This is a genomic window from Pseudoalteromonas sp. SWN29 (genome assembly GCF_015864465.1).
GTDB lineage: Bacteria > Pseudomonadota > Gammaproteobacteria > Enterobacterales > Alteromonadaceae > Pseudoalteromonas.
Genome location: NZ_JADYXE010000019.1, coordinates 1 through 57,671 on the forward strand (window position 1 = coordinate 1; position 57,671 = coordinate 57,671).

Annotated in this window: 48 protein-coding genes (1 of these 48 running past the window's edge); 13 read left to right on the top strand and 35 right to left on the bottom strand. The window is 39.1% G+C overall.

Annotation, left to right across the window (positions count from 1 at the left end):
• Positions 1 to 11 precede the first annotated feature (11 nt).
• The 13 genes from I6F53_RS09070 to I6F53_RS09130 form a co-directional block, all read right to left on the bottom strand.
• Positions 12 to 2,357 (bottom strand): hypothetical protein, encoded by a 2,346-nt coding sequence (locus I6F53_RS09070; RefSeq protein ID WP_197239255.1) that lies wholly within the window; start codon positions 2,355 to 2,357, stop codon positions 12 to 14.
• Complete coding sequence (locus I6F53_RS09075; protein WP_197239256.1) at positions 2,354 to 2,923, bottom strand: hypothetical protein; 570 nt, start codon at positions 2,921 to 2,923, stop codon at positions 2,354 to 2,356. Before I6F53_RS09075 ends, I6F53_RS09070 begins: the two co-directional genes overlap by 4 nt.
• 70 nt (positions 2,924 to 2,993) lie before the next feature.
• Entirely contained in the window at positions 2,994 to 3,404 is a 411-nt protein-coding gene (locus tag I6F53_RS09080) for a hypothetical protein (protein ID WP_197239284.1), read from the bottom strand.
• A 205-nt stretch (positions 3,405 to 3,609) separates the two neighbouring features.
• Positions 3,610 to 4,500 (bottom strand): hypothetical protein, encoded by an 891-nt coding sequence (locus I6F53_RS09085; RefSeq protein ID WP_197239286.1) that lies wholly within the window; start codon positions 4,498 to 4,500, stop codon positions 3,610 to 3,612.
• Between the two features lie 71 nt (positions 4,501 to 4,571).
• Positions 4,572 to 4,850 (bottom strand): hypothetical protein, encoded by a 279-nt coding sequence (locus I6F53_RS09090; RefSeq protein WP_197239288.1) that lies wholly within the window; start codon positions 4,848 to 4,850, stop codon positions 4,572 to 4,574.
• 24 nt (positions 4,851 to 4,874) lie between these two features.
• Complete coding sequence (traN, locus tag I6F53_RS20845; RefSeq protein WP_197239289.1) at positions 4,875 to 5,120, bottom strand: conjugal transfer protein TraN; 246 nt, start codon at positions 5,118 to 5,120, stop codon at positions 4,875 to 4,877.
• Between the two features lie 620 nt (positions 5,121 to 5,740).
• The gene (locus I6F53_RS09100; protein WP_197239291.1) at positions 5,741 to 7,660 is read right to left on the bottom strand and encodes a DUF7305 domain-containing protein; all 1,920 of its coding nucleotides are present in this window, start codon (positions 7,658 to 7,660) and stop codon (positions 5,741 to 5,743) included.
• Positions 7,661 to 8,173 carry a PilW family protein gene (locus I6F53_RS09105; RefSeq protein WP_165741665.1) on the bottom strand — a complete coding sequence of 171 codons (513 nt, stop codon included), beginning with the start codon at positions 8,171 to 8,173 and terminating at the stop codon, positions 7,661 to 7,663.
• The gene (locus tag I6F53_RS09110; protein WP_165727826.1) at positions 8,170 to 8,580 is read right to left on the bottom strand and encodes a prepilin-type N-terminal cleavage/methylation domain-containing protein; all 411 of its coding nucleotides are present in this window, start codon (positions 8,578 to 8,580) and stop codon (positions 8,170 to 8,172) included. Before I6F53_RS09110 ends, I6F53_RS09105 begins: the two co-directional genes overlap by 4 nt.
• Complete coding sequence (locus I6F53_RS09115; RefSeq protein ID WP_165741667.1) at positions 8,574 to 9,026, bottom strand: GspH/FimT family pseudopilin; 453 nt, start codon at positions 9,024 to 9,026, stop codon at positions 8,574 to 8,576. Before I6F53_RS09115 ends, I6F53_RS09110 begins: the two co-directional genes overlap by 7 nt.
• A complete protein-coding gene (locus tag I6F53_RS09120; RefSeq protein WP_197118742.1) occupies positions 9,017 to 9,415 on the bottom strand; it encodes a type IV pilin protein in 399 nt (132 codons plus the stop codon). The genes I6F53_RS09115 and I6F53_RS09120 overlap by 10 nt, the downstream gene beginning before the upstream one ends.
• A 1,082-nt stretch (positions 9,416 to 10,497) precedes the next feature.
• Positions 10,498 to 11,901, bottom strand: coding sequence for a sugar porter family MFS transporter (locus tag I6F53_RS09125; RefSeq protein WP_442960587.1), 1,404 nt, complete (start codon positions 11,899 to 11,901; stop codon positions 10,498 to 10,500).
• 67 nt (positions 11,902 to 11,968) lie between these two features.
• Positions 11,969 to 13,009, bottom strand: coding sequence for a LacI family DNA-binding transcriptional regulator (locus I6F53_RS09130; RefSeq protein ID WP_197239295.1), 1,041 nt, complete (start codon positions 13,007 to 13,009; stop codon positions 11,969 to 11,971).
• A gap of 210 nt (positions 13,010 to 13,219) precedes the next feature.
• Here I6F53_RS09130 and I6F53_RS09135 point away from each other — a divergent pair, with 210 nt between their 5' ends.
• Positions 13,220 to 14,830: a glycoside hydrolase family 43 protein gene (locus I6F53_RS09135; RefSeq protein WP_197239297.1), complete on the top strand. Its 1,611-nt coding sequence runs from the start codon at positions 13,220 to 13,222 to the stop codon at positions 14,828 to 14,830.
• Between the two features lie 105 nt (positions 14,831 to 14,935).
• On the opposite strand, the gene I6F53_RS09140 is transcribed toward I6F53_RS09135, so the two are convergent.
• A complete protein-coding gene (locus tag I6F53_RS09140; protein ID WP_197239299.1) occupies positions 14,936 to 15,892 on the bottom strand; it encodes a Gfo/Idh/MocA family protein in 957 nt (318 codons plus the stop codon).
• 162 nt (positions 15,893 to 16,054) lie between these two features.
• On the opposite strand from I6F53_RS09140, the gene xylB reads away from it, so the two are divergent.
• The 6 genes from xylB (at position 16,055) to I6F53_RS09170 (ending at position 23,396) form a co-directional block, all read left to right on the top strand.
• Positions 16,055 to 17,512, top strand: coding sequence for a xylulokinase (gene xylB / locus I6F53_RS09145; protein WP_197239301.1), 1,458 nt, complete (start codon positions 16,055 to 16,057; stop codon positions 17,510 to 17,512).
• 30 nt (positions 17,513 to 17,542) lie between these two features.
• Positions 17,543 to 18,862 carry a xylose isomerase gene (gene xylA / locus I6F53_RS09150; protein ID WP_007375167.1) on the top strand — a complete coding sequence of 440 codons (1,320 nt, stop codon included), beginning with the start codon at positions 17,543 to 17,545 and terminating at the stop codon, positions 18,860 to 18,862.
• A gap of 39 nt (positions 18,863 to 18,901) precedes the next feature.
• Positions 18,902 to 19,840: a transaldolase gene (tal, locus tag I6F53_RS09155; protein WP_197239303.1), complete on the top strand. Its 939-nt coding sequence runs from the start codon at positions 18,902 to 18,904 to the stop codon at positions 19,838 to 19,840.
• Between the two features lie 58 nt (positions 19,841 to 19,898).
• A complete protein-coding gene (gene tkt, locus I6F53_RS09160; protein WP_197239305.1) occupies positions 19,899 to 21,917 on the top strand; it encodes a transketolase in 2,019 nt (672 codons plus the stop codon).
• 107 nt (positions 21,918 to 22,024) lie between these two features.
• Positions 22,025 to 22,408, top strand: coding sequence for a hypothetical protein (locus tag I6F53_RS09165; protein ID WP_166419466.1), 384 nt, complete (start codon positions 22,025 to 22,027; stop codon positions 22,406 to 22,408).
• Positions 22,409 to 22,421: 13 nt separating this feature from the next.
• On the top strand, positions 22,422 to 23,396 hold the full coding sequence (locus I6F53_RS09170; protein ID WP_166419467.1) for an aldose epimerase family protein: 975 nt from the start codon (positions 22,422 to 22,424) through the stop codon (positions 23,394 to 23,396).
• 95 nt (positions 23,397 to 23,491) lie between these two features.
• On the opposite strand, the gene I6F53_RS09175 is transcribed toward I6F53_RS09170, so the two are convergent.
• Positions 23,492 to 24,640: an endo-1,4-beta-xylanase gene (locus tag I6F53_RS09175; protein WP_166419468.1), complete on the bottom strand. Its 1,149-nt coding sequence runs from the start codon at positions 24,638 to 24,640 to the stop codon at positions 23,492 to 23,494.
• Between the two features lie 169 nt (positions 24,641 to 24,809).
• On the opposite strand from I6F53_RS09175, the gene I6F53_RS09180 reads away from it, so the two are divergent.
• The gene (locus I6F53_RS09180) at positions 24,810 to 25,280 is read left to right on the top strand and encodes a cupin domain-containing protein (protein WP_231611854.1); all 471 of its coding nucleotides are present in this window, start codon (positions 24,810 to 24,812) and stop codon (positions 25,278 to 25,280) included.
• A gap of 200 nt (positions 25,281 to 25,480) precedes the next feature.
• On the opposite strand, the gene I6F53_RS09185 is transcribed toward I6F53_RS09180, so the two are convergent.
• The 3 genes from I6F53_RS09185 to I6F53_RS09195 all read right to left on the bottom strand — a co-directional run bounded on the left by I6F53_RS09185 (position 25,481) and on the right by I6F53_RS09195 (position 30,514).
• Positions 25,481 to 26,218: a hypothetical protein gene (locus I6F53_RS09185; protein ID WP_166419469.1), complete on the bottom strand. Its 738-nt coding sequence runs from the start codon at positions 26,216 to 26,218 to the stop codon at positions 25,481 to 25,483.
• 355 nt (positions 26,219 to 26,573) lie between these two features.
• Positions 26,574 to 28,796 carry an endo-1,4-beta-xylanase gene (locus I6F53_RS09190; RefSeq protein WP_197239307.1) on the bottom strand — a complete coding sequence of 741 codons (2,223 nt, stop codon included), beginning with the start codon at positions 28,794 to 28,796 and terminating at the stop codon, positions 26,574 to 26,576.
• A gap of 584 nt (positions 28,797 to 29,380) precedes the next feature.
• Complete coding sequence (locus I6F53_RS09195) at positions 29,381 to 30,514, bottom strand: endo-1,4-beta-xylanase (protein WP_197239308.1); 1,134 nt, start codon at positions 30,512 to 30,514, stop codon at positions 29,381 to 29,383.
• Positions 30,515 to 30,629: 115 nt separating this feature from the next.
• Here I6F53_RS09195 and I6F53_RS09200 point away from each other — a divergent pair, with 115 nt between their 5' ends.
• Positions 30,630 to 31,604, top strand: coding sequence for an SMP-30/gluconolactonase/LRE family protein (locus tag I6F53_RS09200; protein ID WP_197239310.1), 975 nt, complete (start codon positions 30,630 to 30,632; stop codon positions 31,602 to 31,604).
• A gap of 168 nt (positions 31,605 to 31,772) precedes the next feature.
• Here the strand turns inward: I6F53_RS09200 and I6F53_RS09205 are convergent, their stop codons facing one another.
• The 9 genes from I6F53_RS09205 to I6F53_RS09245 all read right to left on the bottom strand — a co-directional run bounded on the left by I6F53_RS09205 (position 31,773) and on the right by I6F53_RS09245 (position 44,169).
• Positions 31,773 to 33,053: a glycosyl hydrolase family 8 gene (locus I6F53_RS09205; RefSeq protein ID WP_197239312.1), complete on the bottom strand. Its 1,281-nt coding sequence runs from the start codon at positions 33,051 to 33,053 to the stop codon at positions 31,773 to 31,775.
• 213 nt (positions 33,054 to 33,266) lie between these two features.
• Entirely contained in the window at positions 33,267 to 34,094 is an 828-nt protein-coding gene (locus I6F53_RS09210) for a ThuA domain-containing protein (protein ID WP_024611074.1), read from the bottom strand.
• Between the two features lie 7 nt (positions 34,095 to 34,101).
• A complete protein-coding gene (locus tag I6F53_RS09215; RefSeq protein ID WP_197239314.1) occupies positions 34,102 to 34,812 on the bottom strand; it encodes a DUF6445 family protein in 711 nt (236 codons plus the stop codon).
• A gap of 5 nt (positions 34,813 to 34,817) precedes the next feature.
• Positions 34,818 to 36,302 carry a tryptophan halogenase family protein gene (locus I6F53_RS09220; RefSeq protein ID WP_197239315.1) on the bottom strand — a complete coding sequence of 495 codons (1,485 nt, stop codon included), beginning with the start codon at positions 36,300 to 36,302 and terminating at the stop codon, positions 34,818 to 34,820.
• A gap of 22 nt (positions 36,303 to 36,324) precedes the next feature.
• Positions 36,325 to 37,335, bottom strand: coding sequence for a cupin-like domain-containing protein (locus tag I6F53_RS09225; protein WP_197239316.1), 1,011 nt, complete (start codon positions 37,333 to 37,335; stop codon positions 36,325 to 36,327).
• Between the two features lie 10 nt (positions 37,336 to 37,345).
• Positions 37,346 to 38,089, bottom strand: a complete 744-nt coding sequence (locus tag I6F53_RS09230; RefSeq protein ID WP_166112547.1) for a SapC family protein — start codon at positions 38,087 to 38,089, stop codon at positions 37,346 to 37,348.
• Between the two features lie 177 nt (positions 38,090 to 38,266).
• Positions 38,267 to 41,296 carry a TonB-dependent receptor gene (locus tag I6F53_RS09235; protein ID WP_197239319.1) on the bottom strand — a complete coding sequence of 1,010 codons (3,030 nt, stop codon included), beginning with the start codon at positions 41,294 to 41,296 and terminating at the stop codon, positions 38,267 to 38,269.
• Positions 41,297 to 41,683: 387 nt separating this feature from the next.
• Entirely contained in the window at positions 41,684 to 42,751 is a 1,068-nt protein-coding gene (locus I6F53_RS09240; RefSeq protein ID WP_197239321.1) for a glycoside hydrolase family 43 protein, read from the bottom strand.
• A 62-nt stretch (positions 42,752 to 42,813) separates the two neighbouring features.
• The gene (locus I6F53_RS09245; protein ID WP_007585185.1) at positions 42,814 to 44,169 is read right to left on the bottom strand and encodes an MFS transporter; all 1,356 of its coding nucleotides are present in this window, start codon (positions 44,167 to 44,169) and stop codon (positions 42,814 to 42,816) included.
• Positions 44,170 to 44,533: 364 nt separating this feature from the next.
• Between I6F53_RS09245 and I6F53_RS09250 the strand changes: the two genes are divergently transcribed.
• On the top strand, positions 44,534 to 45,262 hold the full coding sequence (locus I6F53_RS09250) for an NUDIX hydrolase (protein WP_166419481.1): 729 nt from the start codon (positions 44,534 to 44,536) through the stop codon (positions 45,260 to 45,262).
• Between the two features lie 99 nt (positions 45,263 to 45,361).
• On the opposite strand, the gene I6F53_RS09255 is transcribed toward I6F53_RS09250, so the two are convergent.
• On the bottom strand, positions 45,362 to 46,123 hold the full coding sequence (locus I6F53_RS09255; protein WP_197239323.1) for a 2-keto-4-pentenoate hydratase: 762 nt from the start codon (positions 46,121 to 46,123) through the stop codon (positions 45,362 to 45,364).
• Between the two features lie 189 nt (positions 46,124 to 46,312).
• On the opposite strand from I6F53_RS09255, the gene I6F53_RS09260 reads away from it, so the two are divergent.
• The 3 genes from I6F53_RS09260 (at position 46,313) to I6F53_RS09270 (ending at position 50,857) form a co-directional block, all read left to right on the top strand.
• On the top strand, positions 46,313 to 49,144 hold the full coding sequence (locus I6F53_RS09260) for a TonB-dependent receptor (RefSeq protein WP_197239326.1): 2,832 nt from the start codon (positions 46,313 to 46,315) through the stop codon (positions 49,142 to 49,144).
• Between the two features lie 172 nt (positions 49,145 to 49,316).
• Positions 49,317 to 50,054 (top strand): FadR/GntR family transcriptional regulator, encoded by a 738-nt coding sequence (locus I6F53_RS09265; RefSeq protein WP_149605834.1) that lies wholly within the window; start codon positions 49,317 to 49,319, stop codon positions 50,052 to 50,054.
• A 68-nt stretch (positions 50,055 to 50,122) separates the two neighbouring features.
• Positions 50,123 to 50,857: a FadR/GntR family transcriptional regulator gene (locus tag I6F53_RS09270; RefSeq protein ID WP_165739260.1), complete on the top strand. Its 735-nt coding sequence runs from the start codon at positions 50,123 to 50,125 to the stop codon at positions 50,855 to 50,857.
• Positions 50,858 to 50,959: 102 nt separating this feature from the next.
• Here the strand turns inward: I6F53_RS09270 and I6F53_RS09275 are convergent, their stop codons facing one another.
• The 7 genes from I6F53_RS09275 to I6F53_RS09305 form a co-directional block, all read right to left on the bottom strand.
• Entirely contained in the window at positions 50,960 to 51,580 is a 621-nt protein-coding gene (locus I6F53_RS09275; protein WP_197239327.1) for a 2-dehydro-3-deoxy-6-phosphogalactonate aldolase, read from the bottom strand.
• Entirely contained in the window at positions 51,571 to 52,578 is a 1,008-nt protein-coding gene (locus I6F53_RS09280) for a 2-dehydro-3-deoxygalactonokinase (RefSeq protein ID WP_197239328.1), read from the bottom strand. Before I6F53_RS09280 ends, I6F53_RS09275 begins: the two co-directional genes overlap by 10 nt.
• Positions 52,579 to 52,596: 18 nt before the next feature.
• Positions 52,597 to 53,760, bottom strand: a complete 1,164-nt coding sequence (locus I6F53_RS09285) for a mandelate racemase/muconate lactonizing enzyme family protein (protein WP_024594150.1) — start codon at positions 53,758 to 53,760, stop codon at positions 52,597 to 52,599.
• A gap of 10 nt (positions 53,761 to 53,770) precedes the next feature.
• Positions 53,771 to 55,198, bottom strand: coding sequence for an NAD-dependent succinate-semialdehyde dehydrogenase (locus I6F53_RS09290; protein ID WP_197239331.1), 1,428 nt, complete (start codon positions 55,196 to 55,198; stop codon positions 53,771 to 53,773).
• Positions 55,199 to 55,321: 123 nt separating this feature from the next.
• Positions 55,322 to 56,305: a hypothetical protein gene (locus I6F53_RS09295; RefSeq protein WP_197239334.1), complete on the bottom strand. Its 984-nt coding sequence runs from the start codon at positions 56,303 to 56,305 to the stop codon at positions 55,322 to 55,324.
• Position 56,306: 1 nt separating this feature from the next.
• Positions 56,307 to 57,086 carry an SDR family NAD(P)-dependent oxidoreductase gene (locus I6F53_RS09300; protein ID WP_024594147.1) on the bottom strand — a complete coding sequence of 260 codons (780 nt, stop codon included), beginning with the start codon at positions 57,084 to 57,086 and terminating at the stop codon, positions 56,307 to 56,309.
• 11 nt (positions 57,087 to 57,097) lie between these two features.
• A protein-coding gene (locus tag I6F53_RS09305) for a sugar porter family MFS transporter (RefSeq protein WP_197175037.1) crosses the window boundary here: on the bottom strand, positions 57,098 to 57,671 show its final stretch. It continues 998 nt past the right edge of the window; the window shows 574 of its 1,572 coding nt (coding positions 999-1,572); its start codon lies off the right edge, out of view; its stop codon occupies positions 57,098 to 57,100.

Here is a 57,671-nt window from a genome sequence, read left to right on the forward strand (position 1 = left end):
GCGCTGTGGAGTTAAATCCAGAGCAACACAAAGAAGCTGCTTAACAATTTAGGCGACAACTGTCTTGAAAAACGCCGTTGTGTTGGAGAAATACTTTTAGTAACAACACCAGATCTTTGCCTTTCAAATATAAATAAAGGTCCGTGGTTTATTCGTGAATTTCTGATCATCTTAAACCACTGGCAAGATTCTGTATAATCTAAATTTAAGCTTTCAAAAGATGTATTCAAGAAGTTATCTATGGAACGGCATAACTTAGGTTTTACTACTCTTATCAAACCCCTTAAACAGCTAAGGTGTGCTTGATAAGCAGCAATTTGTTCATTTAAAACTGAAGGTAAACACACTAATCTAGAGTGCGTAAAATCGATATCATCCTTATCACTTATCCCCATTAGGCTTAATGATGGAAAATACAGAGAAAAGGTAGGTAAAGGGTTCCAAACAGCTCTATAACCGCTTCCAAACATTAACATCCACGCCACATAAACTGTGAACGCATTATGGTATTCTAAAATTGCATCTAATTGTTTTAATGAGTCTAACTTTGCATTGTCAATGTCTGATGTTAAAGCTGTAATGAGGTTCTGAACAGTCTGATTTTCCGGTGTGAATTTAGAGCCTAATCTTATATTCTGCTTGTCAAAATATAGCAACTCGAAAAGCTTCACAGGTAATTTCTCTTTGCAATAATCATAATAATCCGACTCAACTTCTTTCCAAAATGCAGATAGTCTTTCACACCGTGTAATATCGTCAATATTACTATAACTTCTAGATACTCGAGTCGAATACATTTTTATATCATAACTATAATCTACAAAAATAGGGTCTATCACAGCCGTTGCATTAATATAATTTACAATGAAATTACTGATACTATTGATACTTAATCTTCCACTGTAAGCTGCATCTGATACTTTTTTTAATTTTTTAGATAAACTACTTTCAAGTGATGAAAAATCGCTTGCGTTAATAAGTAAACCTTCTCTTCTTCCTTTTAAGTTTTTAATGATTAAATCAGTCAAAAAAGTAGGACAAGCTGTAAACACTTCAGCCTCAGTAGAAATAAGGCCAACGTTTTTTAGCGTTGTTTTGGCTTCTTGTATTAGTGGGAAATACCACCAACCTCGTCCATTTTCATCTAAAAACAACCCTCGTTTTTTATCATCTAACTTATAAAATATATGTAAACTTTTTATTTCTTTAAATGTTTTACCTAATAAAAACATCAGCCACCCAACTACAGATAGTTCAATATTTATATCTGAACGACTATGTTTAATTAGTGTATCAAATAACAACCTCAGCTCTGGTGCCTTCAACAATCGTATATCTTGATAGGCAACATTATGAGCTCGGTGCACATTGCGAGTTATATCTATCTGCTCTTTTTTCTTACTGGCAGGACTTAAAACCATTTTAATGCTTTGATGATCAGTTTTATCTCTTTCAGTATTACTACCATTATCAATCACAAAAGGCATCTGAACTTCAGAATCTTCTGGGTTAAGCCCCTCGGTATCTGATGAAGCTGCAGAAAATGGAATTAAAACTGATAAATCATCTATCACTCCAGCAATAGGTAAACTATTAGATTTTTTATACCGTTTAGCTATTGTACTGATATCACGGTACGAATTTTTATGAAGACGTGCTGGTTGCCAGTCATTCTTATAAAAGTGAATTAACGTATTTAAATAGCCCCTCTCTGTAGTATGACTCGTATATATATCATTACTGATAATTATTTCTAACTTACTCACTATTGATGGAGTCGGTTCAGGGTAACCTATTAGTATGTGGTCTTTATTCAGATCAAAGGTTACGTTAGACTTTTTCATTAGTAAACGAAACTTATTACAAACCTCTGCTTCCCTTGTTGATGAGCTAGTGGCTAATTCAGGATCTGTAAGTGTGTCTATAGCTCTAAAGTAATGACTAATAAAATTAGCAAGCAAATTTAATGAATTTTCATCTTGCTTATACTCATATGACTTAATAAGTAACACATAGAATGGTATCTCGTTACACCATCCCTTTTTATAGCTACTACGCTTAAAACTCTCTTTTAAGCCGGGACCTAACTCAACGTCATACTCACAAAAAGCATCACAAATATACTCAGCGAGACATAACTCACTTTTAGTAAATAGCCATAGCTTTTTAGATGTGTGATTCATCCTCTTTAGTAATAAAAACACTTGAGCTAGACCACTCAGATCATCCGGTGCACTTATACGGGAAATAAAGTCTTCAAAATCAGATCTTATATCCTCATGACTGATTTCCAAGTTGAACTTTTTGCAATACAACTCAATATGCTCGAGAAGTTTAACTTTTAGCATACCCATCATAATTTAATCACTTTTGTACTAATTTTAAGCCATTTACATAATTCCGTTTTTGTTTTTATCGAAGGAAATAAAGCTCGCCATTCACTCGAATTAATAACTGACTCATGGCCTTTAAATAAGCAAACAAGCAGTTCTGAGATTGAAGGGCCCGATGCATTTAAGTACTGCTTAAGAAGTAGTCGTACAATATCATTTAAGAAGATTAAGCGTCTGAGATCTGGTGAAGGGCGTTTAGGAAGGATCAAACATGGAATAAGCTCATTAGATTGTGCTTTAAGTCTGCAAATTTTATGATATGTAAACAAGCCAGAAACTAGTTTCAACTTTTCGTTATCAGTTTTATATCCAATTATCGGAGCTTGATAAGCATCTAGTTTCCAAGTAGTTATTGTATCAAAGCTATCATTTGAACTTGGTTTCAAAAACGAAAGTAGATTTATATTACTGATTAAATTACTTGTGGTTTTTTCAAGGGAGATATTTTCTGCAAAAATACTTTCAAATGTACATTTTTCTAATAAGTCATCGATTTTTTCTAGTTTAATTTCTACGTTATCTTTAATCATGCTAATCACCAAAACAATAAGCTGCCACCTTTTATTTTTATAACGTGGCAGGAAGAGAGTAAATAAACCTTTAAACGTTGTATAAATATTCAAAAAGTTTGGCACTACCAGAAAAGAAACTAACCTTATAGTTTAGCGTTAACTCCCCATCCGTGACTGGTATACCAGTAATCGCATAGCCGTTGGTGTCAAAATCACTCGGTGTATCCCACTCAAATAAGCAGTAGCCACTACTTTGTGTACCGCCCTGCATTGCAGTCGTTAAATCCGTTGTCGTGGTACAGTATTCACCGTCAGACAGCTTACTTGCGTTAAGCTGAAACGGCTTTACTTGGGACACAAGTTCAGTGGAATTGTTTACAAGCTCAAAAGTGGGCTTTGTCGCCTCAATAGTGCCTGTAAATGTATAAGCGGGTTCATCTGCTAACGCATTTGCAGATAACAGGGCCATCCCTACCAGAGGTAAACATTTAATACGCATTTCAGTCGCCTTAAGAAAAAATCACATGGATACATTAACAAGTGATTTTCAATCTACAGTTAAAAAAAAATGCTGAATCGAACATAAATAATCTGTTTTTTAGAAATTGGGCTTTTTTTGGGGGTTTTGGTGGTCTTTTGTTGGATTGGAAACCACCAGCTACAACACATGACTAAAAAGTGTGTCTTGCTGGTGGCTTTAGTGGTTAGTTAATTTTGGTGTATGTGTAATCCGCTACGTTGATTTTGTATTGCTTTTTAATACCCGTTTCTTTGGTGGTTATTTGGTAATATATAGCTAAATCGTCTATCGGTGCGCCATCGGTAAATTTAGCATCTTTAATGAACTTATGAACACGCCCGCTATTTATAACAACAGGTACTTTAGTTGCCGTTTGGTAGTTAAACTCTGATCCGTACTCACTATGATTGGGTGTAATATACAGACTAATATCATCGCTTTTATATCTTCCCATTACATGGGCTGCGAACTTTTGACCATACACATTAAATCTAACATAAGCACTTTGCGTGGCTTTGTCATAGCTTTCAATTTCTGGGTGTTGAATTGTAAAGAAACATTTGCCTATGCCTTTAACGTTTTTGCATACACCAACGTTTAAATCAAAATTATAAAATACCGGCCTTGTGCGCTCAGGTACATAGCTTGGCGGATCAATACGTGGCAGGCCAAAGTTTGTTATCATCGCCTCCACTTTACCTCGTGCTTTATCAATTAATAATTCAGGGGTGTTTAACTCTGCCTCACTCACACCATCTAGCCTAACTAATAGCTGGGATGTTTTCGATGTATAATCATCTTCAATTAAATAATCACTCAGTGAATTTTGTGCTAACCCAACAAAATCTAATGACACAAGCTGCAAGACCTTCATCGCACCACTTCCCGCCACTTTGCGGGTGCCTTCATCCCCATTTTTTGAGTCAACAAACTTATTAGTACCCATTAACCGCATCGTAGTTTTTGCATAAGAATCTCCCTCGCTGGCGGTAAAGTCCTCATGGATATCAGGAGTTGATGAGCACCCCGCTAATAGTGCTGTTAAAAAAAGTGTTGCTAATGTTTGTTTAAGCATTGTTTTAATTCTCATTTTGTTTAGTTGGTTCTATATTAATGTAATTTTAAAATCGGGCAACTCATAACATATTAACCCCCATTATCATTAAAGTAACAAGCTAATGGCCGTGGACTGTACGAGCAATCAATGTCATCGCCTTTAATAAGTCCGCGTGCTTCGTCGGCCCTATCCGATAAATTCACTTCATTTGACCTATCAATGGTACGGCTAATACCATCATCGCGTTGTGCGTTATTTAACGTTCGGCCAGAGCCGGTAAGTTTCTCTACATCTTGGTCAAAACTGGTAATTCCAGACTCAAGCATAATGTCTATCCATTCCGACAAATCAATTTGGTTCCAGTCCAAATTGCTCAGCTCTACGGGTGTTAATCATGGGCAACTTCGCAGTGTAGACCCGTCAATGACGTCTTCTGAATACGCGCCTAAGTCATGGCCTAACATAGGGCTTGCTTGCTCCATTATAATGCGAGCTAAAATTGAATCGTAGCAACAATGGTCTTGTCTTCTTATATAGCACACCCCTAATGTGTCCTTCGCGCAATACTTATCCCCAATCGGTATGCATTGCTTTTTTATCTTAAGTAATAATTTCAGTGTATAGGTTTTCCTAGCCAAACCCTTTTTATCATATTAAGAAGGAGTCATTTTTGACATTTTTAAAATGTGCCTAAATAGCGCCTAAATTTGATGATAAATATTGTAAAAACCATAATAAACAGCTCACCCAAATAAATAAAAAACAATAAGGCATTGAAAATAATATAATTAATATTATTTCATAAGGTTATTTATATTTTGAAGGAGACAAACTAACGTCTTGACATGGTAGGGGTCGGTGGTTCGAATCCACTCAGTCGTACCAACTTAAAAATAAAAACATCTAAAAGAAAAAGCACTACTCACTCTTGAACAACCGTTCTGTAGTAGTGATTTTGGCCACCCATTAAGAAAGAAATGTTATGCTAATAAGCATACAAATTTGGGTGAAAAAATGAACTTATTAATAAACTGCAAAGAAAAACAAACGTAGCTCCCGAGCTCCTATTTTTACCGTTTTGACATAAACGTATATGAAAAATTAAGAGAGTTTGGTTTTAAGTTTTAAGTTTTAAGTTTTAAGTTTTAAGTTTTAAATTTTAAATTTTAAATTTTAAATTTTAGAATATTAATAAGAGCAATTAATTTAGCAAGCCTAATAGCTTCTCTTATAGAAATAAGCTTATTAGCAGTATTTTTTATTCATTGCTTTGTTCAATGGGTGTAAAGCGCCAGCCTTTAAAAACTAATTTGCTTGCTGATCCATTACTACCAGATGAAGAACCACCAAAACTAGCCTCATTTAATGCCGTGTCAAAGTGAATACCACCAGCACCACTTACAATAACTGTATCTCCTAAAATAGATCCTTTAAAACCAACAGCTGAAGTAACTTTAACTTGTGTAAGAGGTGCGTATATAACAGCGTAAAGCTCTTGTGTACCACCTGAGAACTCTATTCCTGTGTCATTTCCATTATATGAACTATAAATACTAAAAACAGGTCGCCCTTCGTCTGTAATGCCATTGTCGGGGGTGTGAACCTGTGCACCACTGCCTATTTGAAACTTTCCTTTAATTATTATAGTTAAACTGCTGTTATCAGGGATCGTTAGCGAACTTGCGCCATTCATTGTAAAATCACCATCTACAAACATAACCGCATTGTGGTTGCTTTTTACCTGCATTCGCCCCTTAATTGTCACGTCATCAAAATAAAATATTTGAGTTGCTGAATCAAGAAAAGTAGCAGCTTTAGCATTAATAGTCCCATCTGGAGTACTACCAAAATCTACTAAAAAGTTAGCCTCATTAGTCTCTAATTCGAGTAAGTCCCCAGCACTGCTATTGTTATTTATAAAAAGGTCAGGGCTTGTTGTAGTAACTGACACGCCATCAATCGCTGTTTTGATATCAAGTGGGTCACACGTAGTTAACCCTCTATTATTTTCACTCTCTGGTGTTATTTTTTCAACAGGCTCAATAGTTGGTATTGATATTTCTGTACTTGATACTTTATAAGGTAAAAAAGCATACTCTGGTGTATCGTCTTTAAAAGATCCGTTACCTGCGTATCTTAAATCTTTACTATCAATAGTACTGCCCCACTGTTTAAGTGTTACATTACCTTGAACACGCACTCCACCGTATACGGTTCCACCTGTTTGTTCATAATTACCGGAAGTATAAACACCGTTACGTATTATTGTTTGTGTAAGAGCCACTAAACCATATGAACGAATTGTTCCTTGGACTGTATTACCTGTAACCGAAATAGAACCGGATGAACTCACATCTCCACCAACTGGCGTTTGCTGTATTGAGATAGATTGGTTTGCAGAAATACTACCCGAAACAGTACCACTACTTTGTGTGAAGCTTAAATATGCAGATGCATCTCCTCCAATAACCACACCACCAGAGAGTATTAAATTGCCATTACTATGAATATTGCCTGTAACATCTGCGCCTTGAATAATTGATAAGTTACTCGAGGATAAAACATCACCTTCAATTGTGCCGCTACCATTGAGCGTAATATCACCAGTATCGTTAACTGTATTAACAAAAGATTCTTCTGATGTATTTTTACTGCCATCATCTAGCGTGTCGTTATAATCCCCTAAAGACGAATCATAACTATCAATTAAGCCACTTCCACTAATTGCAACACCAGAACATCCTGTAATTCCATTAGAAAAAACTGAGGCACTGGTAGTTCCGCCGCCACCTACTACATATTCAAATATAGCTTGCATTTGGTCCTCGCCTTCAAAGCGGGTTCCTTCGCTAGAAATTAAAATATCGCCATTACTGTCAATCTCGATGGTTGCATTGTATATACTAGATTCAAGTGAGCCTGTTCCAGAAACTTCACTATTACGGGCTATTAGATCATTAATATTTATAGTCGGGTCTGCAAGCATTGCTGTTTCAAGTTTTTCCATACTTGAAAATATGCCTTTTTCAGACATCAACCTTGCGTTCAACTTTTTCTGAAAATTACCACTCAAACGTTCCTGAATCACACTATCTCTAAGAGTGCTAAGTACAACAATTGAAGCCATAGATGTTAAAATAAGTACAGTAACAAGCGTAAAACCAGATGTATTTTTCATTTATTGAAATGCCTTATTCATTACCATTTGCGACAAAGATATATCAATAACTAAGCTGTTATTAAATTGGCTTGGTAAGTTTGTAGGTTCTACAAGGACACTCACAACATTGTTATCAATTAGATAGCTGATTGTATTAACACCTTTTAATATTTTTACTTTGCCATTACCTATATCACAAAATAATGAGTCGTCTTCGTGACTATATTTTTCAGTGAATGGCGCATTAATTATTGAGCCTGTGCATGCAAGTACACCCGATTCTTGCTCAACACTTAAAATATTATCGCTATAAGTAGGAATTGAGCTGGTTTGTTTTAGACTTCGTGTAAATACTTTACTGCTAAATCGGATTACATCTAATGCATTTTCTAAATCTTTTGCTGTGCTGGTACTGCTATTAATTGAAGAATAAGCCAGGCTCACACCACCTAATAAAAACATACCTGCAGCAAGTGCAACCATAAGCTCTATTAACGTAAAACCATGGTGCTTATTTATTAAATTTTTCATGGCACGCATCCAGCAGGTAGCGTCGGAAAACTTCCTGTAATTACAACACGGTTTTCTAAATTGTCAGTCAAACGTTTATCTTGCCATGTTATTTCAACAGTTAAATCATTAGAAAAATCCGCTGGTAAAATAAGTGTATAGGCATCAATCTGTGGAGATAAATAAGCTCTGAAATCAGCATCATTGTACAAATCAGGATTCGTTTGTTGCAGTTCGCATAGGTGTGGCCAAATTCGTTCTAATACATTATTAGCCTCAATTATAGATACCGTATAATTAAAACTGTTTGTTATGTATTGCAATGATTTTAATTGCCCTGAGGCTAATCCTAATAAAGCCACGGTTGCAATAATTAATGCAATCATAACCTCTAAAAGAGAAAATCCTTTATTGCGATTCTTTAGCATGTTTCAGGCGCCTCAGCTAACCAACTTTGCCCGCTTTGTAAAATACACAGTGTAAAATCAGAAGTTGAGCTATCACCATCGGTTACTAAAATTTGATAGGATTGACTTAATTCGCCTGTACTTGAAATATTAATATCTTCAAGGCCGACTGAAATGCTGTTATGCGTGATTTCAAACATGTTTAACATTGTTTGCTTAGAGTCTATTTCTGTTTGTACCTGCCATTGGCTGTCTGTTAGTTTGAGCGAGACTTTTTGATCCCTTTTGACCGCTTCGCTTCGCGCGAACTTAAAAACACTATGCAATTGGTTCGAGTTTGTAATTAATCGATCCCGCTTTATAAAAGTAATAAACGAAGGAGCCGCAACGGCAGTTAGAATACCGATAATAGTCATCGTGATTAAAACTTCGAGTAAAGTAAAGCCAATGCTTTTTTTTACCAACACTGGGATTTATCTGCAGACTTTGTACCGCTTTGATTTACAGACAACTTGCCACACTCGTCACTTTTTTGTGCACCTTTAGGAGTAACTTGTATTGTAAATTCAGACCCATTTGAAGCACCTGTAGTTGCATCGGTTGTATAGCTAAAGGAGTAATAATCTGAGGTAGGAAAAGTAAATGTACTTGGGTAGCCACCAACACGGGTGTATTGCCTTTCTAAAACAGCTGTTTGTTGTAATAAAATCTGTTGCACATCTGCTCTTCTACTTTGCTGTATGTAGCTCGTATAACTAGGAAGTGCAATTGCATATAAAATCCCAATAATTGCAATTACTATCATTAATTCTATAAGAGTAAAACCGGAAGGTTTCTTAACCCGCTGTGTGTCCAATTATTTAATTCCATTATTTATAGCAATATGTTTAATTTTGCAAAAATTAAGCCAAGATTCATTTTGTAGTACATGATAGTGCCAAACAATGTGCTGTCAATAATATAAAAGTTTGAATATTAAGGATTGTACGATTAACTTCAACAATACCCTGAATTAAACTAACACATCTAAAAAGTTGCACTAAAACAGTGCGTTAGGTAACTCCTTAGAATAATTATATATTTAATTAAAACCAACCCTTAAGTACTGCAGGCTTTAGCATTTTATTTATTTAATAAATAGGCGTGGGTTATTACTCTAAAAAATAATTTAAAAAAATTCGTGCGGCCTTTTACCTCACTATTTAAGTTTCAAAAATAATTACCTGTATTTTATTTAAGCATTTTTATATTGAATTTTATCCACTAGAAACAAAACCTCCCGTGTGTTATTTTTAAAAATATAAGTAATTAACCAGTTTAGGAGCTTTTCTTGAAAACTACGCCGCCCTAAGCAAACACGTCTATTTTCATCAGCACACTTCGTGCAACTCTAATCGCCGCCTGCGCGAGAATCTCTGTTATTTAAATAAAAAAAAGCCGAGAAAAAAAGCCGAGGGTCAAATCTTGACTTCAGATATCAAAATTTTTGAATGACGGGTTCTCGCTCACTGCAGACTATCAGCTGTATTTGCTTTTTAGTTGCTTATTACACAAACTGCGCAACTACGTCTTGTTAAAAAAAACTACGTCACGTCTAATATTATTCATTTTTAGAACATGGCCGAAGGTTGATGACCCAGTTAACAACTAAGGGAAAACAGCGATGGAGGCAGCTTAAATCGAAATAATAAAAGTGTAAAAAATGATGTTAAACGCTATTACTGATCGTGATATTGAACAAGCGACTTACACTTTACTTAAATGCATTAGTAATTTAACTATTGAGAAGTGAGATAGTTACTGCGAGTTTATAAAGTGTTTGGGTTTAGTAAAAAAAGCTTAACGAGTGAAGCAGTCTAACAACGCCAAAACTATTGCTTTAGTTCTATTATTCTAGTTCTATTGCTTTAGTTTTGGCGCTTATTAAAGGAATAATATTTACCCTTTCATTTGTTCAAGCTCTTTGCCTTTGGTTTCGTGTAAAAACTTAAATACAAATATAATTGAAACAAACGCGCAAAATGCGTAAAAACCATAAGCCCCAGCTAAACCAATGCCTGTGAGCATAACAGGGAACGACCAAGTAATTAAAAAGTTAGCTATCCACTGGGCAAAGCCGGTAACTGCAAGGCCAGAGCCGCGAATTTGGTTAGGGAACATTTCACCTAACATAACCCACATTACAGGGCCCCACGATAAGTTAAAAAAGAATACATACGCATTAGCGGCTATTAAAGCAACTATGCCCTGCTCACCTAATTCTAAGTTACCGGTTGGGCCCATATCTGCATTTAAAAAGGCATAAACAATAACCGAAAGCGTCACTGTCATACCTATAGAGCCGGTTAACAAAAAAGGTTTTCTGCCAATTTTGTCTATAAAATACATGGTAATAAACACCGCTAAAATACTTACAAAACCGCTTATTATATTAATGAGTAACGCGTCAGATTCAGTAAAGCCTGCGGCTTGCCAAAGTACCGCGCCGTAGTAAAAAACAACGTTAATGCCTACTAATTGCTGAAATGTCGCTAAGCCAATTCCTATCCAAACAATGGGGCGTAAACGTTTTTTAGGTTTATCAATAAGATCCGATAATTTAGGTTGGTGTTTATCGTCAGCAAGCGACTCTACTATTTCATTTAATTTATGAGCGGCAGTTTTATCACCATATAATGACGATAACACCCGTGCAGCAGCGTCTTTTTTACCAGCCATAATTAAGTATCGAGGGCTTTCGGGGATAAAAAATAAAGCGATTAAAAATAAGCATGCAGGTAATAATTCAACCCAAAACATCCAACGCCATGTTTCAAAGTCGAGCCAAAATAAAGCCGTAGAACCGCCAGCCGTATTTGCTAAAAAGTAGTTACTCACAAATGCGCTAAACAAACCAAAAATAATAGCCACTTGTTGAAGTGTAGAGAGCGTGCCTCTGTATCGCGCCGGGGCAATTTCGCTAATATAAGCTGGGGTCATAACCGACGCAGCCCCTACAGCTAAGCCGCCTAAAATGCGATAAATCACAAATTCAAACGATGTGGCTGACACACCCGAACCCCAAGCACTTATAATAAATAAAGCAGCGGCAAAAAGTAAAATTGGACGCCGACCAAATTTATCAGCTAACCGACCTGCGCAAAACGCACCAATGGCACAACCAATTAGCATGCTCGATACGTTAAATCCCGTACCTGCACTACTGGAGCCAAACGCTGTTTGGAGTCCATCAACCGTGCCGTTAATTACGCCGCTGTCAAACCCAAATAAAAACCCGCCAATGGTCGCAACAAAGCAAACCAGTACTATTAAAAGTACATTTTCTTTCTCGTTCATAAGTATCCATATTGTGTGTTGTTGTTATTTTATATAGATTTTGAAGCTCAAAAGGGTGTGCGTTTTAGCTTATTTAGTTATTTTTGTTGGTTGAGCTTGATTCTCTTTCTATTAATTCAAAATCTAAAATATGTCTTAAGTCTAAGCTTTTTACATTGCTTAAATCGTTATACTGACCCGATGCAAGTAAAGTAATCGCAAGCTCAGCCATTTCATTAATGGGCTGTTTTACCGTAGAAATATTTGGCCAAACTATGGTTGCAAGTTGCGTGTCATCAAAGCCAACAACCGAGAGTTCGCTTGGAATATTAATACCTTGCTTTTGAGCTATTGAAATTACAGCGGCCGCCATATCATCGTTAGCTGCAAAAATAGCTGTTGGTTTATCATCAAGCGAAAGTAATTTTATTGCCGCTTCCATGCCCGATTGATAGGTAAAACTGCCCTGCTCTATATACTCAGGTGGCGTTATTATTTTATTAGAGCGCAATGCATCTAAATAACCTTGGTAACGCAAACGGCTTACACCTTGTTTGGTGTCGCCAATAATATGTGCAATTTTGCTATGCCCTTGATTTATTAAATGCTCTGTAACATCAAACGCCGCTTGGTAATCGTCCATGCATATATAAGGGGAACGATTTAATTTTGTATCTGGTGTTATTCTTACAAACGGAACATTTGCTTTAGTTAGTACATCTAAAACCTGTTCGTTGTCGCACATAGGAGGCAGTAAAATCATGCCATCAACCTGTGTAACATCAATAAGTTGCTTTACCGATTCAATTGTTTTGTCAATATCGGTATGCGCTTCGTCAACAACAAGGTGATAGCCCAATGCGCGGCATTTTTTAAGCGCTGCCAATAAAAACTGGCTTATGTAAGAGTCACTTGGGTTATCGTACAACAGCCCTAAAAAGAATGACTTAGTACTAGCAAGGCGCCTAGCAGACACGTTTGGCCTGTAATTTAATTGCTCAACAACCGCCATTACTTTTTCGCGGGTTTTGTCGCTTACTTTTTTGTCTTGGTTGAGCACGCGCGAAACTGTCATCATTGATACACCAGCCTGCTCGGCTACATCTTGTATTCTTGCTCTTTTAGGGTCGGCCATATTCTTATTACCTACTCACAATCATTTGATTGTTATAATTAACTTTCTTAATTTTCATTATACATAATTGTAAAGCTTGATATTGTTTACAGCGCGTTTTAAATGATTACTTATTGACAAAGTCTTATACTACACTGAAAATGTTAGCGCTAACAACAAATTTATAAAATTCACAAATAATAATATAAAAAACTTAATAAGGCCTATATTATGAGCATGCTGCAAAACCCAATCCTAAGAGGCTTTAACCCAGATCCCAACATTGTCAGAGTGGATGATGATTACTACATAGTCACCTCAACATTTGAATGGTTTGGCGGTGTGCAAATTCACCACTCTACCGATTTAGTAAATTGGCGAGTTATAGGCCAAGCACTTAACACCGTAGAGCAACTCGATATGCGAGGAGTGCCCGACTCTTGCGGCGTTTGGGCACCGCAACTTAGCTTCAGCAATGGGCGTTTTTATTTGGTGTATACCAATGTAAAAAGCTTTGATGGCCCGTACAAAGACACGCCAAACTATTTTGTATCAACCACTAATATTACCGGTAATTGGTCACAGGCTACTTACTTAAATTCTAGCGGTTTTGATCCGTCTATTTTTCACGATGATGACGGTAAAAGTTATTTACTCAATATGTTGGTTGATCACCGCAACAACGCACTATTTGGTGGCATAGTAATGCAAGAGCTTTGCCTACAAACCAATAAATTAATAGGCGATGTTAAACCTATATTTTCAGGCACAGAACTTGGTTGCACTGAAGGCCCACATATTTTAAAACGCGGTGATTACTACTATTTAATTACCGCTGAAAGTGGCACAGGGTATGAACACTGCATTAGTGTTGCTCGCGCTAAAAACGTATTTGGCCCTTACCAAGTACACCCGTACAACCCCGTAATAACAGCAGCCCACGAGCCGAGTAATACGCTGCAAAAATGTGGCCATGGGGATTTTTTTCAAACGCAAAATGGTGACTGGTATACGGTATTTTTAACATCAAGACCGCTGTCTGAGCGCGGCCGATGTATTACAGGGCGTGAAACAGGGATTGAGCAAGTAATCTGGAAAGACGATGGCTGGCCTTATGCAAAACACACAAATAAAGCCCCGAGAATACACGTACCCGTTGAAGGTTTAACGCTAAATCCCCAGCCGCAACCTCCTGCACATATTGATTTTAGTAACGATGAGCTTACTGTTGATTTTCAGTCATTGCGTATACCTATGTGCAAAAGTTGGGTCTATAAAAACACCCAAAAAGCATCGCTCACCCTAGTGGGAAAAGAGTCTTTAAGCTCATTGCATCAACAAAGTTTTATTGCCAGGCGTGTACAGGCTCATCATACTGTTAGCAGCACATGCGTTGATTTTGCGCCGTGCAGTTTTCAGCAAATGGCGGGGCTAGTATGTTATTACAACACCGCACATTACTACTATTTGCATATAAGCGGCGGCGATGTAGGCGATGAAACCACACCGCGTTATTTAAATATAATAAGCTGCGATAAATACCAAACAAGTACGCCTGTTGCACCGCTTTTGCTTAAAACAAACAAACCTGTTTACTTAAAAGCTGATTTTAATGGCGCGCAGCTACAGTTTTATTATGCTACCGAGAAAAACTGCTGGATAAAGTTTGGTCCAGTGCTCGATGGCAGTATTTTATCTGATGATTACGTGCAGCAATCACCACAAGGGTATCGCCCGTGTTTTACCGGCGCTTTTGTTGGTATGGCCTGCCAAGACTTATCGGGGAGAAATAAAGAAGCTCACTTTTCATTTTTTAATTATGACGAACCTAGCGGCGAATAAATCGCCGCCAGTTAAGTTTATTAGTTGATTGAAAGCTTTTTGAAACTGCTTTAAAGCTCATTCAAAACTCTTTTAAAGCTTTATTAAAGTCCTCTTAAAACTATTTTAAAACAGGGCTTTAATACGCTCCATTTGTGATTGTAAAAGTAAACTTTGAGAGTGGCTCATAATGTCACTCTCTCGTTTATTTTCGCTCAGTAAGCGCCCTACTTCTTGGGCTTCAAAGCTGTAACCTTGTGACTGCCTGCCATCTTCAAAATGCTCAATTAAGTCATCAAGCTCATACAAAGAGCACTCATAAGCTCTAAATGCATCGGGTATTTTTATATAGCCTTTGTCGCCAATAATATACGCGCCATTCCCTAACCGGCATTGAAATGACGTTCCTAAGCTCACCATGACATCGCCACAATTAGCAGTAATAAGTACATCGTCTTCCACGCCTTTATAGCGAATATTTGCTCTTACGTGTAAGTTTTCAAGGTCGTTATTTAAAAAGTAATTGGCAATGGCAAGCGGATAAATTCCCATATCAAGTAAACAACCGCCCGCTAAATCTGGGTTGTATTCACGCCCGTCGGGGTTAAAAGGCACAGGGTAACCAAAGTCAGCTTTAACATGTTTAATAGTGCCAATTCGCCCTTGCTCTACCCATTGTTTTGCTTTTTGTATTGCAGGTAAAAAGTACGTCCACATGGCTTCCATTAAAAATACGTCGTGCTTTTTAGCCAGTAAAGACAACTGCTTGCACTCTTCAGCCGAAACCGTAATGGGCTTTTCGCACAATACATGCTTACCTGCTTTAATAGCATCGCTGGCATTTTTAAAGTGAAAGTTATGCGGGGTCGCAATGTAAACTACATCAACGTTTTTATCGTCAAATAATGCCTGATACCCTTCGTAGGCATTGGCCGCACCATACTTGCTCGCAAAAGCGGTTGCATCATCCCCATTTCTTGCTGCAACTGCGTACGCAACACCATTATTTGTATGTGCTAAGTCTTCACAAAATTGTGCAGCAATTCGGCCACAACCAACAATACCCCAGTTTATTTTTTTCATAGTGTTTCCTTATGATCTTAAAAAGAAATTTAAGTGAACTCCAACAACCAAGCAATAAACTTGCAAATTAATTGTTAAACATAGTTTAAAACTAGCTTGACTTAACAATATCAAATCATTAATGTTAGCGCTAACACTAAAACAACATTAAGCATCACATTTATGTTCCTTGGTATCGATTTAGGCACTTCAGGTGTAAAAGTAATTATTTTAGACGAGCAAGACCAATTGCTTGCTCAAGCAAGTGGATCTTTAAGCGTTTCACGCCCAGCACCACTTTTTTCTGAGCAAAACCCTACAGATTGGTGGCTTGCTACATGTAGTGCAATTGATGAGCTTAAAAATACTCACCCTGCATTACTAAAATCGGTAAAGGCTGTGGGCCTTTCTGGGCAAATGCATGGCGCTACGCTGCTTGATAAAAACAATAACATTATTCGCCCAGCCATTTTATGGAACGACGGGCGCAGTGCAGCACAATGTGTAGAGCTTGAAAAACGCGAACCAAATTCTCGTAATATTACCGGCAACATAGCAATGCCTGGTTTTACTGCACCTAAATTGGTGTGGTTAAAAGAGTTTGAACCAGAAAACTTTGCAAAAGTAGCCAAAGTATTATTACCAAAAGACTACCTACGCTTTTTAATGACCGGTGATTTTGCATCAGACATGTCTGACTCAGCAGGCACACTGTGGCTAGACGTAGAAAAAAGAGCATGGTCGCAAAAAATGCTTAGCGCTTGCGACTTAACAGAGCAACACATGCCTACCCTTTTTGAGGGCACACAAATTACTGGCAAATTAACAGCCCAAGTTGCTGCTAAATGGGGTATGGAGCAAGTGCCTGTTGTTGCAGGTGGTGGCGATAATGCCGCAGGCGCTGCTGGTGTTGGCGTAGTAAGGCCTAAACAAGCGTTTTTGTCATTAGGTACTTCGGGCGTTTACTTTGTTGCTAACGATAAATACCTGCCTAACCCAGAAGGTGCTGTACATACTTTTTGTCATTGCATTGAAAACACCTGGCACCAAATGTCAGTGGTGTTAAGCGCAGCAAGCTGTTTAACCTGGGTCACTAAATTAACCGGTTTTAAAAACGAAAGCGCATTGCTTGAACAAGTAAGTAAATGCGATTTTAGCAAACCAAGCTCAGTCATATTTTTACCTTATTTAACTGGCGAGCGTACGCCGCATAATAACCCCGATGCCAAAGGTGTGTTTTTTGGTTTAGACAGCGATACCGATGCAGCAGCCCTTGGCCGCGCAGTACTCGAGGGCGTTGCTTTTGCCTTTGCCGATGGCCAACAAGTTCTGCTTGATGCTGGCGCACAAATTGACGATGTAACCGTTATTGGTGGCGGCGCTAAGAGCCCACTGTGGGGAAAAATCATCGCAAGCGTACTTAACCGCCCCCTTATTTACCGAGAAGGCTCAGAAGTTGGCCCTGCATTTGGCGCCGCAAGACTTGCCCGAATAGGAGTAGAACAACTCCCTGCACAACAAGTGTGTGTTAACGGCAAAGTAACGCAAACAATTGAGCCAGACCCAGTTATGCAAGACTTTTACGCACAGCAATACACAACATACAAAGCACTTTATCAAAGTGTAAAAACATACTTTTAATACACTATTATAAAATTAATGGAGCACATTATGAGCGAGCAATTTTTTACAAACGTTGAAAAAATTAAATTTGAGGGTGAAAACTCTAAAAACCCATTTGCATTTCGTTACTACGACGAAAACCAAGTAGTGCTTGGCAAAACAATGAAAGAACATTTACGTTTTGCAGCCTGTTACTGGCATAACTTTTGTTCTACTGGGTTTGATATTTTTGGTGAAGGTACATTTGATCGTCCTTGGATCCAACCTGTAGGCAATCAATTAGAACTTGCTGAACAAAAAGTAAAAGTAGCCTTTGAATTTTATGAAAAATTAGGCGTTCCTTACTTTTGTTTTCATGATGTTGATATTGCCCCTGAAGGCAAAACACTACAAGAAAGCCACGATAACGTAACGCACATAGCTAACATTATCGAAAAAGAAATGCAGCGCACAGGTGTAAAACTACTGTGGGGTACTGCTAACTTATTCTCAAATCAGCGTTTTTGTGCCGGTGGTGCAACAAACCCTAATCCTAATACGTATGCATACGCAGCAGCACAAGTTAAACATGCAATGGAAATTACGCATCGCTTAGGCGGCGAAAACTACGTACTTTGGGGTGGCCGTGAAGGTTACGACACGCTACTAAATACAGACCTTGCACAAGAAAGCGAACAGTACGCACGCTTTTTGAAAATGGTTGTAGAGCACAAGAAAAAAATTGGTTTTAAAGGCACATTATTAATTGAGCCAAAACCACAAGAGCCAACTAAGCACCAGTACGATTACGATACAGCAACGGTTGCAGGCTTTTTATATAAACATGGCTTACAAGACGAAATTAAAGTAAACATTGAAGCAAACCACGCAACACTTGCGGGTCATAGTTTCCATCACGAAATTGCAGTTGCTTGCGCTGAGGGCATTATGGGTAGTATTGACGCTAACCGTGGCGACATGCAAAACGGTTGGGATACTGACCAATTTCCTAACGACGTAGCCGAGTGCACACTTGTTGTTTACGAAATTTTAAAAATGGGTGGTTTTACAACCGGTGGCTTTAACTTTGACACTAAACTTCGTCGTCAATCGTGTGAGCGTGATGACTTATTCATTGGTCACATTGGCGGTATGGATACAATGGCTAAAGCATTACTCAATGCAGCAGCAATGATTGAAGGTGGCGAGCTGACTGATTTTGTTGAAAAACGTTACGCTGGTTGGAAAGAAGACCTAGGTCAAAGCATTCTAAATGGTGAGCAATCACTTGAGAGCCTTTCTGCCTTAGTACACGAGAACAACATCGATCCTAAGCAAGTTTCTGGTCGCCAAGAGCTGCTTGAGAATATTGTTAACCGCTACGTATAAGGACATCGCGTCGGTTTTAAAGCCGAGGCGTACATCATTATGAACTTGTTAGAACAACTCAAAAAAGTAACCACAGTCGTTGCCGACAGTGGCGATGTAGAGTCAATCAAAGCTCTACAACCGGTTGATGCAACAACCAACCCTTCGTTAATTTTACAAGCTGCAAAATTACCCCAGTATAAACATTTAATTAGTGATGCTATAAGCAAAGCTGGCAACGACGTTGACGCTATTTGCGACCAACTTATTGTTAACTTTGGCTGTGAAATACTAAAAGTAATACCTGGGCGTATATCAAGCGAAGTAGATGCGCGTTTATCGTTTGACACCCAAGCAAGTATTGCCAAAGGGCGTAAGCTTATTTCACTTTACGAGCAAGCGGGTATTTCAAAAGACCGCGTACTTATTAAACTTGCTTCAACGTGGGAAGGCATTAAAGCCGCTGAGCAGTTAGAAAAAGAAGGCATTAAGTGTAACTTAACGCTGCTTTTTTCGATGGCGCAAGCCATTGCGTGCGCGCAAGCTAATGTAACACTTATATCCCCGTTTGTTGGTCGTATTCTTGATTGGTACAAAGCGGCTGAAAACAAAAATTACACCCCAAGTGAAGATCCTGGTGTGCAGTCGGTTACCGGTATTTATCAGTATTACAAAAAGTACGATTATAAAACCGTGGTAATGGGCGCAAGCTTTAGAAACATTGAAGAAATAATCGAACTTGCTGGCTGTGATTTACTCACTATTTCGCCACCGCTGTTAAATAGCTTACAAAGCCAAGAAGGTGAACTGGTTACTAAACTTGACGCTGCAAACATAACAAAAGCGCCGCGAAGTGAAATAACCGAGCTTACCCATCAGCAGTTTTTATGGCAGCACAACGAAGATCCAATGGCCAGCGAAAAGCTCGGTGAAGGCATTCGTAACTTTGCCAAAGACCAGCGTATTTTGGCTAAATTGGTTGAAGACCTACTACACTAATTTCCCTCAAGCCTGCCACATTACGTGCGGGCTTTTTTAATTTTATTTGAGGTAATACATGACTCAGCTTTCTTCTCGTGCGCCTTTTGCTAATGCCATTCGCGCACTCAGTATGGATGCGGTACAGCAAGCAAATTCAGGGCATCCGGGCGCACCTATGGGTATGGCCGATATAGCCGAAGTACTGTGGAACGATTTTTTAAACCACAATCCAAACGATCCTAATTGGCCAAACCGAGACCGCTTTGTTCTCAGTAACGGGCACGGCTCTATGCTTATTTATTCTTTATTGCATTTAAGCGGGTACGAACTACCACTTAGCGAGCTTAAACAATTTAGACAAATGCATTCCAAAACCCCAGGTCACCCTGAATACGGTTATACCCCAGGTGTTGAAACAACCACAGGTCCGCTTGGCGCCGGTTTATCAAATGCCGTAGGTATGGCTATTGCCGAAAAAGCCCTAGCAGCACAATTTAACAAAGAGAGTTTTGATATTGTTGATCATTACACTTACTGCTTTATGGGTGATGGTTGTTTAATGGAAGGCATATCGCACGAAGCATGTTCGCTTGCAGGCACATTAGGCCTGGGTAAACTTATTGCTTTTTGGGACGATAACGGCATATCTATCGACGGACACGTTGAGGGCTGGTTTACAGACGACACCGCTAAACGCTTTGACGCTTACGGCTGGCATGTAATAAAAGATATAGACGGCCACGACCCAGAACAAATTGCAAACGCTATTGCACAAGCCAAACAAGTGAGCGACAAACCTACTCTACTGTGTTGTAAAACCGTGATTGGCTTTGGCTCGCCAAATAAATCAGGCTCGCACGACTGCCATGGCTCGCCATTAGGTAATGACGAAATAACCGCTGCGCGTAAATTTTTAAACCTACCAAATGAAGCATTTAGTATCAGTGATGATATTTACGCACATTGGGACGCTAAACAAAGCGGTGATAAAAAACAAAAACAATGGCAGCAACTGTTTAGCGACTACACCAAAAGCCACCCAGAGCTTGGCAAAGAATTTGAGCGTCGCGTAATTAAACGCACGCTACCTGACAACTTTGAAGCCATAGCAAACGACTACATTGCACAGTGCAACAAAGACGCTGCTAATATTGCCAGCCGAAAAGCCTCGCAAAACACCATTGAAGCCTTTGCACCGCATTTACCAGAGTTATTAGGTGGCTCTGCCGATTTAGCCGGCTCTAACTTAACGCTGTGGTCTGGATCTAAAGGCATAAGCGCAGATGACGCCAGCGGTAATTACCTGTTTTATGGCGTGCGCGAGTTTGGTATGAGCGGCATTATGAATGGCATATCACTGCACAGTGGTTTTATTAATTACGGTGCTACATTTTTAATGTTTATGGAATACGCCCGTAACGCAGTAAGAATGTCGGCACTTATGGGTATTCAAAATATATTTGTGTATACCCACGACTCTATTGGCCAAGGTGAAGACGGTCCAACTCACCAACCTATTGAGCAACTAGCCAACCTACGTATGACCCCAAACCTAGTAACATGGCGCCCATGTGATGCAGTAGAAACTGCAGTGTCGTGGAAAAACGCAATACAAAATCAGCAGCAACCTACAGCGCTTATTTTTAGTCGCCAAGGGCTCAACCACCAGCCACGTACCGCTCAGCAAATTAGCGACATAGAAAAAGGCGGCTATATTCTTAGCGAAAGCAATAAAGCGCCTGAGCTTATTTTAATTGCAACGGGTTCTGAAGTTGATTTAGCAATGCAAGCCTCAAAAGAGCTTACAGCACAAGGTGTTGCAGTGCGTGTGGTATCAATGCCAAGCACCACATTGTTTGATCTACAATCAGACGATTACAAGCAAAGTGTATTGCCAAACTCGGTAGCAAACCGTATTGCAATTGAAACATCACACCAAGACTACTGGCTTAAATATGTTGGCTTACAAGGCAAAGTAATTGGTATGAGCACTTTTGGTGAGTCGGCGCCAGGTAACGTGTTATTAGCGCACTTTGGCTTTACCACCAAAAATGTAGTGAGCACCGCGCAGGCGTTAATTAAAGCCAACACTTAATATATTTAGTACGCGTAATGCGCTAAATAATCCAAACTTTATCCAATTAATGCGCTAAGCTTCCCAAAGCTCGGCGCATTTTTATAATTAACTAACAAAGGTGAACTATGAAATATTTACTATTAATTATGCTTTTTAGTGCAAGTACTAGTTTTAACGCATGGGCAAGTGACGAGCAAAATGATGAACTAATGCTAACGATTTTTTTAAAGCACGACCAATCAAAAAACCTCTCTGAAATAAAAGAAATACTAAACAACGCTAACTTTTACAAACACTTCCCACCAGAGGGCGCTACAGTAGAATCTTGGAAAGTAATGATGGGTATAGGGCAAGTAGTTACCTTGCGCTTTCCGGCAGCGTTATTACCAAAAGTAAATTTATCGATTGAACGTTATGGTTGGAAAGCCTACAGCACTGAGTTTTATCCAACATACGATCTGTACCCAATCGTAAAAGAAGAAATTAAAAAAGCCAGAATGAACAATTAAAAGAGTAACCAACATGACAACTTCAATTGTTCAATACACACTAAGTAATGAGACAAACGACACTATTTCTATTATTAACTACGGTGCCCGGCTTACCAGCTGGGTTACCCATGTTGATAATAAAAAACGAAATATTATACTTGGCTATTCTAATATTAATGACTATTTAAACGACACGTTTTACTTAGGCGCTGTAGCCGGCCCTTATGCAAACAGGCTAAGTAACGCCCAAATAAACATTGATGATAAAGCCTATGCGCTTAATAAAAACGAAGGCGTAAACCAACTCCACGGCGGTCAAAAAGCATTAAGCGACTTGTTTTGGCAGCTCGATTACCATCAAAAAAATGCGTTAAGTTTAAGTATTACCCTACCCGATGGTTATAACGGCTACCCCGGTAAAACTATATTTAACGTGCTGTATACCTTTACCACTAACAGTAAAAACCAAAGTAATCTTGATATTAAATTTACGATTACCAGTAATAAAAAAACGATTGCAGGGCCAACAGCGCACCCATATTTTAATTTAAATGGCATTACTAACAGCGCACAAGGGCATACATTAAAACTGGCCGCCGCGCATTATACCCCCGTAGATACAAACGCCATTCCCACAGGTTTAATAGCCCCTGTAGCAAATACCACTTTTGACTACACAAATGCGCGGGTGCTTAATAAAACCGATAAACTCGATCATAACTTTGTAACCGAGCAAGTACTCAATCTGCAAGCCAATAAGCAACACGCGACGCTTACAAGCGCCGATGAAAAAGTAATGCTGAGTGTGCTTTCTAACTACCCTGCTATTCAGGTTTATACAGGGCAGCATTTAAAAAGCCCGTTTAACCAATTTGACGGTATTTGCCTAGAGCCGCAATTTTTCCCCGACAGCCCTAATAACCCACACTTCCCATTTAGCTATTTAACACCACAAGTACCTTTGCAAACGCATATTAGTTACTGCTTAACTAACTTGAAATCTTAATAATAAACCTATCAAAATAGCTATTTTAAGCGCTTAAAACCAAAAAAGGATCGCTATTAAGCGATCCTTTACGGGAGGTTAAATGTTTTTTGCTATTATAAATCGCTTACAAAGCTTTTAAGTTTTAACTCACGGTCAATTAATAATGGGTAATCGGTGCGCCCTTGCATTGGCCAATCGTTACGCCAAGTGCCTGCATCGCTTATACCCCAAAATGTTACGCGGCTTACTTTATCGTCATGCTTTTTAAGTATGTTAAACACGGCTTTGTAGCGCTCGCCTAACTGGGTATTTACTTCACTAGGCAATCCGTCAGGATATGGATTAAAGCGCTCTTGTAGCGCAATATCTAACGAAATATCAGCGCCTTGTTCTTCACCTTCAGGGAACGGTAAAACCGAAATATCAAGCTCGGTTATCATCACATCAATACCCGTTGCTGCGTATGCCACAATAGAGTCTTCCATTAACGAAAGCTCAGGGTTATCAAGCGAATAATGCGCTTGCATGCCAATGCCATCTATTTCAATGCCTTTGCTTTGTAAATTTTTAATAAGCGTAATTGCACCGGCTCTTTTTTCTGGCTTATACAAGTTGTAGTCGTTGTAATACAGCTTGGCATTAGGCGCTGCCTGCTTAGCGTATTTAAACGCGTATTCTATAAAGTCGTCACCAATAATAGTGCTCCATTTAGATTCACGCAGTGTGCCGTCTTCGTTTAATGCTTCGTTTACAACGTCCCATGCAAAAATACGGTTTTTATAACGCCCTGCAACAGCATTAATATGGTTTTGCATACGCTTAAGTAATGCGTCGCGAGTAAGCGGTTCGCCCTGCTCATCTTCAAAAACCCAATCAGGTGTTTGCGAATGCCACACTAATGTATGCCCAACTAACTCTTGGTTGTTCTCTTGTGCGTACTTAACTAACGCATCAGCGGCTTCAAAATCATACGTTTCAAGCTCTGGGTGTATACGTTCCCACTTCATAGAATTTTCTGGCGTAAAGGTATTAAATTGCGCTTTAGCCACGTTTAAATCTTCAGGCAAAGCTCCTAACACTTGGTCGCGGCTAATTGCGGTACCAATTTTAAAGTGATCTTTAAATTGCGCTTTAAGCGTTAATTGCGCCGGCGCTTTTTGTGCTTTTAAAGTCGGTTTACTTTGCTCTGCTGAGCCATTACAGCCAAGTGTAAGGCTCGACATTCCTAATAAAATAGCAATCGTTAGTTTATTTTTATGCATGATGTACCTGTTGTGTGTTTTTTAGTGTGTAAGGTAAACTTAACACCATATAGTCTTTTTGACAACAACGTTTTATTGAAATAGACTGAACAAAAATAACACAGCACACATTTCTTAATTGCATACCTAACTAGCAAGATAATTAGTAAATAAATTAGCAAGGACACACATGAAAAACACAACAAACACTTTATCACTAAAAGCCGCAGGCACCTTTGCATTAACGGTCGCATTAACTGCTGCATTAACTTCTGCAATAATTACTGCATTACCTGTCAGCGCAGCAGATAAACCCAAGCAACTTACCTCATCTATAGTGAGCCAAAAAGACGCGCACATTACTCACTACGAAGGCGGTGATTTTCATACCTACTTTTACGGCGATACATCACTTACCAAAGGCGCTATTACAGGTGTGGCGGTTATTAAACCTAATAACGAAATACACCCCGCCCACCAGCATCCCGATGAAGAATACTTAATGATTCTTGAGGGCTCAGGTACCTGGACACTTAATGGCAAAAGCCAACCAGCACTCACCGGGGATATTTTATTTGCAGCCCCTAATGACCTACACGGGATTTATAACAACGGCGATGTGCCACTTAAGTTTGTGGTAGTGAGGTATCAGGCTAAGTAGTTTTGAATGGCTTTTTGAGTTTTCAAGTGAAATAAACCAAGAGAATGATGCACAAAGAGGTTAAGAGACGCTTCGCTTTTAGAGGAAAACAAAACAGCCTGATGTGAGATCAGGCTGTTTTTAATTATCTATCATACATTTTATTTAGTAACAAAGAGCCGTTAAAATTTACACTCATTCATGAATTAATTTTTATTATTTCATAGAAAGTGCAAAATCAACCTCCCTATGGAGTTCACTAAATCTCGGCTATAACTAGCTAGCCATTTATTCGATTCATTATCAAAATGAGAATCACTAAAACCATTTCGTGAATTCCCTATCGCACTTGTAAGCGTTGAAATACTTGTAACCATATTCTGCGGAAAAGGCCCAATAGCATTCAATTTTGTAGTTATATCGTCTCGTACAAGTTTCGATAAAGGTATTAATTCACTTAACTGAGAACTTTGAGGTAAATGCTTATATACATAAGCTTTATATAAACCTTCCAAACATGTATACGATAATGTCATTGAATGATTGTAGTTCTGCTGGTCAATAGCGTTATCTATTCTTTTTATTAGTGTATTTAATTTTTCAGAATTCCAGTTATCTTGCGGAATTACAACTTGAGGAACTGGATTGCCAGAGCTAAATAAATATGATTTAAGCTCATCAGTTTCAGTAGGAAAATGCGGGGAAATAATATCGATAAAAGTTCTGAAAACATCTAATCGCACTGAGTCATCTAAACCAATTAAAATATCCCAATAAAAGTCTTTCCTGGTAGTACTAAGGCCTCGATTATTTCTTTCTTTAATATATAGAGAATAACTAGGCTGTTCTCTATCATATTGCTGAATCACTTTAATGAAACTATTCCCACTATGGTATGCAGGTGTATTACTTTTATCTAAAAGTAGGAAAAGTCGATTAAAAGCAGCTATCCAATTCACGATAATATATCCTTATGCAACTATCTATCTGTTATAAATAAATCTCGTTTTCTGATAAATGTATTATTGTATTTATTTCCCGTATTAGTACCAAATACTACAACGTATTACTAGCTATAAACTTTAAGCCCTATGCTCTTTCTATGATGCTTTAAAGTCATGAGGCACTTCTCATTTTTTATTTTTGTGAAAAACCCCGAAAACATAAAATAGAGGAGCATTTAAAAATATTCGGTTTTGAATACACAAGCTACCCTGCTGCATCCAGCATAAACAATTAAAGCCCGCGCAAAAAAATAGTCTGTATAAAAATACAGACTATTTAATCTGGGGTTAATTTCCTTTAGCTAGGTTTTTATTCGACCAAGGTTACCGATACATCATCCACATAAAAGTCAGCGGTGAGTTCACTTGACTCAACATAAAGTAAAGCGGCGCTTTCCTGCGTTGTAATTGAATGAGTGTAAGTACCCGATAACTGTATCCAGTCGCCTGCTGCAACTGTTGTAACAGGCGTCAACTCAAGGTATTCAGTGCTAGTGTGCTCTATTTGTAGTGTGAGTTTTATATCTGGTGAAACGGTACTGGTATCGTCAGATAACTTAACCCATGCAGATACGTTATAGGTTTTATCTGCTGTAAATAAGCCTTTTACATCCTTTTGTATCCCATTCCACGTTTCAGTTCGCCCTTGTACTAAAGCGCTATAATTACCGCTATGAGCTTGGGTTGACTCTAAGGTTATGCTTGCACTGCCACGCGCTTGCCATGAATCAAGTCCGGCTTCAAAGTCGCCATTAGTTAGCAGCTCTGATGAAGGTGCTGGTTGTACAACTTCAATTAACTCTTTTAATGCATTAGCAAATCCTTGTAAGGCAGGTTTTGCAGTAAAGTCATTAAAAAATAACAGTGGCCATTCTGTTGTCGGCTCTGGCCAGTTTTGTAACCAGCTATCCTCGTCAATTACGCCCCAAATAGTTATGCCACCGCGTTGATCTTCAGGTACAGTTTCTAGGTATGTTTTAACAATATCATAGTAATACTGCTTTTGTTCATCCGCTCTTTCACTGGTTAGGTAAGTTAGAGGAATGCCGCCTTCGTTGTTCATACGAACATCTAGCTCGGTAATTTTTACTTTAATTTTAGGGCGAATATCGACCACTTTTTGAAGATGTGCCTGAATGGTTGAAATGTCAGGGCTGTTAAGTGAAATATGAGATTGAAACCCTATACCATCAATAGGCACGCCATTGTTTTGAAAATCGTTAACCATAGATATAACGGCATCTAATTTATCAGCATTCCAAATCAGGTTGTAATCATTGTAGTATAAGTCGGCATCAGGATCGGCCGCTCTTGCTGCTTTATAGGCTAATGGTAAAAATTCGGATCCTATATTTTCAAACCATACAGATTCGTCGGCGCTGTCGTCAGTGGTTTTTTCACCACGGTATTTACCATTTTCCATAAACGCTTCGTTAACTACATCCCAGCTAACTACGGTATCGTTATCGCCTTTTTCTTCAAAGTGAGTGGCAACTTGAGTGATGTGGTTTTCCATCATGGTTATCCACGCGGCTTTATCACCTTGAAAACTTTGCATCCAAGGCGCAATTTGCGAGTGCCACACAAAAACATGGCCATGCACAGTGAGTGAGTTGTCTTTGGCGTAGTTAACTAGCTCATCAGAATCATCGTAAAAAAATTCGCCTTGGGTTGGTTGTAAATAGGTAGGCTTCATAATATTTTCAGCCGAGAGCTGATTAAAGTGTTGTTCAATAATCGTTTTAATTTCTGGTCTATCTATTATGCTGTTACCAAAACCACCCGCTGGCACAGCCACGCCAATATTAAAATTAGGTGCCAATGCTTTTAAACTTTGTGCTGTTACTTCGCTATATTGAACATCAGGTATTTCTTGTGCTGGGACATCGTCTAAAATAAAGCCTGAAAATTCGTCTAGGTATATAGACTTATTAATGTTCTCTTCTTTTGAAAAGTGAATTGCCAGCCTTACTAAAGAGTCAGCTTCGGCCGTTGCAGCTGTTAATGTTATTTTTTGCCACTCGCCTGTGAGTGTTTCTTTTACTAGGCTAAGTTGACCGTAATCTGGCGCAGGCGTTTGAATCCAAAAATCGGCACTGGTTCCCTCTTCACCTTTGGCCCAAACACTAAACTCATAATTTTTACCTCCGGTAATAGGAAGGTCTTCATAAGCTATTTCAATACCCCACGGGTTGTCACCCAATGTATTAACGCTCACCTCAACTGCTTTTGTGCCTTTGTAAGTATTAACGCCTTCTTCGGATTCTATTACTTCTATAGTAGAAGTTGCGCTTGATTCTTGTGTTGGCCTAAATACCCAATTTCCGACAGGTGTTGTTTGCCCTGCGGTGTCTTCTTCAAACCCGCCATTTGTTATTTCAGCTGCTATTGGCGCTTCAGGCTCTGGAGTATCAGGGGCTACTACTTCCGGTATGGGTTCAGGCACCGGTGTATCTTTATTATTCCCCCCGCACGCCATTAAAAGTGACACTAAGGTCACTAATCCGGTGTTACGAAAAATCGATTTATTCATTTTTTATTCCTTAGACTAAAGCAATAAATGAGTCGCTTTTAAATTAGGCGCAGTAAAGACATTTGAGTGAATAAAATATGATAAGAGTATTTGTACTGCATCATCAGAAACTATTATTCAATATGACTACAACTAATTAGAAAAACAAACAGTCATTTATATTTATTATTTTAATATCTCTTCAAACGTTAATATTTACCTTGTACAAGGGTACAAATATAAATTTAAAATCATTGAGTTATAGTTAAGGCTTAAATTAAATTTTTATTGTTCTATATCGTGTGTGTGAATATACAATCATTAAATTAACCTAAAACCAACATTGTTATAGTCTATTTAACAATAAGGATCAAGGTTAAAATTTAACCCACTTCATATTGCGTTTGCTTTGAGTTTTATTTGAGTTTGAAGAAAATAATTAAATAGAAGGTGTAAGTGATATTTGCACTTGTATTACTTAGGTAAGTTCAAGGTTTGCCAGCTCATCACTTAGTAAAGTGACTTTTATTTGCCCCTATGTGAAAATTTTCAAACAAAAAAAGCCGAGTATTTAAAAATAGCCGGCTTTGACTACACAATGCGATTTACTGAACTACTTCAGCAATGGTTTTAATAACTGGCTTAGGGTTTAAATTACGATCCCATAGTAATGGGTAGTTTGTCCTGTTTGGGATTGGGTAGTCGTTTTTCCACGACATACCGTCGTGTAACCCCCAAAAGGTTACGCGGTCTATTTTGTCGCGTTTTGCATAAAACAGTTCAAACAAGGCTTTATAACGGGCGTTTAATTGCGCCTCTACGTCGCTAGGTAAACCATTTTTGTAAGGGTCGAGGTAGGTTTCAAACTCTTCTAACTGAAACTGTGGTTTCATCATATCGGTGCCGGTAATCTGCCCTTCTTTTGTTAAAGGCAGCACGTCTATATCAAGCTCGGTGATCATCACTTTTATACCCAGCGCGGCGTATGCATCAATAGCTTGTTCAATGTATTGCATTTTAGGAAAGTTAAGCCCCCAATGCGCTTGTATGCCAATGCCATCAATGCGGATACCTTCTTTTTGCAGCATTTTGATCATACGTACAATGCCGTCTCTTTTTTCTGGTCGCCATGCATTAAAGTCGTTGTAGTAAAGCTCAGTATTAGGTGAATACTGCTGAGCGTATTTAAACGCGGCTTTTACCATTGTATCGCCATCACCTACGCGGTTAACCCACACAGTTGGTCGATAAGATCCGTCATCAGCAATTACTTCGTTTACTACATCCCACGCATCTACTTTGTTTTTATAGCGCCCTGCTACCAGCTCTATGTGTTTGCGCATTTGCTCTAACTGCTCTGCTGGGGTATTTGGCTCATTTTTGCTATTTGTAAAAAACCAGTCAGGCGTTTGGTTATGCCACACTAAGGTGTGAGCTACGGTAAACATGTTATTTTGCTTGGCAAAATCTATAAACGCATCTGCACCACTAAAATCAACCTTACCTTTTTGCGGATAAATTACTTCTGCTTTCATGGCGTTTTCTAGGGTGACTGTATTAAATTGCTTAGCAATAATTGACTGCGCGGCTGCGTTTTTGCCTGTCACTATATCTTGGTTTACAGCAACCCCCATTTTAAATGAGTCTGCAAAGGTGTTTTTAAGGGCTTGGTCTTGTGCAGCGTTTACGCTTAAAGACCCTGCAAGTAAAAGCAGGCCGAGTGTGTGTTTTTTATGCATGTGTGTGCTCCGTTGAATCGTTATTATTTTCAATAAATATCATACAACGAAAAAAATAAATGATATAGTCAAAATGACCATTAATTATAAATTAAACAAACCTGAGTAAACGTCCATGCTAAAAACACACAAAAAAACGCTAAGTTTAGTTGTATTAATGCTCTGTTTTAATAAAGCAGCGCTGGCACAACAACTTGAAAATACACCTTTGTTAAACGCTGTAAACAGCCAAAGCAATCAGCAGTCACCATTAATAAAGGGCGTAACACCCACACTTGTTAGTGACGAGCTTTTGTTTTTAGAAGGGCCTACGTGGTCAAGCCAAGACAATGCGTTTTATTTTTCAGAAATGAACTTTGCAAGCTCGCAAGCACTCGGCCCCGACTCGACCATTTATAAATTAGTGCTGCCCAATATCCTTACTACTTATTTAGAACACAGTGGTACAAATGGCCTGTATGCAAAAAACGATAGCCTCTACACGCTTAACCATAATACGCAGTCGCTTTCTAAAATTAATATAAAAAGTAAAACTAATACCATAATAGTTAATGAATTTGATGGGCTGAGCTTTAGCTCGCCAAACGATATGACTATGCATAAAAATGGCGATATATTTTTTACCGATCCTAACTGGCAAATAGGCGAACGCACTCAACAAATGCCTTATACCGGTGTGTATAAGTTAAGTAATACAGGCGTACTTAGTTTAATTGACGCCACTCTTGAAAAACCCAACGGTGTTGCACTATCCCCAGATCAACATACTCTTTATGTTGGCGACTTTAGTAACCGTGTAAGTAAATACACTATTGATAAAAACGGTGAGATTTCACCGCGCGAAGACTTTATTAAAGTAACCTCGCCAGATGGTATAAAAGTAGACTCTGCTGGCAATATTTACGTAAGTAGCCACAGCAAAGGCGTTATTAATATTTACACGCCAAGTGGCGCGTTTATCGATAGAATTGAACTTGGCCCTAATGTAACCAACCTTGCGTTTGGTGGTAAAGACCGAAAAACATTATTAATAACCACCGCTAAGGGCTTGTTTACGCTTGATGTAAAAGTAGCGGGTTTGGCTAATTAGCTAAATTAGTTAAGCAACTTATTAAAGAGAAAAGTTAGCTTACTCGTTATACATAAAAAACCGGTGTAACTTGGTTACACCGGTTTTTTATTACCTAGGTTTTGCTGCCTAAGCTTTTACTACTTAGATTTTTGCTACTTAGGCTTTTGCTGCTTAGGTATTGTTATTTTAATTAAACGTGTTGTTATAAAACTTAAAGTTACCCGATACATGCAGCATAGCTAACATATATAACGAACCATTATAGTAACGGTAGTCACCCGTTGGTTGTGATAAAGACCAAAAGTCGTTAAAAAACTCATTTGCTTGCCCAGTGTTTGTTGAAGCAAGTAACGCTACTGCATTCGCGGCTTTTTGTCCTTCGCCTGCGCAGCCTTTGTTTTGCGCTCCACCGTACGAATACACTTGCTCGTAACAGTTTTTACTGTTGTTTGTTTTTGCATAACTTAAAAAGCCAAGTGCTTTATTAACTGCATTTTTATGCCACGCCTGAGCACCCATTAAGTGCGCGTCTAAGCCAACATTCATAATTACGCGCCATGCATCAAACTCATACCATTGACCTGGGTTTGCTTGGCCGTTAAAAATGTAACCAATAACAGGGCTGCCATCTAAGCGCGATAAAAATGTAGGTAAGTTCCAATGCGGATTATCATTCACTTTTGTAAAATGGTTTTTAAGTAAGGTTCTACTTTTTGTAGCCACTTGTCGCCAGTAATTTTTGTCAGCTTGATTAGTCACGTTATTTGCAAAGTAGTCGTAAAATGCAGGTATATGATAAGAAGGGTCTGTTAGGTTATCAATGTAAGGTGAAAAACGGATTATTTGGTTTTGCATCAGCTTGTTTTTAATTGTATTTAACATGGTAATAGCATCGGCATAATAATCAAATTCGCCCGAATTACCCCAACGAGCTGACGCATTAAGTAATGCAAAAGCAAAGTATTCTTCACCATCAGGTGCCGGGCCTTCATCTACTTTATAAACAAAACCGTTTTGATTAAGCTTTAGTTTCCACGCGTAAACACCTTGTTTTTTTACATCAGGGTGATTGTCTGGATTTTTTTGATACGCTTTAGCAAAGCGCCATAGGTTATCAAATTCTTCTTGTTTGTTAAGCATGACAGCGGCGGTCATTCCCCACGATTGCCCTTCTGTTCTTATATCGTCACCTTCGCCTGGGTTAATTGCTTTTATGTAGTGTGCTTTATATGCGCCATTTTCTGAGTATGGGTAATACAATTGCTGGGTATTATTACTTCCAAACATATTGTTAAAAGTACTATTCACCTTTTGCTGTATGTTCGTTTTACCCATTTCTTGAGCAAGGTTACGGTATGTACCCGAGCTGTCGGCGCCTACACTCGATGGGTTATTATTAAATGCAGCAAGAGATTGATAGCTTATTAGTGTTAACAATAAAGTTATTATTTTAAAAAATACTTTCATGTTTATCCTCTTTATTTGAATTATATCAGCGTGCAAATTTAATATAGTCTTTTTGACCATTTGATCAAGCAATTCTCAAAACTATTTGTTTATTTTATAAACTAAGTTAAATGAGTGAGGTGTTTACACAGTGCCTAAAATGCAAAAGGCCGCTTAAAAAAGCGGCCTTGAACGATGTAAATAAAACTAAAAAGTACATTTATGAGTTATTCATTAATTACTGCTTTTTAACCCTTTACCTGTTGCAGCCCAATAAATACCGCCATAAATATGTTCGGTTAAAAACTCACTGCTATACACCGCATTAGTATGCCCAAGAGCGGTATAAAATGAGCGGCCGCCATCGTAATTGTGATACCACGAAATAGGATGAAACGATCCCATGCCTGAGCCTGTTTTGTTATTACCCCAATCGGCAGTTGGGTTGTAAGTTTGCTCATCAACCGTGAGTAAGTAGTTTAACTTAGTGAGCTCTGGCCCAAACTCGTACCACTCGTCAGTCCAAAGCATTTCCTGCGGCATATGGCTTAAGCCAATAAAGTTAGTATTAGGCACTTTGCTTAATACACCGGTTTGAATAACAGGATGAATGTTAAAGGTGCGCCCCACCAGCTTTTGATACCACAGCCAATCGTATTCGGTGTCTGATGCGCTATGAATACCCACAAAGCCTTTACCTGCTTTTACAAATCGTTCAAGCGCGGCTTGCTCTTTTGGGTTTAAAATATCGCCTGTGGTTGATAAAAACACTACTACATCAACATTTTTTAAGTAATCGTCGTTAAAATAATGGCTTTCTTCGTGCCAAATTAAATTAAAAAAGTGCTTATCGGCTAAGCCTTCTAGCGCTTTAACGCCTTCGGTTTGCGACTTATGGTGCCACCCTGCGGTTTTTGTAAATAGCAGCACATTAAATTGCTTTTTAGGGAGGGTATCAAACCCTGTAGCATGACTTTTTTGCACTGTTGCCATACTCAGCGCCAATACAACAAAGCTTAATAGCCAACCCTTATATGCGAATCTAGGTAAAGAAAAAAACATAGTATTCCTATTTAAAATGAACAAACATATTGGCCGTTAACCGCCCTGTTTGTGGACACGGTGAAATATCGGTGGCTGTATTAAGTAAACTGGTGTGCAGCAAATACCCAGGAAACACAATAAGCCTATTTGGCTTGTAGGGTATGTGCTTGTAGCATTCAAACTCACTGTGCTGTGGGGTGCAGTAACTAGGTTTTGTGTTACTGCACTCAAGAATGTGTTGAGCATGCGTTAAATACGTGTTTTTGCGCTTTGTGCTTATTGTTTCAAACCCTGTTTTTTTATGCCTAAAAAACCCCGTTCCGCCATGCGGCCCCTCTCCAAGGTAATGAATAATGGCAATTAGGTTAGGATCGTTGGTATCAAAGTGTGGCAAGGTTTGTATTGGTGATAGCTGCTGCTCCGTTTTAGTAATTAACGATAAGGCATTATCTTTTGGGTATGGGGTAAGTGTTTGCCCAATATTAAATACGTTATAAAACCCCTGTATAAGAGGCTTTAAGTAATCAACCACACATTGCTTTGGCAGCGGCATACGTAAACCTGGGTATTGAGTGAGTTCGTCGGGTTTAAACTCTCCATTACTTTGAGCAGCACTTTGCGCTAATTTTATAAGTTTTTGCGGCTCACTAAGGTAGTCGTCAATTATAATAATTGGCGTTTTCTCTCGCCCTATAAACTCATACTGCGGCTGTAAGTTATTGCCAAGTGTTAGCATAAAACTTACTTAGCCTTGCAATAATGATTAATAAAATCAATGTGACTCGGTAAGCTATTTGCCTTTTTAGCTGCATGATTTTTTATTGATTCTAAAAAGCGCTTTAGCTCATCATCGCTCATGCTATCTACAATGGGGTGATAATTTTGCGGCATTAGCCCTTGCCCTAACATCACTTGTAACCACGATGCTTCGCCAAATAGCTCTTGCTCTGCTTTATAAACATGCCCACTTTGCTTAAATAGCTCAAGGCGTTTGGCAAGCGATTCTGGTATTGGCATGTTTTTACAGTAACGCCAAAAGTCGCTGTCGGTGCGCTGCGTTACGTGGTAATGCAGCACAATAAAGTCGCGGATATTTTCCGCCTCAAAGCGCATTTTGTTATTAAAGTCATCTTGATAGCACGACTCGATTGCTTTGGTTGGCATGTTTTGCATTAATCTAATAATGCTTTGCTGAATTAAATGAATACTGGTTGATTCAAGCGGCTCTATAAAACCACTGGCTAAGCCAATAGCCACACAGTTTTTGTTCCAATGTTTACGTCGTGTACCGGTGCGATATTTTATAACGCGCGGCTCATTAATGGGTTTGCCTTCTACATTATTAAGGAGCGCTGCTTTTGCCTCTTCATCGCTCATGTATTTACTACAAAATACTAAGCCATTACCACGGCGGCTTTGCAGCGGTATTTGCCACTGCCAACCACATTTGTGTGCCATGGCGCGCGTGTATGGCACTATTGGGCTTACTAATTCGGTTTGTACTGCTACTGCACTGTCGCACGGCAGCCAATGGCTCCAATCTTCGTATCCAGTGTGTAGCGCTTGCTCTATTAATAAGCCTTTAAAGCCGGTGCAATCTATAAATAAATCGCCCTCAATAATTTGCCCATCACCTAAAGTAAGCGATTTTATAAAGCCATTAGTGGGCTCTAAGTTAACTTTACTTATCATGCCTTCTATACGTTTAGCGCCGTTTTGCTGTGCAAAACTTCGTAAAAATTTAGCATACAAGCCAGCATCTAACTGATAAGCATGGTTACGGTCTTGATTCGGCACTACGGCAAATTTACCCAAGCGACTTGCTACGTGCTCTGTGCAATAATCACCAATATCGGCTGCTACACCTTGTTGCATACCTTTTAGCCAAAAGTGCTGAAAACCTGCAGCCCAACAACCTTGCCCCACATAACCAAATGAGTGAAAGTAGCTTTGCTGGTTTTGTTTCCAGCCCTCAAACGATATGCCTAATTTAAACGTGGCGTTAGTGGCTGCCATAAATTCTGATTCACTAATTTTTAGTAAATCATGAAATATATGCAGCGTAGGGATAGTTGACTCACCGACTCCTACGGTCGGTATTAAATCAGATTCAACTAAGCACACTTCAATATTTTTACCTAGCAGCTTTGCCATTGCAGCGCTGCACATCCAACCGGCGGTGCCGCCACCTGCTATTACGATTTTTTTAATTGCATTTTGATTCATATTTCAAACCTTACAAGTACGCTTAGCGTCTTAATTTATTTTGTAATTCGGCTCTTAATTTACGCGCTGTAAGCTCATCCATTGGCTTTGCTAAAATAGACTGTGCAGGCGTTGATATGTGGGTAAATTCGTTATCGGCAAATACGTAGTAATTAAACAAACGTTGCCATGCTGCGCGCTCATGCTTTGGTAAATTACGTATGTTTAAAATAGCAAGGTGCAGTGCATTAGTCGGTTGACCATAAACCGCTGGCGTATTTTTAAACCAATAATTAAACAGAATATTTAAACTGCCAAGCCCCTCTACTTGGTGCCACCACATACTGGGTAAAATAAGTGCATCGCCCGCCTCTAAGTCAACGGTAATTGCCGCTTTTATTGCCTGTTCAAACTTAGGAAACTGCTTAAAGTTAGGTGCAGTTGTGGTGGTTAAACTTATAGGCTGACCACCTGGTGCTTTATCAAGCGGGCCTACATATAAATTATCGATTTGATCGGGGGGAAATAAAGTAAAACGCCTTTTACCTGCAACGCAACACGCTAAATTTTGCGCTACGTCGTAATGTGCTGGCACGGTAACCTTACCGCCTGCCCACACATTAAATAAACAGCCTTCGCTTAACGCATTAACGTGGCAGTGATCAACCAAAGAAGGTAAGCATTGTGCAATGCTAGTAGAGCCAATGTATAGCGTATCTGCGTGTGGGTTATTTGCAGTTTGCGTTATTTGCTCAAGCGCGTTAATAAATGGCGCTTGCTGATTAGTAAAGTTAAAACCGCTCATATCGGGGTTATACCCTACAACCCCGCTTTGACTGGCGGGTATTGTGCAAGTATTAACTAAAAAACCTTCGTAAAACGGCGTTAAATAATCAATTGCTGCAGCATCAGATTTTTTAGCAGCAATAACTAGGGGCCATTCGCTTACAAACCCTTTTAGTACAATAGGCACAGGCGAGTTTAAAAGCTCCTTGGGTAACGTCCTGGGAGTTAAGCCACTCAGCGTTTGGATATTATTTGCTAAATTTTCCATAGCTAAGTACTTACACAGCGTGCTTTTGTAGCATAAGTTGCTCGTTTTTAAGCGCCACTAAATCACGCACATGTACTTGCGATGCAATGATCATGTATATACACGCTAAATATCCTTGCGAATGCAGCTGTGTAATTGCATCGCTACTTAGCTGGTTAAGCGACTCTTCGTTTATGGTATAAAAACCAAGTAAGTTATGTTTAAGCCCGTTTACTAAATCAAGCTCTAGCGATACCGATTCAAGCAAACCATGTTTAATTAAGGTTTTAATAAAGGGCTGGTTTTGTTGTAGGCCGTGATGAAGGCTGTCGAGCACGTTTATTATATTTTCGAGGTAATCACTATTCCCGCCGTGTTCTAAAAATAAGTTAATACCCTGCTTTGTTGACACTTTTGGCGAGTCTAAATCAATACTAAGCATGCGCTCTTGCGTTGCTACACCGTTTTGCATTGTATTTTGAGTCGCAATAGCAAAAGGCAGTCGCTGCATGCTGAGCGGAATGTAGTGTGCTTGCCATTGTTGGTTTACTAAAAATAAGTTTTCGTCTTTGTTTATGCCGTATAAACACACCGGCGAAAATGTATTTGTTGTATCGTCTTTGGTAAAAAATATTGGGTAATGTGCTTGAGCGACTCTAAATTCACTCACAAATGTTTCGCTGTACCAAACCCCGTCACCTAGGTGTGTGCTGCGTGCAGGGTTTATTTTTAAATGCTGATGTTCAACATTATTTAATAATGCATGATTGGCCATGGATTGTGTGCTCCAATTGTTGTTGTGTGCCTTTACCTATTGCTACACATTAAATGTAACTAATAAGTTAAATTCACATTGACTATAACAGCTGGATATTATTATTACTAGGTTAATTTAGGCAAATAAAAAAGCCGCAAAATGCGGCTTTTATAAGGTTGCTACAAAGGTAATTTATTAAAAATTATAACGAACACCTAAACCGTAACGAGAGCCTGTTTGAGTGATGTTATAAATCAACTGTTGCTTACGCCCGTACGATGTTACGTACTCGTCGGTAATGTTTATACCTTCAATAAATACAGTAAGCCCCTCTACTGCTGGTACTTCGTAACTTACGTTAAAGTCTATTTGGTAATACTCATCGGTGTAAATTGGTGCGGTTAAATCGCCATTTACACGACGTTCATTTAAAAACGAGTCGCGCCAGTTATACGCAATACGTGCTTGTAAGCCTTCTTTATCGTAAAAGAACACCACGTTTGCAGTATCACTTAACCCTACGAGTGCTTCTGTATCCTCTAGCGAATCGTTGTCGTATTCAAGACCCGAGTCAACCATGGTGTAGTTGAAAATACCGCCAAAGCCTGACTCACCAAATAAGTGCTGAATATTAAATTCAAAGCCATCAATGGTGTATTCTTGGTCGCCATTTACAGGCACGTTTATTCTAAAGTTAATTGGATCATCTGAGTCTGGGTCACCAACAATTGTGCCGCCGTCTAACTCACCATCTTCATCAAATTTAGGTTGCACATTTGGATCATCAGCAAAGTTTTCAAATATGTAATTTCTGATGTCTTCGTTAGATGCATTACCACCTAGAGCACTTGATGCAGCTCTAAATTTTTCACCATTTAATGGATCCGCTAAGTTAAATATATTTGAGTCGATAGTGCCTGTAGTTATCCAGTTTGTTACGTCTTTTTTAAAGTAACCAAACGAAATATAGCTTCCTTCGCCGTAATACCATTCACTTGATAAGTCGTAGTTAATTGATTCAAGCGGTTTAAGTCCTGGATTACCAGACCCACCCGAATAACCACTTAAACTACCGCCGGTATTAATAGTTGTGCCGCCTTGCAGCTGACCATAACCCGCTCTTGAAATAGTTTTGCTCGCCGCTGCGCGGATCATTACATCTTCAACTACTTCAATATTAAAATTAATATTTGGCAGGAACTGGCTGTAATCTGCCGATTGGCTTAGCGTTTCAATACCGGTAACACCCGTTACTGATGTGGCTGTATCTTCGTTCCATTCTACGCGGCTGTAGCCGGGTGCGGTTGCTTTAGAATATACGTCTGTTTTTTCGTAGCGTAAGCCAACTTGTAGATCGAAGAACATGCCGCTCAATTCGCCTTTGTAATTTACTTGTGCAAAAGCAGACTGCGTTTTTTCTTCAGTAAAGCGGTTTGTTGCTGCATCCCAATCGGTTGAGGCACAAAATTGTCCTTCGCCATTTGGACCTGCCGCTGCGCCAGCCGCTGCTTTACAATCACCGTAAAGGTTATCTACGTTGGCAACAGGGTCAGCAAACTCGGCAGCATTTACAATCGCATCAAAGTCGGCAAAAAAGATTGTATTAAATAAATCGTATTCGCCTTGTGTTGCAGTGCCTTCAAAGTTACCCGCTTTAGCTTGAAACTTATCTAAAATAGTATCTTGGCGCCAATCGATATCAGCAAAGTCGCCCTCAACACCAACTCCACCCCAATCTGGGCGCTGTACTTGCGTATGACGATAATGGTTATTTACTTTATTAACCGCAACGCCAAAATCAATACTTAAACTGTCGTCAAAGAAGTACTTACCTGAGATTTGTGTTTGATCGATTTCTGAATCGTATTTGTCGTTTGCAAACCAGCTACCCGATAAACGCATGGTTTCTGGCGTGAAATTTTCAATGTTACCAATAGCAATACCTGGTAAGTCACCGGTTAAATCAAGCCCTGAGCGCGAACGTGTGTACGACGGTAACTGAATATTATTACGTGTACCGTGGCGTGGATCAGTTGCTTTCATTGATGCTTTTGAACTGTGGTGATCAAATTCTAGGTTAAGCTGATCCGATACCGCCCATTCTAGGTTAAAGCCTAATGAATCTGTTTTTTCTTCGCGACCCCAAGAACCTACCGTAAGCGACGTATCGCGGTAGTCGGCATCACTTTGAATGTCATAAATTTCTGAGTAAATAAGTGGATACGCGTTAGGCTCGCCCGCCCAAACAGATTCACTTCTGTCGCCAGCGTAGTTAAACCATACTGAAGCATCAGTGTGCTGCTCTTCAACGGTTGTTTTAAAGCCCGTGTAATCAAGGGTTGCTGTAATATTTTCAACAGGTTGATATTGAAATACCAACTGACCATTTACACGTTCACGTTGACGCTCTTCAAACACATAACGTGGTTGTTGCGGGTTTGAGTAAATGCCTGATGTAGGTCTGTTTGTTCCGCCTTCAGCGCCTGCAGGTACGCCGCCCCATCCTGTATTTGTGTAATCAGATGCTCTGTAGCCTTGATCTTGAATAAACTGTTGCATACCGCTTTCACGGTCTTGGTAGCTACCTGAAATCGAAATACCAAACTTGTCATCCCCAAATGTTTGCGAATATAAACCGCTTACCTCTGGTGTAATGCTACCCTCGTCGGTAGATTGATCGTCTACAGCTTTAACGCCAAACGATGCTTTTATACCTGGGCTATTTAAGGGTCTGTTGGTTGTTAAGTTTATAGTTGCACCAATGCCACCTGAAGTAACACTTGCGTCTGATGTTTTATAAACTTGCACGCCCGATACGCTTTCAGATGCGACATTTGCAAAATCAAATGTACGGTCACCTGTTGTATTTGGAAGTTGGCGGCCATTAATTGTAATTAAGTTATTAGCAGGTCCAAATCCACGTACTGTTACGCGGCTACCTTCACCGCCCGCTCTATCTATTGATACGCCGGTAATACGTTGTAGTGATTCAGCAAGATTGGTATCAGGAAATTTCCCCATATCCTCAGCCGAAATTGCATCGACAATACCAGAAGAATCGCGTTTAACATCCATAGAGCGCTGCAATGAACCTCTAATGCCTGTTACTTGTATTATTTCTACATCTTCATCGGCAACGGTTTCTGCAGCGTAGCTTTGGTGAGGAAGCGTAACGGTACCCATTGCAGCGAGTATGGCTGTTGAAATTATCTTTTTCTTAAACATCATGATGCCTTTTTCTTATTAAATTATTATTGACGTACTGCAAGACTTTAAGAATTACTCGAAACATAATTGTAAACTATTTGTTTCATTTTACGGTCAATAAATAATTATTGTGTGTGTATGTTTTAAACGTTTTACAAAGACCACAACCAGTTTTAAACATGTGCTACTTAACTAAAAAACATTAAATATCATCAAGTTTATGCTAATTCTTTGTGCTAATTTTTTACTTTAAAATATTTTCATTTTGTCATATGTCCTCAGCTTCCTCTTAAATCGACCATTAACAAAATAAATTAATGGTCATATTGACTATATCTTTTTTATGCAAATGAAAGGCGTTGCAGTGCTCACGCAGATAATTTGCATTGTTTATAACTATTTTTATTAAGCGTGTTCATATGGGCTTATTGTTTGAATTTTTCCGTTTGAGTCGTGTTCGAGCTTAGCCATTTTCATACTGCGTAAATGGGTTTGCCCGCCCGACAACGTACTGTCGTGATAAAATAAAAACCAACCATCATTGTGCTTAACAATTGAGTGGTGCGTGGTCCAACCAAGTACTGGGTTTAAAATAACGCCCTGATAGGTAAATGGTCCGTATGGGTTATCGCCCGTAGCGTATACAATTTTGTGTGTATCGCCCGTTGAGTACGAAAAGTAATAAACACCGTTGTGTTTGTGTACCCAAGGGCCTTCAAAAAAGCGGCGGTTATTATCGCACACTGTAATTGGCGAGCCGCTCTCATCTAATACAACAACCTCTTTTACGTCTTCGCTTAGGCTGATCATATCTTCAGATAATTTTGCAACACGCGCAGGGATTGCAGGTTCACCATTTTTGGGATACGTGTTTTGTTCATTAAATTCGCTCGTTTGCCAATTTTGTAATTGGCCACCCCACAAGCCACCAAAATACAAATAATGGCTTGAGTCGTCATCTTCAAATACAGCTGGGTCGATACTAAACGTCCCTTGAATGTAATCATCTTCTGCTTTGAATGGACCTGTTGGGCTGTCACTTTTTGCAACGCCAATTCTAAAAATACCTTGCTGATCGCGCGCCGGAAAATAAAGGTAATACTGACCAAGTTTATGCGCTGCATCGGGTGCCCACATTTGCTTGCTTGCCCATTTTACGTCATCTACACAAAGTGCTACGCCATGATCTATGGCTTTGCCTGAGTTTTCGTCCAGCGAAAACACATGGTAGTCGCGCATTGCAAAGTGGTCGCCGTTATCATTAATTTCATTTTTTGATTCAATGTCGTGCGACGGATAAATATACACTTTGCCGTTAAACACATGCGCAGACGGATCGGCGGTATACATGTGATCAACTAACACATTATGATTTTGTATTAACGAGTTAGCTCGTTGTAAGTCTTTTAACTGTTTAAGTTCAGCGTCACTTAATCCATTAGATGGGGGTGCTGCTTGTGCTGTATTTTGCATTTTTACTCCTAGTATTGCCTGCCCACTTTGCACTTTTAAAAGGTGCAAAGTGGACTGCTAAATTAGTTTATGGTTTTGTTATCAGCCAGCTGCGTTTGAATGCGCTTTACCTCAGGCTCGGTAAGTTTGTAACGTGTTATAAAAATTAAACATGCCACGGTACAAATTACTGGAATACCAGCAAAGGCGAGTAAAATGCCTGATAACGTGTGTTCTGATTGTTCTTGATTAGGCACGTATGCATAGCCAGATAATATCCACCCTGCAATAGCACCGCCAATTGCAAAGCCTAGTTTTATTGCCAATAAATGACCCGAAAACGTAACGGCGGTTAATCTGCGACCAATTTTTAATGCCCCGTAGTCAACCGTATCTGCCACCATCGAAAACATAATTGGGGTAATTATCATGTGGGCAAAGTTAGCAATAAAGTAGACGATAAAAATGGTGACTATGGCATCACTCTCAAGTACGTAAAACATGCTATGAGAAATAATTACGACAACTAAAGCGACTATAAATAGTGTTTTCTTTTCAATAAATTTGGTTAAAAAGTTAGTAGACACAGCGCCTAGTACTGAGCCAATTGCTGAGAGTGTTAAAAAGTTAGAAGTAAGTGAGGCTTCTCCTACGTAGTACTTAATATAATGCGGTGCTACAGAGGCTCTAACGCCAATTAATATTAATGTTGCTAGACTTATAACGGCTATTACAACCCATTGATCGTTTTTAAATAAGCTTAAAAACTCAAGAAAGGCATTCTTTTTACTTTGCGCGGGTTTAACTTGTTTGGTTTCTTTGGTCATTTTAAAACACAGTAAAAAACAAGCCGCGGCAAGTCCACCTAAAAACACCATGGCTAGCGGGTAACCTACTACATCGTCGCCGTCACCAAAAAAAGCAACCAGTTTAGGCAGTGCCCATACAATTACAAGCAGTGCAGCCATTGCCATTGCAAAGCGGTATGACTGAAGCGATGCACGCTCTTTAGGGTCGTTTGTCATTACTGCGCCAAGTGCGCCGTACGGTATATTAATGGCGGTATAACACGTCATTAATAGCCCGTAAGTAAAGTAGGCATATATAAGCTTGCCCGTAGAATCAAAATCTGGGGTTATAAATGCTAAGCAAGCAAACACACCGTAAGGCACGGCTAAAAATAATATATATGGGCGGTAAGAGCCCCAACGGCTGCGCGTTCTATCGGCAATACTGCCCATTATTGGGTCAGTAATACCATCAAATAAACGAACCGCTAATAATAAGGTACCCGCAGCGGCTGCAGATAAACCGTAAACATCGGTGTAAAATATCAACATAAAGTTAGCGACCATTTGAAATACAATATTACTGGCTGTATCACCAAGGCCGTACCCTATTTTTTCTTTAATTGTGAGTGTGTGTTTTGTGTTGTTCATGTGTGCTCAATTTTCAATGCAAATCGATATAGTCAAAAATACTATATGCATTTTTAGCGGATGTAAACATTTATGTTACATTTTTAATCAGTCGGTAATTTATTTAATACATGACGCTAATTAAGCGTTAAATTTACTAACATAAAAAGGTATTATTCGTTCAATAAAAAACCAATACCAAGCCAAAGTCGAATATCGGCGTTAACGCGTAAAAACAGGTACAGTGTATAAAGTGATTAATTAAATAGATGTGATTGTTTTAGATAGGATTTATAAATGTTTTTTATTTGCGCTTTAAGCGCCTTTTATATACTCTTAATAGTCTTTATAACAATATGTATGTATAGCATTGGCTGAGTAATTTATGCACCATAAAACATCAAATATTTCTAACAATATTGACGAAGAATCGATTCCTGATGACTGCATTAGTAATCTAACCGTAGATAATATTGTATTTGCTATTCATGAAGGTAAGTTAAAAGTGCTGCTGGTTAAATATAATCGCGGTCTTGCAACAAGCCAATGGGGTTTAATTGGTCATTGGGTTCGAAAAGACGAAAACTTAGACCTTGCAGCTCTGCGTGTTGTTAAAAGTACCACCGGTGTTGAAAACCTGTACTTAGATCAGTTAGGTGCATTTGGTAACGTAGACCGCTACCCCGCTAGGCGTATTATAACTATTGTTTACTACTCGCTCGTACGCTTTGAAGAAACCAATCTTGTGAGTGGCGATAACGCTGTAGAGTGTGAATGGTTTGATGTAAATAACGTCCCTAGTTTAATGTTTGACCACGCCGACATTTTAAAAAGTGGCCTTGATTACTTACGTTATAAAGTAAGGCACGAGCCTATCGGTTTTAGCTTACTCCCAGAAAAATTTACCCTGCTTGAGCTACAAGGAATTTACGAGTCGATTTTAAATAAGTCACTCGATAAGCCTAACTTCAGACGTAAGTTTCAAAAAATGAACTTACTAATAAACTGCAAAGAAAAACAAACCAACGTAGCCCACCGAGCTGCTACTTTGTACCGTTTTGATATAAACGTATATGAAAAATTAAGAGAGTTTGGTTTTACATTTGAGTTTTAAATAATTTAATTTTTGTATACCGTAAAACCAAAATACACGTGTAGGTTAGCTGTACAACGTAATTTAAAAGCGTTTGCTAACCTACAGAACCTCAGTGTATCAACATGAAAATTCGACTGTAATCTCTCCTAAATCTTCGTACTTTATTGATGTTTTTTTATTTATATCTAATTGCATTAGACCGTTATAAGAGCCGGTAATAAAAATATGGCCTGCTTTTAATTCAAACCCATTTGCCGTTAAAAAGTTAATAGCCCAATATAAAGGAAGTTGCGGCAAACCTGCAGGATGCTTCCCTGCATAGCTTTGTAAATCTTCGCCCTGTTTAACATCAATATTTATATCACTGCTCTCATGTGCTTTTTTAACGTCTACTTTAGGGCCTAAATATACACCTTGATTAGATAATCCATCGGCCAATTTTTCATAGTGTGTTGCTTGATAACCCTCTGGAAATCTGTTCTGAATAAGCTCCAACGCTAAATGGGCGCTACCAATGGCATTATCTATTTCCTCATTTTTATATTCTTCATAGCTTGCTAGGTCTTTGTTTAGCACAAATGCAATTTCTGGCTCAATGAGCGCTTTATTATTTTTTGTAAAAAGAGCACAACGTTCCATAGATTTAACCGGTGCATGCAAAAGCGGCGCGAGAGTAATCGTGCCATCACCTGATGGAAGCATACATTTCCAACCATACACTTTTTGGTTATTTAGCTTAATCATCAACTTCTGAACTGCTAAAACCTCGTCTATAGAATTAAGCGTTATATCTGATGATAAGTCAGGTATCGCAATGCCTTGCTCTCTTTTATTTAGTAAATGCTTAGCGATATGTTCAAGCAAGATTGAGTTATCCACTGTAGTTCCTTTTTTTGCTATTGAAAGTAATTTGCATAGCAATAATAACAGTGTTCTTGACAATTAAACATATGATGTTTAGATTTGTCGAACGTTATTCTTTTGCGAATTTACTTCTTGTTAAGTGAGGAAACTCTCAAAGGTTGAACTTTATCTGACGACACGACACACAAATATATGGAGATCACTATGCGTTCAAAGAAAAAAATTGCACTCGGTGTTTTAGCCGCTCTCTCAAGCTGTTCATTTGCTCAAGCTGCTACAAACGATAAAGTAAAAGACGATACTGAAGTCATTGTTGTAACGGGTGTTCGTTCAAGTCTCGAGGCCGCATCATCTCTAAAACGTTACAGCGATAGTGTTCAAGATAGTATTGTTGCTGAGGATATTGGTAAGTTTCCCGATCAAAATGTGGCTGAGTCTTTACAACGTGTTCCTGGTGTTTCAATTAACCGTGTAAATGGTGAGGGATCAAAAATAACCGTCCGTGGTTTTGGTCCAGAATTTAACGTTGTGACATTAAACGGGCGCACATTAGCCACCTCTGAAATTGGTCGCTCGTTTGATTTTCAAGTATTAGCAGCAGAGCTAATATCGGGTGCTGATGTAGTCAAGTCTCCTACCGCTAAAACGCCTGAAGGGAGTATTGGTGCTTATGTTAATGTTAAAACAGCACGCCCTTTAGATAACCCCGGATTGCATGTGTTGGGCTCTATAAATGCTAAATACAGTGAGCTTTCTGGCGAGACGAGTCCTGAATACTCTGCGTTATTTAGCAATACGTTTGCTGATGAAACATTTGGTTTTAATATTGCCCTTTCACAACAAAAAAGTGATAACCGATACGATTCAATGGGTACAACCCGTTGGTTATTACTCAATAATGAGCCGGGTGTTATTGAAGGCGACATTCATAATTTAGATGGCAATGTGGTTACACCAACTATGCTTCGCCATGCCGGGCGAATTGAATATGCATTAGGGCAAGAGCATCGCGAACGTACTGGCATTAATACCAGTTTTCAGTGGGCACCAGATTCAAGCTTTACCAATACCTTTGATTACATGTATACGGATCTCTCAGTAGAAACTCAAACTCAAGGTTTGCAAGCCGGTTTACAGTATCCTAATTGGCGAAATGTGGTTGTATCTGACAATGGTACTATTTTATCAGGCACTAAGTTTTCGGGTAAAACACTGGGCGGAACCGGTGAAAATGTTGATTTTAGAATTGATGGTTTATTTCAAGAGCTGGAGTCAAAATCAAAAACACAGGCATTTGGATTTAATTCTGTAAAAGAATTTGATGTATTAACGCTTGAGTTTGATATAAGCCATTCAACATCAAAATCAACGCCGCGGAGCGACTTATTAGTTCCTAATTATATTTCACCAGAGCGAAACGACAGTTTAAATTTTGATTTTAGAAACACTGATACCGTTAATTTAGACACAACCATTGATTATGCTTCGCCGACAAGCGTGAGAGCACATTGGAATCAAGTTTCACATTACGAATTAGAAGACACGATTACGGAGCTGCAAACAAAAGGGAAATACCTACTCGATTTAGAGTTCGCTGAAAGCCTAACCTTAGATTCAATCGATTTTGGTATTGCGTATTCAGATCGCGAAAAAGTAAGAGATCGCTTTGAAACATTCCATGAAGATAACTGTGGTTTAGTGGCACCGAATGCCGATATTTGTGGCGAACTTAGAGATATGCCTGATGACATATTTTCAGCAAGTCCCTATTCAGATTTTTTAAGTAGTGAGCCGGGTAATTTTCCGCGTGACTTTTTGTTTGCTGATATAAATAAATACCATAGCGCTATTCGTGATATGACCAAAAATCCAAATTGGCCAAACGAGCAATATAACGAAATCGCATCATCAAGCGTCACCGAAGAGAAAATAAGTGCTTATTCGCAGTTTAATCTCAGCGGCTTAATTGGTGATTACGATTGGCGCGGTAATGTGGGAGTCCGTTATGTAAAAACGGATACAAGCTCAAGTGGTTACGGAAAAAGGCGCCTAGCTTATACGGGCGAGCTTGATAATGGCCAACCTTTATTAGTTGTTGATTACACAGACTCAGGAAGCCTTAAAGCCAAAAACAGTTACACTAACTGGCTACCTAGCGCTAATTTTAGTATTAATTTAAGTGATAACTTATTGGTAAGAGCCGCAGCGGCTAAAGTTATGTCGCGCCCTGCCATTGACGACATTGGCGTACAAACAACGTATACCGATATGCAAGCAGGTAGCTTTTCTCAAACAGGTGGCAATCCTTATTTAGCACCTTATAAAGCTAATCAATACGATTTATCTTTTGAATATTATAGTGATAGCGGCGATTCTTACGCGGTTAACTTTTTCAAAAAGGATATATCTAGCACAATTGCACAAATAACTTATCTAGATAATACGCCTGATATTTGGGATGGGTCGCAATATGTTGATTCATCAGTAAGTATTGATGGATACGGCAATGTAAACGAAACTATTAATACTAAACAAAACCAATCAGGCGGCTCAATTACTGGAGTAGAACTTGCTGTACAACATAATATGGATTATTTACCGAGCTTTTTAAATGGCTTAGGTGTGCAAGCAAACTATACATGGGCTGATACTACAAATAAAAACACACAAAAAATAGAGCTTCCAGGTGTCACCGACCCAGGTGATAAATTAGAGGGATTTGCCGAAAACTCTTATAACATTGTTGCCTACTACGACAAAAATGCATTTCAAGCGCGTTTAGCCTACAACTGGCGAGATGACTTTTTAAGTAGCCGAGCAGGTATACGCAGTGGTGGATTACCAGAGCATACTGCGGCTTATGGTCAGCTCGACTTTAGTATGTCTTATGCGGTTAACGATAACTTTACGCTAACAGGCGAAGCAATAAATATAACTGATGAACGTACCTATCAATATGCCGATGTAAAAGAGCGCGTTATTAATACCCAATATACTGGTCCGCGTTACCGTATAGGTATACGCGCTAAGTTTTAACGCTTTATTGAAATAACCCAAATTGCTATAAAGATCGCTCATCAGCGATCTTTATTATATTCCCACTATGTCACTTTTAAACATATAAGCAGCGATTAAAATTAGTTACCACTCCCCCTATTTTGTGCACATTACATTGACCAGTCAAACATAATATGTTTATATTAAAGATATGAGCGAACTTATATATTACGACCTAAAACAAACATCAGGAATGGCAGCAAGCCTTTCTGTTCAAGTGGCTAAAGAAATTGGCAGACGCATTGTGTCTGGATCATTTGAAGCCGGCAGTTTAATTGATGATGAAGATGCACTCGCTAAACGCTACCAAGTAAGCCGCGTAGTAGTACGCGACGCGGTAAAAATCTTAGTAAGCAAAGGCCTACTTGATGTACGCAGAGGTATTGGTACGCGTGTACTACCTCGTGATAGATGGAATATGCTAGACGATGACGTATTAGCATGGCATTTATCAGCACCACCTAATCGTAAATTTTTAGAGCAATTAATGGACGTGCGCCTAGCCTTTGAGCCAAAAGCAGCACGTTGGGCAGCTGAACGTGCGCGCCCTGAGGATTTAATTGAAATTGCAGCCGCATGCGAGCGCATGGCTAAAACAGATAACAGCGCAGAAGATTTTATTATTGCTGATTCTTTATTTCATAAGGCCATTATAAAAGCAGCGCAAAATAGCTTTTTAGCTTCTATGGAAGGCGTTATTTATTCTGCACTTTTAGTTAGTATTAAAGTAACAAATAAAGACCCGCGCGATAACGGTGCATCTATTCCGTTTCATCGTGAAGTGTACGAAGCCATTGCTGCAAAAGATGGCGATAAAGCCGAATTCCTCACCGAAAAACTCCTAAAAGATGCCAGCTTTCGTCTTTCTGCGACAGTAAATAACAAATAGCCATTGTTTATTGTCGCAAATTCATATAAATAGTACGTATAAATAAATAATACGGACACTAAGATACTATGAGCGAATTAACATACTACGATCTAAGACGCAGCAGTGCCATGTCACCTAGCTTACCGGTACAGGTAGCTAAAGAATTAGGCCGTAGAATTGTTGCTGGCACATATACTCCTGGCACACTGATTGATGATGAAAACCGTTTAGCTGAACGTTTTCAAGTAAGTCGAGTTGTTGTTCGTGATGCAGTAAAAATTCTTGTTGGTAAAGGGCTTTTAGATGTACGCAGAGGCATTGGCACTCGCGTAAAAACCCGTGATAACTGGGCGTTGCTTGACGATGATGTTCTTGCGTGGCATTTAAGCGCACCACTTAATCCTGAGTTTTTAACTCAATTAATGGAATTTCGTTTAGCATTTGAGCCCAAAGCAGCCAGTGTTGCAGCGCTTCGCGCAGAGCCTGAAGATATTAAAGCCATTGAAGATGCATTAAATGAAATGCAAAGCTCGGTAAGCGATTTAGATAAGTTTGTTATTGCTGATGCGCATTTTCATGGCGCTATTTTACGCGCTTCTCATAATGAGCTATTTATTTCGATGGAATGCGTTATTTTTTCAGCGTTGCTTGTGAGTATTAAAGTAACAAACCAAAGTGCACAAAGTAATCATGCTTCTATTCCGTTTCACCGAGAAGTATTTGATGCTATTGCCACCGGTAATAGCGAAAAAGCACAAGCCCTTACAGAAAAGCTTTTAGCTGATGCTAAATCAAATTTAGCTAAGTTAATGGATATTTAATTTATTTTAAATAGCACCGCTAACTCATCATTTATTGTGAGAGGAATGATGAGTAGCGATGCAAGCACAACAACGTTTTATCGCAATTTTATTAAAAATTAATTAAAGATAATATTCAGCATAATTTTTAGCATTAGTCGTAAATTCTTCTAAACCCATTCCGGCTTTATACAAGCCGCTTCCTAAACCAAAACCAGTTGCCCCTGCATTAACAAATTCGTCCTGATTTTGAGGCGATACACCGCCCACAGGGTAAATATCAATACTAGAAAGCACCGTTGTAATTGCTTTTAAGCCTTTTGGGCCAGCTGTATCTGCTGGAAATAACTTAAGCGCGTCGGCACCAGCATGCAGTGCAGCAAAACCTTCAGTGGGTGTATAAAACCCTGGTACGCTGTACAATCCTTTTAATTTACTATAACGGATCACCTCTACATCGCTATGCGGCGATATAATAATACGCCCACCCGCTTCAATCACCTGATCAACTTCCTCTTTAGTAACAACCGTGCCCGCGCCAATAATGGCTATATCTGCGTATTTATCACTTAATAACTTAATACTTTTTAATGCCTCAGGAGAATTAAGTGGCACCTCAATAACGCGGTAACCAATATCAATAAGTACTTTTGCATAATCAAGCACTTCATTTGGTGTAATACCGCGTAAAATAGCAATCAGTGGTAGTTGCTTCATAGCATGAGTTAACGTAATTAATGACATAATTGAGTTTCCTTTTTAGTTAAAAGACCGGCCTGTACAGCTAGTGTAAACATGCCTTTAGTAGATGCCGTAGCACTGTTTAAAATAGAAGAAGTGAAGCCGAGTTCTTTTAATGCTTCACAATAGAGAGTGTTTAAACTTGAGTTACCAATTAAATAAACATGCTTAATGTCGTTTAGCTTACTTTTAATACCCGCAAGCTCAGCGCCAATAAGTAAACCAGATAAGTAACTAGGTACGTTTTGCAGCGTTAATTGTTTATCTAGCTTTAAAGTACGCGCACTAAATAATGCACTTAATAAACTGCTCTGAACTTGACTAACACCAACGCCTTTTAAAAAACTTGGCATATCTGTTGGTGTTTTATCTAGTGACTCTAGCCCTTCACCTAAAATGCTTTGTTTAGTCAATAAATCAAACATTTCGCCGGTCATAAACGTACTAAGACTTGTAATAACGGTTTTTTGGTCAGTATCTTTTGCAACTTGAACCCACTTAGAGTGAGTACCGGGTAGGCAAAACATAGTCTCACTTAAGGTTTGATTACTTAGCTCACCCGCTGTTTGCTCTACATCTAATACAGCGCCAAATACTTGTACTTCTTCACCGCGCATTACATCGCATACATTATTTTCCATAACGTATTTAACACCCGGCACAATACTAATTTGTAAGCCGGCTTTATTATTTGCTTTACAAAGCTTTACACTCATACTGTCGAGATTAGCTGGCGCATTTACATAGCCTGTATCTTGCCAACCTATAGCACCGCCTACCATACCCGCCATAATAATCGGCATTTTATGCTTTGATAACCAGCCTGATATATAACTAAGTAATACGGTTTCTAAACAGTCATTTTTAATACAAAGTACGCCCTGCTCACCATTAACAGTATCTAAAATGCTGCCTTTGCCATCGACTAAGAAAGCTCTAAAGTTAGAGCTTCCCCAATCAACCACAATTAATGCTGGTAAGTTGCTTTTGTTATCGCTCATAAGCCTTGCCCTTATTTATTAAATTGATACTTCATAATGTTTAATAAAATCAAGGTCGGGCTCAATACCAAGGCCTGGACCTTGTGGTAGCGCAACAGTTCCGTTGTTATTTTTAACTTGCTCGTTAATATTTAGAGACTCTTGCAATAACTGCTCTCTAAATAAGTTTGGCGTTGTATCGTACTCAAGCATTGGTTGTACTGGGTGTGCAGCACCTGGTAAATCAGGTAACGCAGCTAATAAATGTAGATTAGTACCTACCGCAATAGCCGAGCCCCATACATGGTTTATAACAGGCACAAAATGCGCGTGTGCCATAGCTAATACTTTTTGATATTCGGTAATACCACCGAGCGCACACACTTCTGGCTGGAGTAAATCAACGCAGCGGTTTTTAATTAAGTCTCTAAAGCCCCAGCGAGTAAATTCTGCTTCGCCACCGGCAATGCTCATATCAAGTGCTTCACATAAATCGCGATAGCCTTGATGATCCTCTGGTGCAACCGGTTCTTCAAACCAGTACACGCCTAAATTTTGCAGCTCTCGACCTAGCGGAATAGCTTCGCGCGCTGTATATGCATGGTTAGCGTCAACCATTAGGCGCATATCGCGGCCAATACCTTTACGCACAGCTTCAACAAGCTTTATATCGCGGTCTGGCGAAAGGCCTATTTTCATTTTCATGGCCGTAAAGCCCATTTCTTTAATGCGTTGGCTTTCTTCGGTAAAGCGCTCTTCCAGGTTTGGAAATTTTTGTAGCATCATGCCGTAACCATAAGCTGGAATGCGGTCTCTAAAAGCCCCCCCTAGTAACTTATAAACGGGTTGATCTAAAAATTTACCTGCAATGTCCCACAGAGCAATATCTACACCAGATAAAGACTGAATAGGCATGCCTTTTTGGCCATGATCGCGCAGTAAGTTATAAACTTTATGCCAAATCACTTCTCTGTCGAGTGGATCCATGCCCAAAATCATGGGTTGAATTACATGCTCAACAATTGTTTTATTGGCAAACGCAACGCCGCCACCGCCAAAACATTCGCCCCAACCTGTAATACCTATATCGGTACGAACTTCAACTAAATGTGCGGTACGTTTAGCGTAATACTGCTGCGAATAACCAAGTTCTTCTTCTAGGTCGTACTGTAAAACGTGGCTAATAATTTGTGTGATTTTCATAGTCTGTTCCTTAAATCTTTAACGCGCGAGAAACACGTTTATATGCAAGGTAGTCATCTAAAGCTAACAACGAACAATCAACACCCACGCCCGATTGCTTAATACCAAAATGAGGTAAATTAATGCTGTATTTAATGCCGTTAACCTGTACTTCGCCAAAGCGTAAATGTTTTGCAAAGTAAGAAATAGTCTCTTCGTTACTACTAAAAATAAATGAACTTAAACCAGCGTCCGTGTCATTTGCATCGCTAAGTACCTGTTCGTTATCACTAAACGTAATAATACTAATAACAGGGCCAAATATTTCGTCTTTGTATAGATTCATGCTCGAATCTACACTTGTAAGTACGGTTGGTTCGTAAAAATACCCATTAACGCCTGTAGGTTTTTTACCACCTAATTGTAATTTAGCGCCTTTTTGCTGTGCATCTTTAACTAGTTCATCAATACGTTGCCATGAGCTAGCATCCATAACAGGGCCCATATCAATGGCCTCGTTTTTATCAAAACCAACTTTTACTACTTTTGCACGAGTAAGTACTTTTTCAATAAATTCATCAGCAACGCTTTCGTGTACAAATACACGATTTGGGGTAACACAAATTTGCCCTGCGTTGGCAAACTTAACGCCACAAATCACATCGGCTGCGTTATCTAAATTCGCATCGCTACATACAATGGCAGGTGCATTACCACCAAGCTCCATTGAATAACGCTTGATTGACGTAGCACCTGTTGCAATTACATGCTTACCCACATTAGTAGAACCAATTAAAGTAAGTACAGAGGGAATAGTTGACGCTGAAATGGCATCGCCTACGGTGCTATCAGTGCCCGAAAGTATGTTAACCACACCTGCTGGCAAGCCGATTTGTTCACATAATTCGCCTACAGCATAAGCAGACAAAGGCGTTTTGCTTGACGGTTTTACTACAAGCGGACAACCCGCAGCCATTGCAGGCCCTAATTTATAAGCCAAATTTAATAATGGAAAATTCCATGCTAAAAATGCAGCCGCTACACCAACAGGCTCACGCGAAAGAACGTGGCTGTGCGTACCTTCATTATCTTTTAATTCTTCATCGGCGATATTAACAATGGCATCAGCGTAAAAATTAAGGCTATCAACTAACATTTGAAAGTCGTCAGCGGTTGACTGCCATGGTTTAGCCATTTCTAAATGTACGCATTCACGTAAGTGTTGCTCGTTTGCAATTACTGCATCACGCAGTTTAAGCATCCATTGAGCACGCTCTGTTGCAGGCGTTGTTGACCAACTTGAAAATGCTTCTTGCGCAGACTCTAAGGCCATGTTTGCTTCATTAATACCTGCAGCCGAAATTTCGCCTACAACTTCGAGTGTTGCAGGATTAATAATTTCGGTCGTTGCGTCACTCGTTATTAATTTTCCACCAATATACAGTTGTTTAGAAAGCATTCTGTCGCTCCATTATTATCTACAACACCCTAAGGGCTAAATGACTAAAGTAAGACACACAGGCCTTAATACATAATAACTATTTAAACATATGATGTTTGATTGAGCAAACACAAAATACATTTAGTTAACAAAAAAACTCATATGCCAAGATTTATGAGCATTGCCTTTAATTAACCCTTCCTCTTCACTCGCCATGGCTTTGTGTAAAGAATCGCTATTGCCTATACAAGGTTCTATCCCAAGTACAAAAGGGGGTAGCTGCTCATTGGCAGACCAACCATTGTAATTAAACCAAAGCCCTAAGTGACTTATGTTTGTTGATGAAAATTCAAACCCGCAGCTTTGCTGAGCTTTATCATCAACCAGTTTTACAATTATATTTTGATCTTTATGAGTGTCCGTATTTAAGTGTTTGCTAAAAACCTTACTTGCAAAACCACTGTTATAGGGCATAACTTTATTTAGCGGCGGGACTTTAGTTAAGCACTCACTCCAATTAATAAAGGCACTATTAGCGTTATAAAAACGACTCAGCCCTTCATCAACTTTAAACTCCACATGTTTGTTATTTATTAAAATACGCATCTCTGGTTTTATGGCAAAAATAGGATGCGCTGACCAAACAAAAGGGAGATTGTGAGTTGTGTTATTTTTTACGTGGTAATCAACAAGCAGCCGCTTACTGTGTTTTTTTAAGGTAAACGTTCTTATAAATGTAAAAGTAGAGTCAAAAACCTCAGCTTGTAAGCTAAGTATTATTTCTTCATCGCTAATATGGGTATTAGTTATTTGCCATGCTTGGCACCACAATTCACCATGATCGTGTGAAAAATGCGTTTTATTGGGGATATGTTCGTACAGCTGAGGAGAAATACCCGGAAAACATTCATCCCAACCACCGTTATCATGCTCAGAGAAATCATTGTTTTTTGCAGGTTTTAAAGTGATTTGTTTATCGTGAGCAAGCCACTCTCTATTGTGTTTTAAGCTTACAATAGAGATGACTTTTGCACCCAACTGAGGAATGACTGTAACAGCAAGCTCACTATTTTTTAGCAAAATAGCCTCAAAACCATGAGCCTTACAGTGTGTTAAGTTAAGCACTTTAATCGTGATAAATTACAGAGCGGCCACCATCAATGATTAAGCTTTGCCCGGTCATAAAACTCGAATCTGAACTGGCTAAAAACACGGCTGGGTAAGCGATTTCTTCAGTTGTTCCATTTCGTTTTAGAGGATGTACATCGCCCATTGCTTTGCGTGAAGCTTGCGGATCGTCTGTTTGCTCCCATGACTTAAACGCCATAGGTGTTTCTATCATGCCTGGGCACAATGCGTTTACTCGTATGTTGTGCTTTGCGTATTCAACGGCCAAGTTTTTAGTTAGCCCTATAACCGCATGCTTAGTTACCGCATACGGAAAATACCCAGGTACAATTTTATAAGAATGCACAGAACCTACATTTATAATGCTGCCACGGCCTAACTCTTTCATATGCTCAAGTACGGCTACAGCACACTGCCACATACCTTCAACATTAACCGCAAAGCTATCACGCCACATTTGTGGAGTAACGTCATCTACGTTTCGCCCAGGGCTAATTAAAGCCGCGTTATTAACTAAAATACTGGGCTTGCCGAGCTCATTAACTACTTTTTCAACCATGTTTTTTATAGCCGTTTCGTCGCTAATATCGGTATGAGCAAAAATAGCATCAAACCCTTTGCTTTTTAGCTCTGCTACAACACTTTCACCCATTTCTTTATTTATATCAGCAACACACACTTTAGCGCCTTGCTCACAAAATACGCGTGCTACTGTTTTTCCAATTCCATCGGCTGCGCCAGTGACAATAGCAACTTCGTTTAATAATCGTGATGACATAGTTATATTCCTTATTTATTGAGCCCAGGGACCAAATCGCGTTCAATGGCCTCAATAGACTTGCCCTTAGTTTCGGGAAGTATGAATGCCATAACAATGCAGCCTACAATAGCGACGCCTCCGTAATATAAAAACGTATTTGCTGCGCCCATGTTCTCTAATTGCCAAGGGAAAAACTGCTGAATACTCCAGCTAGAAATACTCTGTACTAAGGCGGCAAAGGGTAACGCAACACTGCGTACTCGGCTTGAAAATATCTCCGAGAATATCACCCACATTATTGGCCCTATCGACATATTAAAGGCGGCTAAAAATGCGAATAATCCAAATAAAACATACGCAGGACTAATATTTATAGAAGCATTAATAATTGCACCGGTAACAACTGGTAGCTCTTTTTTACTGTAAATAGTGGCTAAATCTGCTTTTAGCGCAACATCAGTGCTGTATATTTTATTTTCGAAAACGTGCAGCTTTGTAATATCTACTTTTTGCTCTGCAACTTTGGTTATTGCTTCACTGTTGAGTGAGTAGGTGGCATTTTCAAAACCATACCAAATTGATACATGCGCAACAGCAATAAGC

Excerpts from the sequence above, each read along its gene's own strand:
- I6F53_RS09070 (WP_197239255.1), bottom strand. The coding sequence starts at position 2,357 with ATGATGGGTATGCTAAAAGTTAAACTTCTCGAGCATATTGAGTTGTAT.
- I6F53_RS09075 (WP_197239256.1), bottom strand. The coding sequence starts at position 2,923 with ATGATTAAAGATAACGTAGAAATTAAACTAGAAAAAATCGATGACTTA.
- I6F53_RS09080 (WP_197239284.1), bottom strand. The coding sequence starts at position 3,404 with ATGCGTATTAAATGTTTACCTCTGGTAGGGATGGCCCTGTTATCTGCA.
- I6F53_RS09085 (WP_197239286.1), bottom strand. The coding sequence starts at position 4,500 with ATGCTTAAACAAACATTAGCAACACTTTTTTTAACAGCACTATTAGCG.
- I6F53_RS09100 (WP_197239291.1), bottom strand. The coding sequence starts at position 7,660 with ATGAAAAATACATCTGGTTTTACGCTTGTTACTGTACTTATTTTAACA.
- I6F53_RS09105 (WP_165741665.1), bottom strand. The coding sequence starts at position 8,173 with ATGAAAAATTTAATAAATAAGCACCATGGTTTTACGTTAATAGAGCTT.
- I6F53_RS09110 (WP_165727826.1), bottom strand. The coding sequence starts at position 8,580 with ATGCTAAAGAATCGCAATAAAGGATTTTCTCTTTTAGAGGTTATGATT.
- I6F53_RS09130 (WP_197239295.1), bottom strand. The coding sequence starts at position 13,009 with ATGGCCGACCCTAAAAGAGCAAGAATACAAGATGTAGCCGAGCAGGCT.
- I6F53_RS09135 (WP_197239297.1), top strand. The coding sequence starts at position 13,220 with ATGAGCATGCTGCAAAACCCAATCCTAAGAGGCTTTAACCCAGATCCC.
- I6F53_RS09140 (WP_197239299.1), bottom strand. The coding sequence starts at position 15,892 with ATGAAAAAAATAAACTGGGGTATTGTTGGTTGTGGCCGAATTGCTGCA.
- xylB (WP_197239301.1), top strand. The coding sequence starts at position 16,055 with ATGTTCCTTGGTATCGATTTAGGCACTTCAGGTGTAAAAGTAATTATT.
- xylA (WP_007375167.1), top strand. The coding sequence starts at position 17,543 with ATGAGCGAGCAATTTTTTACAAACGTTGAAAAAATTAAATTTGAGGGT.
- tal (WP_197239303.1), top strand. The coding sequence starts at position 18,902 with ATGAACTTGTTAGAACAACTCAAAAAAGTAACCACAGTCGTTGCCGAC.
- tkt (WP_197239305.1), top strand. The coding sequence starts at position 19,899 with ATGACTCAGCTTTCTTCTCGTGCGCCTTTTGCTAATGCCATTCGCGCA.
- I6F53_RS09165 (WP_166419466.1), top strand. The coding sequence starts at position 22,025 with ATGAAATATTTACTATTAATTATGCTTTTTAGTGCAAGTACTAGTTTT.
- I6F53_RS09170 (WP_166419467.1), top strand. The coding sequence starts at position 22,422 with ATGACAACTTCAATTGTTCAATACACACTAAGTAATGAGACAAACGAC.
- I6F53_RS09175 (WP_166419468.1), bottom strand. The coding sequence starts at position 24,640 with ATGCATAAAAATAAACTAACGATTGCTATTTTATTAGGAATGTCGAGC.
- I6F53_RS09180 (WP_231611854.1), top strand. The coding sequence starts at position 24,810 with ATGAAAAACACAACAAACACTTTATCACTAAAAGCCGCAGGCACCTTT.
- I6F53_RS09190 (WP_197239307.1), bottom strand. The coding sequence starts at position 28,796 with ATGAATAAATCGATTTTTCGTAACACCGGATTAGTGACCTTAGTGTCA.
- I6F53_RS09195 (WP_197239308.1), bottom strand. The coding sequence starts at position 30,514 with ATGCATAAAAAACACACACTCGGCCTGCTTTTACTTGCAGGGTCTTTA.
- I6F53_RS09200 (WP_197239310.1), top strand. The coding sequence starts at position 30,630 with ATGCTAAAAACACACAAAAAAACGCTAAGTTTAGTTGTATTAATGCTC.
- I6F53_RS09205 (WP_197239312.1), bottom strand. The coding sequence starts at position 33,053 with ATGAAAGTATTTTTTAAAATAATAACTTTATTGTTAACACTAATAAGC.
- I6F53_RS09210 (WP_024611074.1), bottom strand. The coding sequence starts at position 34,094 with ATGTTTTTTTCTTTACCTAGATTCGCATATAAGGGTTGGCTATTAAGC.
- I6F53_RS09215 (WP_197239314.1), bottom strand. The coding sequence starts at position 34,812 with ATGCTAACACTTGGCAATAACTTACAGCCGCAGTATGAGTTTATAGGG.
- I6F53_RS09220 (WP_197239315.1), bottom strand. The coding sequence starts at position 36,302 with ATGAATCAAAATGCAATTAAAAAAATCGTAATAGCAGGTGGCGGCACC.
- I6F53_RS09225 (WP_197239316.1), bottom strand. The coding sequence starts at position 37,335 with ATGGAAAATTTAGCAAATAATATCCAAACGCTGAGTGGCTTAACTCCC.
- I6F53_RS09230 (WP_166112547.1), bottom strand. The coding sequence starts at position 38,089 with ATGGCCAATCATGCATTATTAAATAATGTTGAACATCAGCATTTAAAA.
- I6F53_RS09235 (WP_197239319.1), bottom strand. The coding sequence starts at position 41,296 with ATGTTTAAGAAAAAGATAATTTCAACAGCCATACTCGCTGCAATGGGT.
- I6F53_RS09240 (WP_197239321.1), bottom strand. The coding sequence starts at position 42,751 with ATGCAAAATACAGCACAAGCAGCACCCCCATCTAATGGATTAAGTGAC.
- I6F53_RS09245 (WP_007585185.1), bottom strand. The coding sequence starts at position 44,169 with ATGAACAACACAAAACACACACTCACAATTAAAGAAAAAATAGGGTAC.
- I6F53_RS09250 (WP_166419481.1), top strand. The coding sequence starts at position 44,534 with ATGCACCATAAAACATCAAATATTTCTAACAATATTGACGAAGAATCG.
- I6F53_RS09260 (WP_197239326.1), top strand. The coding sequence starts at position 46,313 with ATGCGTTCAAAGAAAAAAATTGCACTCGGTGTTTTAGCCGCTCTCTCA.
- I6F53_RS09265 (WP_149605834.1), top strand. The coding sequence starts at position 49,317 with ATGAGCGAACTTATATATTACGACCTAAAACAAACATCAGGAATGGCA.
- I6F53_RS09270 (WP_165739260.1), top strand. The coding sequence starts at position 50,123 with ATGAGCGAATTAACATACTACGATCTAAGACGCAGCAGTGCCATGTCA.
- I6F53_RS09275 (WP_197239327.1), bottom strand. The coding sequence starts at position 51,580 with ATGTCATTAATTACGTTAACTCATGCTATGAAGCAACTACCACTGATT.
- I6F53_RS09280 (WP_197239328.1), bottom strand. The coding sequence starts at position 52,578 with ATGAGCGATAACAAAAGCAACTTACCAGCATTAATTGTGGTTGATTGG.
- I6F53_RS09285 (WP_024594150.1), bottom strand. The coding sequence starts at position 53,760 with ATGAAAATCACACAAATTATTAGCCACGTTTTACAGTACGACCTAGAA.
- I6F53_RS09290 (WP_197239331.1), bottom strand. The coding sequence starts at position 55,198 with ATGCTTTCTAAACAACTGTATATTGGTGGAAAATTAATAACGAGTGAC.
- I6F53_RS09300 (WP_024594147.1), bottom strand. The coding sequence starts at position 57,086 with ATGTCATCACGATTATTAAACGAAGTTGCTATTGTCACTGGCGCAGCC.